This window comes from Streptomyces sp. A18 (assembly GCF_059026065.1).
The window spans coordinates 170572-228242 of the sequence record NZ_JBWLKL010000005.1; the positions used below are offsets into that span (position 1 = coordinate 170572).

General features: G+C 70.1%; 45 protein-coding genes (2 of these 45 only partly in view). 18 read left to right on the plus strand and 27 right to left on the minus strand.

Annotated elements, in window-relative coordinates; all coding sequences use genetic code 11:
* Window positions 1-2256, minus strand: the 5' portion of a protein-coding gene (locus AC5P1C_RS10865) for a collagenase (protein WP_493865524.1). 87 nt of this gene lie to the left of the window's left edge; the window shows 2256 of its 2343 coding nt (coding positions 1-2256); the start codon lies at window positions 2254-2256; its stop codon lies off the left edge, out of view.
* A gap of 393 nt (window positions 2257-2649) precedes the next feature.
* Here AC5P1C_RS10865 and AC5P1C_RS10870 point away from each other — a divergent pair, with 393 nt between their 5' ends.
* A complete protein-coding gene (locus AC5P1C_RS10870) occupies window positions 2650-5349 on the plus strand; it encodes a discoidin domain-containing protein (RefSeq protein WP_493865525.1) in 2700 nt (899 codons plus the stop codon).
* 92 nt (window positions 5350-5441) lie between these two features.
* On the plus strand, window positions 5442-6224 hold the full coding sequence (locus AC5P1C_RS10875) for a class I SAM-dependent methyltransferase (protein ID WP_493865526.1): 783 nt from the start codon (window positions 5442-5444) through the stop codon (window positions 6222-6224).
* On the opposite strand, the gene AC5P1C_RS10880 is transcribed toward AC5P1C_RS10875, so the two are convergent.
* The 8 genes from AC5P1C_RS10880 to AC5P1C_RS10915 are packed head-to-tail and all read right to left on the minus strand — an operon-like array spanning window position 6181 to window position 14531.
* On the minus strand, window positions 6181-8004 hold the full coding sequence (locus tag AC5P1C_RS10880) for a hypothetical protein (RefSeq protein WP_493865527.1): 1824 nt from the start codon (window positions 8002-8004) through the stop codon (window positions 6181-6183). The two genes, AC5P1C_RS10875 and AC5P1C_RS10880, sit on opposite strands and share 44 nt — an antisense overlap.
* The gene (locus AC5P1C_RS10885) at window positions 8001-8597 is read right to left on the minus strand and encodes a hypothetical protein (RefSeq protein ID WP_493865528.1); all 597 of its coding nucleotides are present in this window, start codon (window positions 8595-8597) and stop codon (window positions 8001-8003) included. Before AC5P1C_RS10885 ends, AC5P1C_RS10880 begins: the two co-directional genes overlap by 4 nt.
* Window positions 8594-9460 (minus strand): carbohydrate ABC transporter permease, encoded by an 867-nt coding sequence (locus AC5P1C_RS10890; protein WP_493865529.1) that lies wholly within the window; start codon window positions 9458-9460, stop codon window positions 8594-8596. Before AC5P1C_RS10890 ends, AC5P1C_RS10885 begins: the two co-directional genes overlap by 4 nt.
* Window positions 9457-10416, minus strand: coding sequence for a carbohydrate ABC transporter permease (locus AC5P1C_RS10895; protein WP_493865530.1), 960 nt, complete (start codon window positions 10414-10416; stop codon window positions 9457-9459). The genes AC5P1C_RS10890 and AC5P1C_RS10895 overlap by 4 nt, the downstream gene beginning before the upstream one ends.
* Window positions 10413-11696, minus strand: a complete 1284-nt coding sequence (locus AC5P1C_RS10900) for an ABC transporter substrate-binding protein (RefSeq protein ID WP_493865531.1) — start codon at window positions 11694-11696, stop codon at window positions 10413-10415. The genes AC5P1C_RS10895 and AC5P1C_RS10900 overlap by 4 nt, the downstream gene beginning before the upstream one ends.
* A 56-nt stretch (window positions 11697-11752) precedes the next feature.
* On the minus strand, window positions 11753-12499 hold the full coding sequence (locus AC5P1C_RS10905) for a cupin domain-containing protein (protein ID WP_493865532.1): 747 nt from the start codon (window positions 12497-12499) through the stop codon (window positions 11753-11755).
* Window positions 12493-13416 carry a DUF6807 domain-containing protein gene (locus AC5P1C_RS10910; RefSeq protein ID WP_493865533.1) on the minus strand — a complete coding sequence of 308 codons (924 nt, stop codon included), beginning with the start codon at window positions 13414-13416 and terminating at the stop codon, window positions 12493-12495. Before AC5P1C_RS10910 ends, AC5P1C_RS10905 begins: the two co-directional genes overlap by 7 nt.
* A complete protein-coding gene (locus AC5P1C_RS10915; RefSeq protein ID WP_493865534.1) occupies window positions 13413-14531 on the minus strand; it encodes a Gfo/Idh/MocA family protein in 1119 nt (372 codons plus the stop codon). The genes AC5P1C_RS10910 and AC5P1C_RS10915 overlap by 4 nt, the downstream gene beginning before the upstream one ends.
* Window positions 14532-14733: 202 nt before the next feature.
* Here AC5P1C_RS10915 and AC5P1C_RS10920 point away from each other — a divergent pair, with 202 nt between their 5' ends.
* Window positions 14734-16077: a Gfo/Idh/MocA family protein gene (locus tag AC5P1C_RS10920; RefSeq protein ID WP_493865535.1), complete on the plus strand. Its 1344-nt coding sequence runs from the start codon at window positions 14734-14736 to the stop codon at window positions 16075-16077.
* Between the two features lie 60 nt (window positions 16078-16137).
* On the opposite strand, the gene katG is transcribed toward AC5P1C_RS10920, so the two are convergent.
* On the minus strand, window positions 16138-18351 hold the full coding sequence (katG, locus tag AC5P1C_RS10925) for a catalase/peroxidase HPI (RefSeq protein WP_493865536.1): 2214 nt from the start codon (window positions 18349-18351) through the stop codon (window positions 16138-16140).
* A 343-nt stretch (window positions 18352-18694) separates the two neighbouring features.
* On the opposite strand from katG, the gene AC5P1C_RS10930 reads away from it, so the two are divergent.
* Window positions 18695-19111 (plus strand): Fur family transcriptional regulator, encoded by a 417-nt coding sequence (locus tag AC5P1C_RS10930; protein ID WP_493865537.1) that lies wholly within the window; start codon window positions 18695-18697, stop codon window positions 19109-19111.
* Between the two features lie 43 nt (window positions 19112-19154).
* Here AC5P1C_RS10930 and AC5P1C_RS10935 read toward each other — a convergent pair whose 3' ends face one another.
* The 3 genes from AC5P1C_RS10935 to AC5P1C_RS10945 all read right to left on the minus strand — a co-directional run bounded on the left by AC5P1C_RS10935 (window position 19155) and on the right by AC5P1C_RS10945 (window position 22880).
* Window positions 19155-20879 carry an acyl-CoA dehydrogenase family protein gene (locus tag AC5P1C_RS10935; protein ID WP_493865538.1) on the minus strand — a complete coding sequence of 575 codons (1725 nt, stop codon included), beginning with the start codon at window positions 20877-20879 and terminating at the stop codon, window positions 19155-19157.
* A gap of 64 nt (window positions 20880-20943) precedes the next feature.
* Window positions 20944-21501, minus strand: coding sequence for a PadR family transcriptional regulator (locus AC5P1C_RS10940; RefSeq protein ID WP_493865539.1), 558 nt, complete (start codon window positions 21499-21501; stop codon window positions 20944-20946).
* A gap of 62 nt (window positions 21502-21563) precedes the next feature.
* Complete coding sequence (locus tag AC5P1C_RS10945) at window positions 21564-22880, minus strand: phosphoribosyltransferase family protein (RefSeq protein ID WP_493865540.1); 1317 nt, start codon at window positions 22878-22880, stop codon at window positions 21564-21566.
* A 136-nt stretch (window positions 22881-23016) separates the two neighbouring features.
* On the opposite strand from AC5P1C_RS10945, the gene AC5P1C_RS10950 reads away from it, so the two are divergent.
* Window positions 23017-23835 (plus strand): HAD-IIA family hydrolase, encoded by an 819-nt coding sequence (locus AC5P1C_RS10950; protein ID WP_493865541.1) that lies wholly within the window; start codon window positions 23017-23019, stop codon window positions 23833-23835.
* Window positions 23836-24238: 403 nt separating this feature from the next.
* On the opposite strand, the gene AC5P1C_RS10955 is transcribed toward AC5P1C_RS10950, so the two are convergent.
* The 9 genes from AC5P1C_RS10955 to AC5P1C_RS10995 form a co-directional block, all read right to left on the minus strand.
* Complete coding sequence (locus tag AC5P1C_RS10955; protein ID WP_493865542.1) at window positions 24239-25090, minus strand: ATP/GTP-binding protein; 852 nt, start codon at window positions 25088-25090, stop codon at window positions 24239-24241.
* A gap of 67 nt (window positions 25091-25157) precedes the next feature.
* Entirely contained in the window at window positions 25158-25865 is a 708-nt protein-coding gene (gene fabG, locus AC5P1C_RS10960) for a 3-oxoacyl-ACP reductase FabG (protein ID WP_493865543.1), read from the minus strand.
* Window positions 25865-26128, minus strand: coding sequence for a hypothetical protein (locus AC5P1C_RS10965; protein WP_493865544.1), 264 nt, complete (start codon window positions 26126-26128; stop codon window positions 25865-25867). Before AC5P1C_RS10965 ends, fabG begins: the two co-directional genes overlap by 1 nt.
* A 4-nt stretch (window positions 26129-26132) precedes the next feature.
* Window positions 26133-26645, minus strand: coding sequence for a hypothetical protein (locus AC5P1C_RS10970; RefSeq protein WP_493865545.1), 513 nt, complete (start codon window positions 26643-26645; stop codon window positions 26133-26135).
* 279 nt (window positions 26646-26924) lie between these two features.
* Window positions 26925-27935: an AvrD family protein gene (locus tag AC5P1C_RS10975; RefSeq protein ID WP_493865546.1), complete on the minus strand. Its 1011-nt coding sequence runs from the start codon at window positions 27933-27935 to the stop codon at window positions 26925-26927.
* Between the two features lie 197 nt (window positions 27936-28132).
* On the minus strand, window positions 28133-28618 hold the full coding sequence (locus tag AC5P1C_RS10980; protein WP_493865547.1) for a MarR family winged helix-turn-helix transcriptional regulator: 486 nt from the start codon (window positions 28616-28618) through the stop codon (window positions 28133-28135).
* Between the two features lie 199 nt (window positions 28619-28817).
* Entirely contained in the window at window positions 28818-30476 is a 1659-nt protein-coding gene (locus AC5P1C_RS10985) for an MFS transporter (protein WP_493865548.1), read from the minus strand.
* 150 nt (window positions 30477-30626) lie between these two features.
* Window positions 30627-32861, minus strand: coding sequence for a penicillin acylase family protein (locus tag AC5P1C_RS10990; RefSeq protein WP_493865549.1), 2235 nt, complete (start codon window positions 32859-32861; stop codon window positions 30627-30629).
* Window positions 32862-33018: 157 nt separating this feature from the next.
* Window positions 33019-33447 (minus strand): YjbQ family protein, encoded by a 429-nt coding sequence (locus AC5P1C_RS10995; protein WP_493865550.1) that lies wholly within the window; start codon window positions 33445-33447, stop codon window positions 33019-33021.
* A gap of 101 nt (window positions 33448-33548) precedes the next feature.
* Between AC5P1C_RS10995 and AC5P1C_RS11000 the strand changes: the two genes are divergently transcribed.
* The 6 genes from AC5P1C_RS11000 (at window position 33549) to AC5P1C_RS11025 (ending at window position 38923) form a co-directional block, all read left to right on the plus strand.
* On the plus strand, window positions 33549-33632 hold the full coding sequence (locus AC5P1C_RS11000) for a putative leader peptide (protein WP_349817350.1): 84 nt from the start codon (window positions 33549-33551) through the stop codon (window positions 33630-33632).
* Between the two features lie 126 nt (window positions 33633-33758).
* On the plus strand, window positions 33759-34673 hold the full coding sequence (locus tag AC5P1C_RS11005; protein ID WP_493865551.1) for an ABC transporter permease: 915 nt from the start codon (window positions 33759-33761) through the stop codon (window positions 34671-34673).
* Complete coding sequence (locus tag AC5P1C_RS11010) at window positions 34646-35437, plus strand: ABC transporter ATP-binding protein (RefSeq protein WP_493865552.1); 792 nt, start codon at window positions 34646-34648, stop codon at window positions 35435-35437. The genes AC5P1C_RS11005 and AC5P1C_RS11010 overlap by 28 nt, the downstream gene beginning before the upstream one ends.
* Window positions 35438-35489: 52 nt before the next feature.
* Window positions 35490-36533 carry an ABC transporter substrate-binding protein gene (locus AC5P1C_RS11015; RefSeq protein WP_493865553.1) on the plus strand — a complete coding sequence of 348 codons (1044 nt, stop codon included), beginning with the start codon at window positions 35490-35492 and terminating at the stop codon, window positions 36531-36533.
* 2 nt (window positions 36534-36535) lie between these two features.
* On the plus strand, window positions 36536-37744 hold the full coding sequence (locus AC5P1C_RS11020; protein WP_493865554.1) for an LLM class flavin-dependent oxidoreductase: 1209 nt from the start codon (window positions 36536-36538) through the stop codon (window positions 37742-37744).
* A 60-nt stretch (window positions 37745-37804) separates the two neighbouring features.
* Window positions 37805-38923 carry an NAD(P)-binding domain-containing protein gene (locus AC5P1C_RS11025; RefSeq protein WP_493865555.1) on the plus strand — a complete coding sequence of 373 codons (1119 nt, stop codon included), beginning with the start codon at window positions 37805-37807 and terminating at the stop codon, window positions 38921-38923.
* Between the two features lie 110 nt (window positions 38924-39033).
* Here the strand turns inward: AC5P1C_RS11025 and mltG are convergent, their stop codons facing one another.
* A complete protein-coding gene (mltG, locus tag AC5P1C_RS11030; protein WP_493865707.1) occupies window positions 39034-39897 on the minus strand; it encodes an endolytic transglycosylase MltG in 864 nt (287 codons plus the stop codon).
* A gap of 46 nt (window positions 39898-39943) precedes the next feature.
* Complete coding sequence (locus AC5P1C_RS11035) at window positions 39944-41767, minus strand: ABC transporter ATP-binding protein (RefSeq protein ID WP_493865556.1); 1824 nt, start codon at window positions 41765-41767, stop codon at window positions 39944-39946.
* Between the two features lie 112 nt (window positions 41768-41879).
* On the opposite strand from AC5P1C_RS11035, the gene AC5P1C_RS11040 reads away from it, so the two are divergent.
* The 3 genes from AC5P1C_RS11040 (at window position 41880) to AC5P1C_RS11050 (ending at window position 46902) form a co-directional block, all read left to right on the plus strand.
* Complete coding sequence (locus AC5P1C_RS11040) at window positions 41880-42323, plus strand: MarR family winged helix-turn-helix transcriptional regulator (RefSeq protein ID WP_493865557.1); 444 nt, start codon at window positions 41880-41882, stop codon at window positions 42321-42323.
* A 37-nt stretch (window positions 42324-42360) separates the two neighbouring features.
* The gene (locus tag AC5P1C_RS11045; protein WP_493865558.1) at window positions 42361-45279 is read left to right on the plus strand and encodes an FAD-binding and (Fe-S)-binding domain-containing protein; all 2919 of its coding nucleotides are present in this window, start codon (window positions 42361-42363) and stop codon (window positions 45277-45279) included.
* A gap of 153 nt (window positions 45280-45432) precedes the next feature.
* The gene (locus AC5P1C_RS11050; RefSeq protein ID WP_493865559.1) at window positions 45433-46902 is read left to right on the plus strand and encodes a Gfo/Idh/MocA family protein; all 1470 of its coding nucleotides are present in this window, start codon (window positions 45433-45435) and stop codon (window positions 46900-46902) included.
* On the opposite strand, the gene AC5P1C_RS11055 is transcribed toward AC5P1C_RS11050, so the two are convergent.
* Both AC5P1C_RS11055 and AC5P1C_RS11060 read right to left on the minus strand, forming a co-directional pair.
* Window positions 46841-48268 carry a cation:dicarboxylate symporter family transporter gene (locus AC5P1C_RS11055; RefSeq protein WP_493865560.1) on the minus strand — a complete coding sequence of 476 codons (1428 nt, stop codon included), beginning with the start codon at window positions 48266-48268 and terminating at the stop codon, window positions 46841-46843. The two genes, AC5P1C_RS11050 and AC5P1C_RS11055, sit on opposite strands and share 62 nt — an antisense overlap.
* Before the next feature lie 247 nt (window positions 48269-48515).
* A complete protein-coding gene (locus AC5P1C_RS11060; protein ID WP_493865561.1) occupies window positions 48516-49256 on the minus strand; it encodes a L,D-transpeptidase family protein in 741 nt (246 codons plus the stop codon).
* A gap of 258 nt (window positions 49257-49514) precedes the next feature.
* On the opposite strand from AC5P1C_RS11060, the gene AC5P1C_RS11065 reads away from it, so the two are divergent.
* Window positions 49515-51371: an ABC transporter transmembrane domain-containing protein gene (locus AC5P1C_RS11065; RefSeq protein WP_493865562.1), complete on the plus strand. Its 1857-nt coding sequence runs from the start codon at window positions 49515-49517 to the stop codon at window positions 51369-51371.
* Window positions 51368-53149 carry an ABC transporter ATP-binding protein gene (locus AC5P1C_RS11070; RefSeq protein ID WP_493865563.1) on the plus strand — a complete coding sequence of 594 codons (1782 nt, stop codon included), beginning with the start codon at window positions 51368-51370 and terminating at the stop codon, window positions 53147-53149. Before AC5P1C_RS11065 ends, AC5P1C_RS11070 begins: the two co-directional genes overlap by 4 nt.
* Before the next feature lie 109 nt (window positions 53150-53258).
* Here AC5P1C_RS11070 and AC5P1C_RS11075 read toward each other — a convergent pair whose 3' ends face one another.
* On the minus strand, window positions 53259-54053 hold the full coding sequence (locus tag AC5P1C_RS11075; protein WP_493865564.1) for a metal-dependent hydrolase: 795 nt from the start codon (window positions 54051-54053) through the stop codon (window positions 53259-53261).
* Between AC5P1C_RS11075 and AC5P1C_RS11080 the strand changes: the two genes are divergently transcribed.
* Together AC5P1C_RS11080 and AC5P1C_RS11085 are read left to right on the plus strand one after the other, a co-directional pair.
* Complete coding sequence (locus AC5P1C_RS11080) at window positions 54052-56688, plus strand: DEAD/DEAH box helicase (protein ID WP_493865565.1); 2637 nt, start codon at window positions 54052-54054, stop codon at window positions 56686-56688. The two genes, AC5P1C_RS11075 and AC5P1C_RS11080, sit on opposite strands and share 2 nt — an antisense overlap.
* Window positions 56689-56779: 91 nt before the next feature.
* Window positions 56780-57671, plus strand: the 5' portion of a protein-coding gene (locus AC5P1C_RS11085; protein ID WP_493865566.1) for an acyl-CoA thioesterase. It continues 14 nt past the right edge of the window; the window shows 892 of its 906 coding nt (coding positions 1-892); the start codon lies at window positions 56780-56782; the stop codon falls past the right edge of the window.

Here is a 57671-nt window from a genome sequence, read left to right on the forward strand (position 1 = left end):
CATGTCGGTGAGGTTGTTGTCGCCGCCCGATGCGCGATCGAGGATGAAGGTGTCGACGGTCTCGGACATGTCCTTGAAGACGAGGTCGGGGCTGGCCGCGTCGCTGAGGTTCGCGGTGATCCGGCCGGTGCACACGAACCGCGGGCGCGCGGGGGCGTCGACGGAGCGGCAGTCGGGGCTGATGCCGGTCGTCGCGGCGAACGAGGAGCGCACCTGGTCGGCGGTGCTTGCGCGCAGCTGGTCGACGGGGACGTACTCGGTGTCGGGCACGAAGAGGTCGTCGACGTGCGCGATCTGCTTGTCGAGGAAGGAGTCGAAGGCGCTCTGCAGGCCCGCGTCGCGGCCGAGGCGATCGCGCCAGGCGTCGAAGCTGGCCGGATCGTCGGAGCGCAGGTAGCGGTACATCTCCTTGATCAGCGCGGGGCGTTCGGTCCACAGGAACTCGAAGAACGCGCCCGCGTAGTCGTAGAAGCGGAAGCCGTCCCCGTCGTACGTGGCGTGCAGCAGCTGGTCGACGGTCATGCGCGGGCCGCCGCTCGCGGTGTCGTCGATGATGCCCTGGATCAGGGACTTGCGGACCTTGATGCCGTCGTCGCGCGTGGCACCGTCGAGGAACTCCGCGGTGCCCTCGTCCATCGCCGTCGTCCGGTCGCCTTCGTACCACGGCCCCTCACCGAAGAAGCCGGGCACCGCCCAGCGGCCGTTGAGGTAGTGCGTGTACTCGTGGCGGAAGAGCTCTTCGAGGGTGAGCGAGGAGTCCTGGGGGACACGCCGCTGGTAGGTGTAGAAGGTCGCGCCGCGCTCGATGTAGACGCCGCCGTTGTCGGTGCCCATGCCGGTCAGCAGCGGGTGGAAGTTCTCGTAGTCGGCGCGCGAGGCGTACAGGACCGTGTTCAGGGTGGTGTTGGGGTCGCCGCCGAGCGGCTGCTGGGTGCCGACGACGCGGTGGAACTGGGCCTTGACCTGCTTGCTCGCGTAGTAGAGCTGATCGACCGTGTCGCGGTCGAGCGCGGTGCGGACCAGCATGTCGCCGGCGTCGTACGCATAGGTCTGCGGGAAGAGGCGGCGCTCGATGTCCTGCCTGCACACCTGGTACGGCTTGCAGGCGTCGAACTCGATCAGCCAGGTGACGACCTTCGCCCAAGGAGCGCTGCCGTCACCGAAGTTGCGGGCGGTGCGGTCCAGGAGCGGACCGAGCCCGGCGACGATCTCGGTGCGCAGGGCGTCGATCTGGCCCATGCGGCCGTACTCGCTCAGCGCGTCGCGCACCACCCAGGCGTTGGGCTTGCCCTTGAGGTGGGTGTGCCCGGCGAACGCCTCGAAGGCGGCGCGGTAGGAGGGGTCGGCGGCCACCGCGGCGCGGAAGGCGGTGTCGCGGTTGCCGGGATGGACGCCGAGGTAGTTCAGGGTGAGCGCGGCGAGGGCGGCACCTGCCCAACTGGGGTCCTGGGCGGTGTCGGGGTGGGCGGCGTCCATGGTCGCCAGGACCCGTTTGACGAGCGGCAGTTGATGCTGGCGAAGCCCCGTCGCGCCGGCCGCGGTCAGCGCCTCGCGCAGCGTCTCGGCGTTGGACCGGGTGGCGTCGAAGGCGCGGGCAGCCGTGCCGAAGGCATCCACGGCCCGGCGCATGGCGGCCAGCGTGGACGGGTCGGCGATGTCGACCTCGTCGTGCGAGAAGGCCTGGTAGGAGACGGCGTGCAAGTACGTGAACATCTCGAGGAGGTGGCCGCGGTTGGTGCCGTCGTGGGACGCGGCGAGGCGGGTGATGCGCTGGGAGACGGCCTGGATGTGCGCGCCGGACATGACCGGGGCGAGGCGCGCGTCCCAGGTCCAGATGAGCCCGCGCAGACAGCCGTCGGCGGTGACGGCCGGATCGGCGAGGAACGCGGTGAACTCCGCGGGCGACAGCCTGGTGACCCCGTCGAGAGTGCACGGCACCGCCGCCTTGCCGACGGTGGCGCGGGGCGCCTCGCCCGCGGCCTTTGCCTTCTTCGTACGGGGGCCGGGCACGCGGCCGTCGGCGAGCCCGCCGGGGGCGGGGAGCTTCCAGGTGGCGGACTTCGGAGCGTGGGCGCGGCGGTCGACCCGGTCGAACGGGCTCGGCGCCTCAGGTCCCGGTGCGGCGGGTGAGGCGGTGACCGGACGCCGGTCGGGAGCGGGGTCGTCCGCGTGGCCGATCGGCGCGGCGGTGGCGCACAGCGTCACGGATATCGCCGCGGCGACCACGGATCTGCGCAGAGTACGGGGCTGGTGCACGACAGGCTCCTGGTGTGTGGGAGGTGGGCCGAACAGGGCGGTGCGTGCGCATGGTGCGGTGGACGTACGGGCGCCAACTTCCAAGCCGCCAGCGGCACTTGAGGAGCCTGGGTCACGCCATGTGATGCGTAACGTAGTAATGTGAAATGGTACTGACAACCCCTCAGGTGAATGCGCCCCGCGGGCCCCGCAGGAATCAGCCAGCGCCATGGGCCGCCTCGCACGGCGTACCCCGGCCCCACAGGGCCACCGGTCCCAGACCTCGATGCCTACTGCTCGATGCCTACTGATGAGTTCGTTTGATTCTTCAACGCACCGTGCGATTCATTGACGCGGACCGTTCACATCTTTATGGTCGCCTGACCTTCCCCGGCGACCCCGCAACGGAGCACAATGAGGTCCCTCCCCCGCACGGCCCGGTTCATCGCACCCTTCCTCGTGGGTGTCCTGGCGGCGGCCGTTCCCCCCACCGCGGCGGCCGACAACGCGACGCCGAGAACCGACGGGCCTGCGACGCCCGCGTCCCCCCATGACGACTGGACGCTGACGTCGACCCGCATCGACGCGAAGGACACCTACCACGCCTTCGTCGGCAACGGATATCTCGGCCAGCGCGTCGCGCCCAACGGAGCCGGCTATGCCGACTCCAAGGACAAGACCGGATGGCCGCTGTTCACCCCCCGCTACGACGGTTCCTTCGTCTCCGGGCTCTACGCGCACCACAAGGACACCACCGAGAACCGCCAGGTCGCCGCGGCGATCCCCACCTGGACCCCGCTCACGGTGTCCACCGGCGGGCCGGCGTCCGAGACGTTCACCTCCGAGACGCCGGCCGCCCGCATCTCGCACTACCGGCAGAGCCTCGACCGGCGTCGTGGCCTGGTGCGGACCGAGCTCACCTGGACGGCGGCCGACGGGCGGGCCACCGACCTCAGCTACGAGGTCCTCGCGGACCGCACGAACCCCCATGTCGGAGCCGTACGCCTGCGCATGACCCCGCACTGGGACGGCCACGCGAAGGTCACCGACCGCATCGACGGCCGCGGCGCCCGGCGCATCACGCCCACCGGCGGCGGCGCACGCTCCGGCGGTCAGACGATGGCCGTGGGGTTCCGCACGGAGGGCACGAAGACCGAAGGGGCTGTCGCGTCGACGCTCCGCGCGGGGCACGGAGCGCGTACAGGAAATGAACAAACCTCAGCTACCGCCCGCAAGTTGAGCGCACACCAGTCCGTCGGCGTCCCGGTCCGCTCCGGGCAGACCTACGAACTCACCAAGTACGTGGGCGTCGACACCGCGCTGACCTCCCGCACCCCGGAGCGCGCCGCCGTCGCGGCCTCGCAGCGCGCGGCGGGGCGCGGCTGGGACGCCCTGTTCGCCGGCCACACCGCCGCCTGGCGCAAGCTCTGGCGCAGCGACATCGAGGTGCCCGGACAGGGCGAACTCCAGTCGTGGGTGCGGTCGGCCCAGTACGGGCTGCTCTCCAGCACCCGCACCGGCTCGGCCGACAGCATCTCCCCCACCGGCCTGAGCAGCGACAACTACGCGGGGCTCATCTTCTGGGACGCGGAGACCTGGATGTACCCGGCGCTGCTCGCCGCCCACCCCGACCTCGCCAAGTCCGTGGTGGACTACCGCTACCGCACCCGGGACGGCGCCCGCGCCAACGCCGAGAAGCTCGGCCACAGCGGCCTGTTCTACCCCTGGACCAGCGCGAGCAAGGGCGATCTCAAGGCCGAGTGCCACAGCGTCGACCCGCCCCACTGCCGCACCCAGAACCACCTGCAGAGCGACATCGCCCTGGCCGCCTGGCAGTACTACCTCGCCACCAAGGACGACCAGTGGCTGCGCACCCGTGGCTGGCCGGTGATCAAGGGGATCGCCGAGTTCTGGGCCGACCGCGCCACGCGCAACGCCGACGGCAGCTACTCCATCAAGGACGTCGCAGGTCCCGACGAGTACAGCAACGGCGTCGACGACGGCGTCTTCACCAACGCGGGCGCCGCCACCACCCTGCGCACCGCGGCCCGCGCCGCGAAGCTCCTCGGCAAGGACGCACCCGCGAACTGGAACACGGTCGCCGACAAGCTGCGCATCCCCTACGACAAGGAGAAGCAGGTCTTCCAGCAGTACGACGGCTACAAGGGCTCGGTGATCAAGCAGGCGGACACCGTGCTCCTGATGTACCCGCTGGAGTGGCCGATGTCGAAGCAGGCCGCCACGAACACCCTCGACTACTACGCGGCCCGCACCGACCCGGACGGCCCCGCCATGACCGACTCGGTGCACGCCATCGACGCCGCCGCCATCGGTGAGCCCGGCTGCTCCGCGTACACCTACCTGACGCGCTCCATCCGGCCCTTCTCACGCGGCCCGTTCAACGTGTTCTCCGAGGCCCGCGGCGACAAGGCCGGAGCCTCCGACCCGCTGTCGGGCTCCCCCGCGCAGAACTTCACGACCGGCCAGGGCGGCTTCCTCCAGGTCTTCACCAACGGCCTGACCGGGATGCGGATGCGCGAGAACGGCGTGCACCTCGACCCGATGCTGCCGCCGCAGCTCTCCCAGGGCGTCAAGCTCAACGGGCAGCGCTGGCAGGGCCGTACGTACGACATCGCCATCGGCGCCCACGAGACGACGGTGCGCCTCACGCACGGCGAGCCCTTCGAGATCGAGACCCCGCAGGGCAAGCAGGTCGTGAGCCAGGACGCGCCCGCGCACATCAAGACCCGCCGCCCGGACCTGGAGCCCACCGACAACCTCGCCAGGTGCCGGTCGGCGAAGGCCAGTTCGGAGCAGCCCGGCCAGTACGCGGACGCGGCCCTCGACGGCAGCACCGCCACCGCCTGGGTGCCCGACGCCGCCCGCGCCACCCTCACCGCGGACCTCGGCAAGGTCTCCCGGATCGCCGAGATCACGCCGCACTGGACGGACGTGAAGCCGACGAAGCACACGGTGCAGACCTCGCTCGACGGACAGCACTGGAAGACCGCCGAGCCGGACGGTGACACCACCGCCCGCTACGTCCGGGTGACGTTCACCTCCGAGGACGCGAAGAAGCCCGCGGGAATCCAGGAGTTGACCGTCGGCCGCTAGGTCACGGCAGGAACGGCGGGGCAGCGGGGGCGGCGGGGGCGGCACGAAAACCAGTGCCGCCCCCGCCGCCCCCCGTTGATAGCGTGCCGCGCGTGGCAGACGAATTGTTCGAGAACCCAAGGCTGGCGGCGCTCTACGATCCACTGGAAGTGGACCGGGCCGACCTGGACGTGTACGCCGACGTCGCAGAGGAGTTGAAGGCACGTCAGGTGCTCGACGTGGGCTGCGGCACGGGTACGTTCGCGCTGCTGCTCGCCGGCCGAGGCCTGCGGGTGACCGGCGTCGACCCTGCCGCGGCCTCCCTCGACGTCGCGCGGTCCAAGCCCGGCGGCGAACGGGTGCGGTGGATCCACGGCGACGCGACGGCGCTCCCGGAGCTGCGGGTCGACCTGGCCACCATGACCGGCAACGTCGCCCAGGCGATCGCTGAACCGGAGGCCTGGGACGGCACGCTGCGCGCCATCCGTGCCGCGCTGCGGCCCGGCGGGCACCTCGTCTTCGAGACCCGCGACCCGGCCCGCCGGGCGTGGGAGGAGTGGAACGCCGCCGCGACCCGCCGCACGGTCACCGTCGAGGGCGTCGGGGACGTCGAGACCTGGGTGGACGTCACCGACGTGAGCCTGCCGCTGGTGTCCTTCCGCCACACCTACCTCCTCACCGGGACCGGCGAGACCCTCACTTCCGACTCGACCCTGCGTTTCCGCGAGCGCGACGAAGTGACCGCCTCGCTCACCGCGCACGGATACGTCGTGGAGCAGATCCGCGAGGCCCCGGACCGTCCGGGCAGGGAGTTCGTCTTCTTCGCCCGCCGCCCGAAGTTCGACGAGCACGTCAGCGCAGGGTCATCCGATACGTCAGCGGCGAACGCCCGGTGATCAGGACCCGGATGCCGTCCGGGGCAAGCGAGCCGTTCATCCAGGTGTAGCGCTCCCCCGGCTCGACCACGGGAGGCTGCTTGCCGCCCTTCCCGTTGCCGGGGCCGAAGGTGATCCGGTCGTCGCCGACCGTGTAGGCCGCCTCGCCGCTGACGAGCTGGTACGTGTCGTCGGCTCCGGCGACCGGCTCCAGGCCCCTGCCCGACAGCTCCCCGCCCCGCCGGAAGCACAGTTCGACGGCCAGCGGCACCGCGGACTCCGACACGTCGAAGGACAACTCCCAGCCGCCGTCGTCCGTCTCGCGCACCAGGATCTCCGTACGCAGCGCCCGGTACTCCTTGGGCCGGTGCGGGAAGTCCATCGCCGACCAGAAGCGCCCGTCGTCAGTGAGCGGGTAGAGCCCGTCCTTTCGGCGGTGGCGCCGGGGCAGCGGCTGGTGGAACGCCGCGCGGGTCTCCGCGTGCAGCCGCCACGCGTCGCCCTTCCGCTCAAGGCCCTCGGAACGGAAGGGACCGAGCGAGAAGAACTGCGGGGCGATCCGCAGCGAGTCGAGGATCGCGGCGCCCTTGCGCATCTTGAAGAACGTGGGGTTTGTGGAGAGCCCCGACGAGATGGCGTGCACCTCGGGCAGGTCCGTGCCACCGAAGATGCTCGCCGTCCGCTCGCCGCGACGCACGCGCACCAGGCGGCAGCTGTCGTCGTGGTGCTCGAAGTCGGTCGGCAGCGCCTTCACCGCCGGCAGTTCACGGGCGAGCTCGGTGCGGTCGAGGACTTCGGCGAGCCGGTCGCCCAGCGGGGTCTCGCCGAAGGTCTGCCCGGCGCCGCGCTCCCGCAGCAGCGCGGCGACCGCCGCGAACGTCCCGTTGCCGTCGCGGATCGCCAACTCCCGGTACTGCAGCCAGAACTCGGGCAGGTGGCGCAGCGCGGCCTGGTCCTGGCGGCGCGAATGGACCGATTCCACCTCGCCGTTGGGCTCGGTGACGTACAGCGAGGCGGTGAGGTTGTCCCGTACGTGTGCGTACAGGTCGGGTCGGTCGTGGAAGCGGGCGATGGTCAGCAGGGCCGGGTTGGTGACGACCGCCGAGTACGTGGGACTGCGCTCGCTGTACTCGCCGCCCGCCAGTTGGTCGATGCCCTCCGCGAGCCAGGCGTCGATGCGCCTGGGATACGAGGGGTCGGGCCAGCGCCGGTGGATGCGGGAGAGCGCGGAGCACACCAGCCAGCGGTGGTTGGCGGTGTGCACACCTCCGTCGGCGAGTCCGGGGCCCGCCTTGCGCAGGATCCGCTCGACCGTCGCGCGCAGCTCAACGGTGGACCGTTCGCCGTCCTTGTCGAGCAGGGCGTACGCGATGTTGAGGTCGACGACGGAGAAGGCGGTGTCGGGCGGTGAGTGGACGGCGCCCTGGTCCCACAGCCCGTCGTCGAACTGTTCCTCGGCGAGGGTGTCCGCGAGTTCTCGCAGTGGGCGCAGGAGCGCCGCGTCATGGTGGTACGCCGACGCGGCGTGCCCGTGGACGGAGGCGAGCGTGCGCAGGCTGCGGGCTGCGGCGCGGGCCTTGCCCTGATCGCGCAGCTCGGTGATGTGGTCGCCGTACCCGTCGAGGACGGCGTCGGAGCGGGCGTCGGCCGCCGTGGTGAGGAAGGCGACGAAGTCGGCGTCCTGCCGGGGCCGTTCGGGTGCCGGCCCGTCCGCCGCTGTCGCCGACGGGCCGGAGATGCCCCCGATGCCCGTGGCGGTGGCCGTGGCGGAGGTGGCGAGGAAGGTTCTGCGGGCGATCACGCTGTCTCCCCATGGTGCGTGCGTACGTCGATGGCGGTGAGCGCGAGGGCCAGCGGCCCCGGCGCGAGGAACGCGAGCGGCAGCATCATCCAGGCGCACAGCCCGGCTGCCGCGAGGGCGAGCAGCACCAGGGCGCTGCCGCCCAGGTCCGAGGCCGCATCGCCCGCGGCGCCGCGCACCGCGGCGCGCCAGTCGGTGAGCGATTCGGGGCAGGCACAGGCGCGCAGCCCCACCACCACGGCGCACGCTCCGATCGCCGCGGCCGTCACGGCGAAGACGCGGGCACCCGGAAGCCCCGCCCCGGCGAGCGCCAGGTCGGCCGCGAGCAGCAGCACCCCGGCGAGCGCGACCGCGCCCGCGGCGAGGTCACCGGGACGCAGCCGTTCACGCAGCAGCGCCGCGTATCGCCCCGCTGTGGCGGGCCGGGCGTCCCTGGTGCCGCGCACGATGGCACACGCGGTGGAGATCGCCGCCGGAGCGGTGATCAGCGGCAGGCAGGCGAGCGCCGTGATCACGCCGATGACCAGCACATCCGCGAACAAGGTCATCCGGGGCCCGAAGATCTCGCCCGGCTCGCGGGTCCGCACGCTCATCCCTTGACCCCGGAGTTGGCCATGCCCTCGACCAGGAAGCGCTGGAAGGCGAGGAAGAACAGCACGATCGGAAGCAGCGCGATGACCGACATGGCGAACATCGGGCCGAACGCCGACTGGCTGGAAGCGTCCACGAAGGACCGCAGCGCCAGCGTGAGCGTGAACTTCTCCGGCGAGAAGAGATAGATCAGCTGCGTGAAGAAGTCGTTCCAGGTCCAGATGAAGGTGAAGATCGCGGTGGTGATCAGCGCGGGCCTGGTGAGCGGCAGGACGACCAGGAAGAAGCTCCGGAACGGACCGCACCCGTCGATCCTGGCGGCTTCCTCCAGCTCGCGCGGCAGGCCGCGCATGAACTGCACGATGAGGAAGACGAAGAACGCCTCGGTGGCGAGGAACTTCGGCAGGATCAGCGGCCAGTAGGTGTTCACCATGCCGAGCTGGTTGAAGATGATGTACTGCGGGATCAGGACCGCGTGGTGCGGCAGCATGATCGTCGCGATCATGAAGGCGAAGAGCGGCCCGCGGAAGCGGAACCGCAACCGCGCGAAGGCGTAGGCCGCGAGCGAGCAGCTCAGTACGTTGCCCAGGACCGCGCCGCCCGCGATCAGCAGGGAGTTGGAGAGCAGCCGTACGACGGACACGTCGTCCACGCCGTCGAGCGCGGTGGAGTAGTTCGACCACTCCAGCTTGCTGGGCAGCAGGTTCAGGCTCGCGATCACCTCGTCGGCGGGCTTGAGCGACGTGGCGACGAGCCAGGCCAGCGGATAGAGCATCACCAGGAGCGCGGCCAGGCACCCTGCGTGCAGCGCCACGCGGCGCCAGGGAAAGGACCGACGGCCCACAGTGGTGGCGGTGGTGGTCATCGCTCCCCCTCGTGCGCGTAGAAGACCCAGGAGCGCGAGGTGCGGAAGAGCACCGCGGTGACGGCTCCGATGGCGATCAGCAGGACCCAGGCCATGGCGGACGCGTAGCCCATGTGGGAGGCGACGAAGCCGCGGTCGTAGAGGTAGAGCGTGTAGAAGAGGGTGGAGTCGGCGGGGCCGCCCTTGCCTCCGCTGACCGCGAAGGCGGGGGTGAACACCTGGAAGGCCTGGATGGTCTGGAGCACCAGGTTGAAGAAGAGCACCGGCGACAGCATCGGCAGCGTGATGGAGATGAACTGCCGTTTGCGGCTGGCCCCGTCCACCGATGCGGCTTCGTAGAGCTCGACGGGGATCTGCTGCAGCCCCGCAAGGAAGATCACCATGGGGGCGCCGAACTGCCAGACGGTCAGGAGCGCCACGGCGAGCAGTGCCCAGCCGGGTTTGTTGACCCAGCCGCCGGTGTGGATGCCGATGTCCGCGAGGAGGTTGTCGACGGTGCCGCCGTCGTTGAAGACCGCCCGCCACACCAACGCGATCGACATGGAGGCGCCGAGCAGCGAGGGGGCGTAGAAAGCGGACCGGTAGAAGGACTTGCCGCGCCTCATGGACTTCAGGGCGAGCGCGACGGCAAGGGCGAGCGCCAGTTGCAGCGGTACGGCGATGACGACGTACGTCAATGTCGCGCCGACGGAGCGCCAGTAGCGCGGGTCCTCGGTGAACATCTGGACGTAATTGCGCAAGCCCACCCAGCGCGGGGCGTTGAACAAGTCGTAGTCCGTGAAGGACAGATACAGCGAGACGGCCATCGGGAGCAGCGTCAGGACGACGGCGCCGAGGACCCAGGGCGAGAGGAACACCCATGCGGCGCCTTCACGTTGACGCCGTCGGCGCTGCTGCCGCGGTGGTGCGGGGCTCTTCGCCCGCGCGGCCTTCGCGGGTACGTCGGTGGTGGTCATGACCTCAGCTCCGCCTCCGCCTCGGTGATGAAGTCCTCCGCTGCCTCGCGCGGTGTCATCTGCTCGAACGACACCTGGTCGTAGTCGCGCTGGAAGGTGGTCTGCAGGGAGGTGTCGCCGCTGGGCGGGGCCTGTGGCGGTGTCTTGAGGCTGCCGTCGACGGAGTCCTGGTAGTCGGCGACGGTCTTGTCGAAATCCTTCAGCTCGGGGCCGAGGTCGTCGCGGATGGGCTCGTTGACGGGGATGCCGCGCGAGGCGCCGAGGATCGCCGCCGCCTTCTCGTCATTGATCATGAAGTCGATGAACTCGGCGGATTCCTCCGGGTGTTCGGTGCTCGCCGCCGCGCCCATGAACATCGAGGGCTTGAAGTACTGGCCGGGGGTCCCGTCCGAACCCGAAGGCATCGGGGCGAGGGTGAGGCCTTCGCCCAGGATCGGCATGTACCCGCTGGCGGGCGCGTCCCAGTTGAAGTCGGCGACCGCCGTGCCGCGCGCCAGCGGCTGGTTCTCCACCGACCCGTCGAGCTGCGTGGTCTGCTCGGCGGACGACACCGCGCCCTCGCGCCGCAGCTTGTCGGTGAAGGTCCACCAGCGGGTCAGGTCATCGGCGGTGAAGCCGAGGCCGCGGTCCTTGGTGTAGAGGTCCTTGCCCTGGCCGCGCAGCCACACCTCGAAGCAGTCCTCGCTCTGTCCGGGGTCGATGGATCCCGGCTTCCCCGCCTTCTTCGCCAACTCCCGCATGGCGGCGGCCCATTCGTCCCAGGTCCAGCCCTTGCGCGGGAGCTCCACCCCGGCTGCCTTCCACTGCTTGGCGTCGTACACGAGGGTCTCGGTGCCGCGGCCCTGCGGGATCGCGTACTGGGTGTCGTCCACGGCGCCGGTGGCGAGGAGGCCGGGGTCGACCTCATCCGTGCGCAGGGCCTTCTTCTGCTTCCCGAGGTCGAGGAGGATGCCGCCGGACGCGTACTGGTCGATCTGCCGGTAGTCGAGCTGCATCACGTCCGGGGCGTCGCCGCCCGCCGCCTGGGTGGCGAGCTTCTGCTTGTACGCCTCGTAGCCGGCGAACGAGGTCTGCACCTCGACCCCGGGGTGCTCCTTCTCGAACAGCGCGACAGCTTCCTGGGTTCGGGCGGCCCGGTCCGGGTTTCCCCACCAGGTGTAGCGCAGCACGGTCTTGCCGCCGCCGCTCGAATCGTCCGAGCCGCCGCAGCCGGTGAGCAGCACGCTGAGCGTGAGCACCGCGGCCGTCGCGCAGGACCTCGTCGTCCTGTTTCCGGGCATGCCGATGCACCTCTCCTCTCTGGTTTCTTGACGGGTTCTTCTTGTGGAGGGCGCGGCTACTCGCCGTGGTACGGGAGGGTGGTGCCCGGCAGTTCGTACTCGTCGCGGCGCCCGCACATGCCGTAGCCCCCGGTGCGCGAAGGGCGGCTGTCGTACGAGCCCGAGCCGGCCAGGTACTCAGGGCTGCCGGACTCGAGTGCGTCGAGCTGTGCGCCGGTGCGCTCGGCGGTGGCAAGGGCTCCGGCCCGCCACAGCTCGCGCCAGGTGGGGACCTTGTCCCGCACGAGCCGGGCCGCTGTCTGCTGGAACTCCAGGTAGGGGCCGTTGTCCCCGGCCCTGAGCGCCTCGCGCAGCGGCAGGTACCCCTCGACGGCCAGGTCACGGCGTTTGCGTGCGGCGGCTTCCGCCTCCGGTCCTTCCTTCGCGGGGAGCTTCGCCGCGGCGGCGTATCGCTCAGGGTCGGCGAGCACGTCGGGCGGGAAGGTGAAGACGGCGTCCCCGGCCTCGGGCAGGCCGCTGTTCTGCATCAGGACCGTGATCCGCAGGTCGCCGCCCTGCACCATGCGGTGCACGGTGCCGGGCGTGAACCACGCGACGGAGCCTGCTTCCAGGGGGACCTCGCGGTAGCCGTCGGGGCTGAGCGTCTGGACGGCGCCGCGGCCACCGGTGACGACGTACGCCTCGGTGCACACCAGGTGCAGGTGCGGGCTGCCGCCGCAGACTCCGTCGGCGGCCTCCCATGCGTAGGCGCTCAGGTGCGAGAGACCGACGGCTCCGGGCAGCGGGTGCGGGAGGCTCACCATGTCAGTCCCTTCAGGTGGGTGGCGACGCGGTCGCGGTCCCAGGCGCCGTCGGCGACCAGGACGCGGTAGCGGTAGGTGAAGGACGCGCCGGGTGCCAGCGTGAACTCGTCGAAGAACGCCCAGGAGAAGGCGACGGTCGGGATGGGTTCGGAGCGTACGAACCAGTGCGACGCGTGGATCGCGCTCGCCTCGTCCAGGTTCTCGGGGGCGTGCGCGAAGACCAGCGTGGAGTGCGCGTCCACGTCGTCGTGTTCGGCGGTGAAGGCGAGCCAGGGGCCCTGGGTTCCCATGAGGCCTGCCGCGTCCTTCTCGTCGTCGGGGCCGAAGGCGTCGCCGCCGGTGAAGTCGCGCGGCCCGCGCCACTGCAGGCCCGTGTATCCGGCCATGTCGCGTCCGGCGGTGGTCGGCGAGCCGAATCGCAGGGGTTCGTCGCGGATGTTGGTCAGGCGGATCGACCAGTCCAGGGCCCAGGATCCGGCTTCCTCGTCGACCGAGTGGACGGTGATGCCGCGCTCTTCCCTGGCCCATTCCTGGCCGCCGTTGGCGATCCAGGTGAGCTCTTCGGCGAGGTGGAAGCGGTCCTCCTCGACGTCGAGGGCGGGGAAGCCGTCGTGGCGCATCGATCCGACCCGCTCCGGCAGACGCAGATATCCCTCGCCGTGGACGTAGCAGTTGCCGCCCCAGAAGTTCTGCCCCGACAGATGACTCGCGGTCATCTGGAGGCCCTTGTGCCAGCGGTGGTCGTTCGGGCGGTACCCCGAGACCTGGTTCCCTGCGAGGGTGCGCAGGGGGTGGATGTAGGGCTTGCGGGCCTCGAAGGCATCCGGGTCGGGCGCGTAGACGTAGCTGAGCAGCTCGACGCCGGCGGCCCGGACCGTGATGCGCTCGCCGTGGGTGTGGGTGACCTGAATCGTCATCGCTGGGGGCTCCAGTCGGGGTGGCTGCCATGCATGGCCGGGTAGTAGGGGTCACCGGCGGCGATCTCGCCCGCGAGCACCGGCCGTCCGGTGAACGCCGACTTGTAGAGCGCGGCGGCGAATTCGAGGGTGCGCCGGGCGTCGGCACCGCTGCCCGGCGGCCGTACGCCCTGCTCGTACGCGTCGAGGAGGGCGCCCAGCTGGGCGGCGTGCGAGCTGGGTACGTCGGCGGCGGGCGTCCGCCAGGCGTCCGCGCGCCCGGCGTCGACGTGCGGGGCCGGGGTGTAGACCCAGTCCTCGTTGGAGTGGCCGTAGAGGTGCGTGAGTTCGACCGTCGCGTCGGCGCAGTCGACGCGGATGCGGCTGACCTCGTCCGGGGACAGGACGCTGTTGACGACGGTGGCGAGCGCGCCGTTCGCGAAGCGCACCAGGGCGGTCGAGACGTCCTCGCTCTCGGTGTCGTGGACGAGGCGGGCCGCCATCGCGCGCACCTCGGTCCAGTCGCCGAGCAGATGCAGGAGCAGGTCGAACTGGTGGATGCCGTGCCCCATGGTGGGGCCGCCGCCCTCGCTCTCCCACCGGCCGCGCCACGGCACCGCGTAGTAGGCGCTGTCCCGGTGCCAGGTGGTCTGGCAGTGCGCGACCCGGGGTGCGCCGAGCTCGCCGCCCGCGATCAGCTCACGGGCGTGGACGGCGCCCGAGCCGTACCGGTGCTGGAAGACCACCGATGCGTACGTTCCCGAGGCCTCCTCGGCGGCGGCGATCTCGTCGTACTCGGCGAGCGCCAGGCACAGCGGCTTCTCGCACAGCACCCATGCGCCGGCCTTCAGCGCGGCCACGGTCTGCGTCCGGTGCAGCGACGGCGGGGTGCCGATCAACACCAGGTCGGGGCGGACCGCGTCGAGCATCGAGTCGAAGTCGGCATAGCCCTCGACCTCCCTGCCCGTCGCCCCTGCCTCCGCGCGGAAGGCAGCGAGCCTGGCCGGGTCGACATCGACGGCGGCTCTCAGCTCGATCCGGTCGGAATGGGTCCGCAGGGCAGGCAGATGACTGCCGGTCACGATGCCGCCCGTGCCGACGACGGCGGCCCGTAGACGCGTGGGGGTGGAGGACATACGGTCTCCTCGAACGAGCTTAGAAAGCGCTTGCACTGGGGCCGACCCTAGGCACCGGGGGAATGTCAGGACAAGACCTCGGAGCCGAAAAGTGAATCGACTCAATATGTGGACGGCGGACGTTGCCGCACGCTCACCACCTCCCCCCCGCGACACCCACACCCGGACACCGCACGCACCAACTCCCCGAAGGGAATCCCGCATGCCCCTCGACGCCGCGCGCCGTCGCCGCTGTGCCGTGGTGGGACTCGGCGCCCGTGCCCAGCTCTTCACCGAGGCGCTCGCCGGTCCCTACGCGGACCGCATCGAACTGGCCGGCTTCTGCGACACCAACGCGCACCGCATGGCCGTCCACAACGGCTGGATCTCGACCGCCCGCCCCGGCCGCCCGCCCGTACCCGCCTACGCCGCGGACGACTTCGAGGAGATGCTGCGCCGTGAGCGCGTCGACCTCGTCGTGGTGTGCACCGTCGACCACCTGCACGACCACTACATCGTGCGGGCACTCGAAGCGGGCTGCGACGTGGTCACCGAGAAGCCGATGACCACGACGGCCGAGCGCGCCCGGCGCATCCTCGACACCCAGCGCCGCACCGGCCGTCAGGTCGGAGTCGCCTTCAACTACCGCTACAACCCGGTGCACTCGGCGGTGCGCGAGCTCATCGCGGACGGCGAGATCGGGGAGGTCGGCTCGGTGCACTTCGAGTGGCTGCTCGATCTGCGGCACGGCGCGGACTACTTCCGCCGCTGGCACCGCGACAAGGCGAACTCCGGCGGCCTGATGGTGCACAAGGCCACCCACCACTTCGACCTGGTCAACTGGTGGCTCGGCGCGCGGCCCGAAACCGTCTACGCCCAGGGCGGGCTCTTCTTCTACGGCGACACGGCGGGCAACCGGCGCGGCCTGGCCCACGACTACACCCGCGCCCACGGATCCTCCGCCGCCGATGGCGACCCCTTCGCCATCCGCCTGGCCGACTCGTCCGTACTCAGCGCCCTGTACCTGGAGGCGGAGGCCGAGGACGGCTACCACCGCGACCAGAACGTGTTCGGGCCCGGGGTGAGCATCGAGGACGACATGGCGGTCCTCGTGCGCTACTCGTCCGGCGCGACCCTCACGTACCACCTCACCGCGTACGCGCCCTGGGAGGGCTACCGCATCGCCTTCAACGGCAGCGAGGGACGCATCGAACTCCTCGTGGAGGAATCCACCTGGACGCGCCCCGCCGCGCGGACCGAGGGCGCGAGCGCGGTCATGCACGGCGCGGTGGTCGGGGACGAGGCGGGCCGTACGCAGTTGTTGCTGCGCCGCTTCTGGGAGGAGCCGCGGGAAGTGAAGGTGCCCTCAGGCGTGGGCGGGCACGGCGGCGGGGACGTGCGGATGCTCGCCGACCTCTTCGGCGGGCGGACGCCCGGCGAGGGGGACTCGCTCGGCCGCGCGGCGGACGCAGGCGACGGAGCACTCTCCCTGGCCACGGGCCTGGCCGCGAACCAGTCCTTCGTGACGGGGCTTCCGGTCGACGCCCGGACGCTCATGGACGGCTGATACGACGTCCGGGCCGGCCCGCGTGGGCCGGCCCGGACGTGTTGTGCAAGGGTGCCGGACTCAGACGAGGTCGAACCGGTCGAGCTTCATGACCTTGTCCCAGGCCGCGACGAAGTCCTTCACGAACTTCTCCTTCGCGTCGTCGCTCGCGTAGACCTCGGCGAGCGCGCGCAGCTCGGAGTTCGAGCCGAAGACCAGGTCGGCGCGGGTGCCGGTCCACTTGACCGCGCCGCTCGCGTCACGGCCCTCGAACTCGTCCTGCGCCTCGGACGTCGACTTCCAGGTCGTGCCCATGTCGAGCAGGTTGACGAAGAAGTCGTTCGACAGGGTGCCCGGCTTGTCCGTGAACACGCCGTGCTTCGACCCGGCGTGGTTGGCGCCGAGGACACGCAGTCCGCCGACGAGGACCGTCAGCTCGGGCGCGCTCAGGGTCAGCAGGTTCGCCTTGTCGATCAGCAGGAACTCGGCCGGCAGGCGGTTGCCCTTGCCGACGAAGTTGCGGAAGCCGTCGTTGGTCGGCTCCAGCGCGGCGAACGACTCGACGTCCGTCTGCTCCTGCGCGGCGTCGACACGGCCCGGCGTGAACGGCACCTCGACCTGGACACCCGCGTCCTTGGCCGCCTTCTCGACCGCCGCCGAGCCGCCGAGGACGACCAGGTCGGCCAGCGAGACCTTCTTGGCACCGGAGTTGAAGGACGACTGGATGCCCTCGAGCGTACGCAGCACCTGCGCGAGGTCGTCCGGGTTGTTCACCTCCCAGCTGCGCTGCGGCTCCAGACGGATACGGCCGCCGTTGGCGCCACCGCGCTTGTCGCTGCCACGGAAGGAGGACGCCGCGGCCCAGGCCGCGGAGACCAGCTGCGCGGTGGTGAGGTCCGAGGCGAGGATCTTCTCCTTGAGCGATGCGACGTCCGACGCGTCGACCGGCTCGCCCTCGGCCGCCGGCAGCGGGTCCTGCCACAGCAGCACCTCGTCGGGCACCTCCGGGCCGAGGTAGCGCACGATCGGGCCCATGTCACGGTGCGTCAGCTTGTACCAGGCGCGGGCGAACGCGTCCGCGAACTGGTCCGGGTTCTCGTAGAAACGCCGCGAGATCTGCTCGTAGACCGGGTCGAAGCGCAGCGACAGGTCGGTGGTGAGCATCATCGGGGGGCGCTTCTTCGACGTGTCGAAGGCGTCGGGGATGACCGCCTCGGCGTTCGTCGCCACCCACTGGTTTGCACCCGCCGGGCTCTGGGTGAGCTCGTAGTCGTACTCGAAGAGGTGCTTGAAGAAGTCGTGGCCCCACTTCGTGGGCGTGGTGGTCCAGATGACCTCGAGACCGCTGGTGATCGCGTCCTTGCCCACGCCGGTGCCGTGGGTGTTCTTCCAGCCGAGGCCCTGCTGCTCCATGAGCGCGGCCTCGGGGTCGTCGCCGACGGCCTCGCTCGGTCCCGCGCCGTGGGTCTTGCCGAAGGTGTGGCCGCCGGCGATGAGCGCGACGGTCTCCTCGTCGTTCATCGCCATGCGGCGGAACGTCTCACGGATGTCGCGGGCCGCGGCAACCGGGTCCGGGTTGCCGTTGGGGCCCTCGGGGTTGACGTAGATGAGACCCATCTGGACCGCGCCGAGCGGGTTCTCCAGCTCACGGTCGCCGGTGTAGCGCTCGTCCTCGAGCCAGGTGGTCTCCGGGCCCCAGTACACGTCCTCGTCGGGCTCCCAGACATCGGCGCGGCCGCCGGCGAAGCCGAAGGTCTCGAAGCCCATCGTCTCCAGGGCGACGTTGCCGGTGAGGACCATGAGGTCGGCCCAGGAGAGGTTCTGGCCGTACTTCTTCTTCACCGGCCACAGCAGACGGCGGGCCTTGTCCAGGCTGGCGTTGTCCGGCCAGCTGTTGAGCGGTGCGAAGCGCTGCTGCCCGGCTCCGGCGCCGCCGCGGCCGTCGCTGATGCGGTACGTGCCCGCGCTGTGCCACGCCATGCGGATCATGAGCGGGCCGTAGTTGCCGAAGTCGGCGGGCCACCAGTCCTGCGAGGTCGTGAGGACCTCGGCGATGTCCCGTTTCACGGCCGGCAGGTCGAGGCTCTTGAACGCCTCGGCGTAGTCGAACTCCTCACCGAGGGGGTTGGCCACGGCGGGGTTCTTGGCGAGGATCTTCAGGTTGAGCCGCTCCGGCCACCACTGGCGGTTTCCGCCGCCCTGGGTCGGGTGCGGCGCGCGACCGTGCGCGACCGGGCAACCGCCGGTCCCTTCCGGCTCGGGGTCGGTGACGATCGCGTCATGGTTCTCAGTCATGGGAATCCTTCCGGACGGGGCGGATCACGGTGCTCAGGAACTGCGAACGACGGAACGGTCTGGGGCGCCGAGGGACGGCTGGGGCATCAGTTCCAGGCCGAGGTCGCCCGCCTGCTCGCGGGATTGTTTCTCCGCGAGCGGGGCATTGGATGTCGGGGCGAACGCACCGGATGCCGGGGCGAGCGGACCCGTCTCCTGAAGTCACGTGCTGTTCCCTGCTGTTGCCCTGTCCCTTGGCCGTCGGCCGGAACTGATCCTACGATGGACCAAGTCCAAGTCAATACGACAGACGGGTCCGTACGCATTCGGTTGTCAGACGCTGCACACAGTTAGGCTGGTAGACATGAGCGATCTCCTGGAACGGCTCCGCGGACGTGGCTGGAGGATGACCGCTCAGCGCCGGGTGGTCGCCGAAGTGCTCGACGGTGAACACGTCCACCTGACCGCGGACGAAGTGCTCGCGCGCGCCACGGCCCGGCTGCCGGAGATTTCCCGCGCCACTGTCTACAACACGCTCGGCGAGCTGGTCTCGCTCGGCGAGGTGATCGAGGTGGCCACCGGCCGCGCGAAGCGGTACGACCCGAACGCCCACCACCCCCACCAGCACCTGGTGTGTTCGGGCTGCGGCGCCATCCGCGACGTACACCCCGGCGGCGACCCCCTGGCCGCCCTTCCGGCCTCCGAGCGCTTCGGCTTCACGGTCTCCGAGGCCGAGGTGACCTATCGGGGGCTGTGCCCGGAGTGCGTCGCCCAGGCGTAGGGGCCCACGCCGTCGCCGGACATGGGCCCCTTCTTGTCGCGTGCTACGGCGCCATCTCGTACGCACCGGCCAGTGCCTCGACGCGCTCCCACACCCGTGCCGAGCGCTCCTCGTCGACGACCGGTCGGCGCACCGCGCCCAGCGCCCAGCTCTGCTGGTCCGCGGTGGCGGAGTCCTTGCCGTGCAGTTCGACGGCGTGCGCGGAGAAGTCGCGTACGAGAACCGCGAACAGCTCGTCGAGCACGTCCTGGTCCAGACCCGTCAGGCGCGCCTGCTCCAGGATCAGCTGGCCGTGCACGACGAGGGCGAAGAGCTGGCCGACGGCGAGCAGGAGGTCGAGGTCGCGGCTCTGCTCCTCGCCGGGGGCTGCCGTCCTGACGAACTCGCAGAGGGCGTCGGCCTGTTCGCGCAAGCGGGCGACGTTGGGCACCTCCGCGTACGCGTCATAGGCGGTGCGCCAGTCGTGGAAGCGGATCGCGCCCAGGCCGCGGGCGGGTCCCTGCCGGAAGAGGAAGTCGTCGTCGGCCGCGTCCAGGCGCGTCGGCACCGGCTCGTAATCGGCCGGATCCAGGAGGTGGTTGCCCATGAACTTGAGGATCAGGGCGAGGTTCACGTGGACCGTGCCCTCCAGCTTCGGCAGGCCCCGGATCTCGACGGCGGCCTGGGCGAAGTAGGTGTCCTTCTCGAAGCCCTTGGCGGCGATGACGTCCCACATCAGGTCGATGACCTTCTCGCCCTCCGTGGTCACCTTCATCTTCGTCATGGGGTTGAAGAGGAGGTAGCGGCGGTCGTCGGGGCCCGCCGAGCGGAAGTAGTCGACGGCGCGGTCACTGAACAGCTTCATCCCGACGAGGCGGACGTACGCGTCGGCCAGCTCGCGGCGCACGTGCGGGAAGGCGGTGACGGGGCGCCCGTACAGGATGCGGTTGTTGGCGTGGGTGACGGCCTCGTACATCGCGTGCTCGCAGATGCCGATCGAGGCGGTGCAGAGGTTGAACTTGCCGACGTTGACGGTGTTGAGGGCGGCGTCGAAGGCGGCACGGCCGGTGTGCAGGACGTCGTCGGGACCGACCGGATAGTTCTCCAGGCGGAACTCGCTGACGTACTTGGAGGAGTCGACGACGTTCTTGACCAGGTGGTAGGCGTCGTGGCGGCTGTCGGCGGCGAAGAAGACATAGCCGTCGGGGCCTTCGACGTCGGTGCGGCGGCCGAAGACGGAGACGAGGCCGGCCGCGTTGCCGTTGCCGATGTAGTACTTGGAGCCGCTGGCGCGGAAGCCGCCCTCACCGTCCGGCTCCAGGAGCATGTCGGTGGAGTAGATGTCGGCGCCGTGGGTCTTCTCTGACAGGCCGAAGGCGAACACCTCACCCTGGGACAGGAGTTCCGCAGCGCGCGCACGGGCGGCCGGGTTCTCGCTCTGCCAGACAGGACCCAGGCCGAGGATGGTGACCTGCCACGCGTACCAGTAGTCGAGCCCGTAGAAGCCGAAGATCTCGTTGAGGGCGGCGATGCGGGCGGTGTCCCAGCGTGCGTCCTCGTTGCCCTCGGCAGCGGCGGATTCCGGGGTGAGGAAGGTGGCGAACAGCCCCTCCTTGGCGGAGAACTCCAGGAAGTCGGCCAGCCAGGCCCGCGTGCGGTAGTCCTCGATCAGCTGCCGCTTGCCACGGGCCTCGAACCAGTCGACGGTCGCGCGCAGCAGCCTGCGGGTCTCGGGGTCGAACTGCTTCGGGTCGTAGGTGCGCGGGTTGAACAGCAGCGGGTCGGCCATGGTTGTTCGCCTTTCCGGCTCGGGAGGTTCGGTGAGGGGTGGTGGCGTGGAGCGTCCGGCCGTCTCAGCCCTGGGGGCCGAGCCGGTGGAGGGTGGCGAGCACGTCGTCGAGCCAGGCGAGCGTCATCCGTTCGTACGCGATGCCGCCGCGCAGCACGACATGCTGGAGTTCCTGCCCGGCATCGGGCGTGGCGGGCGCGTCGGGCCCGGTGAAGTCGCGCAGCTCCCCCGCGAGGTAGCGCGCGAGCCGCTCGGTGTGCGCCTGGCGGTGCCTCTCGACCTCGCGGATCAGCGCGATCGGGTCGTCGAAAGCCGCGCCGCGGATCTTCACGGCGAGCTCGTGTCGCACGCTCTCGGGCTCGATGGGCTCGTGCAGCCACTGGGAGAGCACGGACCGCCCGAGGGCGGTGACGGAGTACTCCTTCTTGTCCGGCCGCGCCTGCTGCGGAACCTCGCGGACGTCGATCCACCCGTCGCTCTCCATACGCTTGAGGACGCGGTAGATCTGCTGGTGGGTGGCGGTCCAGAAGTAGCCGATGGACCGCTCGAACCGCCGGGCCAGCTCATAGCCGGAGCCCGGCTTCTCCAGCAGCGAGACGAGAATCGCGTGCTCCAGTGCCATGCCCCGATCCTGCTATGCAACTCGTTGCATAAACAAGGGGCGCCGCCCTGGTGAGACACGGCTCACCCGGGCCGATCGGCGTCCGCCGCCAAGTGCCCGATGAACCATTCCCGGGCGGACTCGGCGACCTCGTCGAGGGCTCCGGGTTCCTCGAAGAGATGGGTGGCCCCCGGGACGATCTCGAGCCGGTGATCGCAGCGCAGTTCGGCCTGCGCCGCGCGGTTGAGGTCGAGCACCCTCGTGTCGTACCCGCCGACGATCAGCAGGGTCGGTGCGCGTACGTCGCCGAGGCGGGGCGCGGCGAGATCGGGCCGACCGCCCCGGGACACGATCGCGCCCACGTCCGCGTCGTCCGCGGCCGCCCGCAGCGCCGCCGCGGCCCCGGTGCTCGCCCCGAAGTAGCCGATGGGCAGGGCCTCGCGCTCCCGCAGCCAGCGGGTGGCCCCCGACAGCCTCGTGGCCAGGGTGTCGATGTCGAAGACGTTCGCCCGGTCGGCCTCCTCGGCCTGCGTGAGCAGGTCGAAGAGAAGCGTGCCGAGGCCCGCTTCGCGCAGGGCCGAAGCCACCGACCGGTTGCGCGGGCTGTGCCGGCTGCTGCCGGAGCCGTGGGCGAACATCACCACCGCCGGGGCCCCCTTGGGCAGCGCGAGGTCTCCGGTGAGGCGGACCCCGCCCGCATCCACGTCGACCTCGACCTCGGACTCGACCTCGACGGGGCCGGGCGCGCACCGGCCGTGCGGCCGGGCGGCCGCGGCCCGTGCCAGGCACGCGATCACTTCCTCGTCGGTGGTCTGCGAGAAGTCTCGGTACCACTGGCCCACGGAGCCGAACTGGTCCGGCGTGGACAAGCACACCACCTCGGCCGCCACCCGGCGCAACCGGTCCACGGTGTCCGCCGGAGCCGTCGGCGCGGCGAACACCACGCGGTCCGCGCCCGCCGCCCGTGCGATCCGGCACGCGGCGGTGGCCGTGGCACCGGTCGCGACCCCGTCGTCCACCACGACCACCGTGCGGCCCTCGATCACCTCACGGGGCCTCCCTGCCCGATACCGTCGCGCCCTCCGCCGCAGCTCCTGTTCCTCCTGGCGCTCGACCGCCGCGAGCTCGTCGGGCCGTATGCCGCAATGGCGCACGATCTCGTCGCTGATGACCCGCACATCGCCCTCGCCGATCGCGCCGAACCCCAGTTCCGGCCTGGTGGGGACGCCCAACTTGCGGACGACGATCACATCGAGCGGGGCGTGGAGCGCCCGCGCCACCTCGAAGGCCACCGGTACGCCACCTCGGGGCAGGCCCAGGACGACCGGGCTCTCCTCCCGCAGGTGCCGCACAGCTGCGGCGAGGCGGCGTCCCGCATCCACACGGTCGGTGAACAGCACAAGGCTCGCCCCATCTCAGGGAACGGAAAGAACCTCCCTGTCTTCGGAGTAACCCCGTTCACCGCATTTCGCAACCGGGGGCGGGTGCGCCGCGGACTCTCTGCGCGGCCGTGCGAGGGTGGCTAGCGTCGGTCGTATGGAACAAGTCGACGCGGTCCTGATCGACATCGACGGTGTGCTCACGGTCTCCTGGGAGCCGTTGCCCGGCGCAGTCGCGGCCATGGAGCGGCTGCGGGCCACGGGACCGCCTTTCGCGCTGGTCACCAACACGACCTCGCGGACCCGGGCCTCGATCTCCGCACGCCTCGCGGGAGCGGGGTTCCCCGTCACTGCCGACGACATCCTCACGGCTCCCACCGTCACCGCCGCATATCTGCGCGAGCGGCACCCGCGCGCCCGTTGTCTGCTGCTCAATGCCGGTGACATCTGGGATGACCTGAGGGGCGTTACGCTCGTCGACGAGTCCGACGCCGACGCGGATCCCCACCTGGACGTGGACGTGGTGGTCATCGGCGGCGCCGGAGACGCGTTCGGCTACGCGGCGCTCAACCGCGCCTTCCGGCACCTGCAGCGCGGGGCCGGCCTCGTGGCCATGCACCGCAACCTCTACTGGCGTACCGCCGACGGCCTCGACCTGGACACGGGCGCCTTCCTCCCCGGCCTCGAGCAGGCCGCGCGGGTCGAGGCAGAGGTCACCGGTAAACCCGCGGAGGCGTTCTTCGCCACCGCGCTCGCCCACCTCGGCGCCGACCGGTCCGCGACGCTCATGGTCGGCGACGACATCGAGTCCGACGTGCTCGCCGCCCAGCGCTGCGGGATCACCGGCGTCCTCGTCAAGACCGGCAAATACCTTCCCGAGACCCATCGGGCAGCCACCGGCACGCCGGACCACGTCCTCGACTCCTTCGCCGCCCTGCCCGACTTCCTGGAACGCCTGGCCACGAACTCCGATTGAGGCCGCTGCGACGCCGTCACGCTCCTGGCGGTCGATGCGCTCCAGCTCGCGTGGCCGGTCGGGGCGCCGAGCGTGAGGGCCAACGCGACGGCCGCGCAGGTGATCACGGTGCGCTTCAGTCGTGGCGTGGAGGGACGTGAGAGAGAACGAGAGGTTTCGGTCACGCAGCGACGCTACGAATCCACAGGTCAGGACGGCGCCGGAGACCCCCGTCACCGTCCATGATCACCCAAGGGGCCCCACAGGCCGCACCCTCACCCGGGGGCCCACGAGGGAATCGCGACCCTGCTCCATGCGACGGACCCATCTGCGCCGGCCGAACACCGCGCGGCCGGCCGGGCCCTCCTTCAGGACCTCGCCCCTGGGCTCGGTCCGCCTGACCCGGCCGTCCGCACAGCCACGGTCAGAAGCGCACCGCGTGTGAGATGCGCCGCCGCAGGGACTTGGCGCGCTGGGCCTCGTGGAAGCGGGAGTCCTGTTCCAGGACCTCCGTGGCCTGGCGCACCTTCGCTCCTGCCCGTTCGATCGCTTCGTCGAGCGGCATGACCAGCGGCAGGCCGAAGATCTCGACGATCCGCTCCACGCGTTCGCGGACGCTGCCGCCCACCACGTGGTAGGGGATCTGCAGCTCCTCAAGGGTCTCGATCAGCAGGTCGTCGGACATCTTCCGGAACTTCTCCGAGACCGGCCGGTGCCCGTCGGCCTTCATCTCGAACTCGACCGGCAGGTGCACGTAGGCGTCGTAGATCCGTTTGGCGCGGCCCTTGGCGACCGCGCCGTAGGCGTCCATGTACTGGCGGTAGAACCGCTTCACCGGGAGCCCGGCGACGTTCTTCACCGTACGCAGCAGCAAGTTCGCGCCGGGGTTGATGCCGACCCGCATGCGTGCCTCGCCGTAGATCCACTCGTGGATCACGGAGCCGTCCGAGATGAACGGCCCCTCCCCCGCCTCGTTGTGGATCCGCTCCTCGAGCCGACGCAACCCGAGCATCGTCAGTTCCATCGCGCTGAGTTCCTGGACCTGCTTGCCCGGAACCAGGTCCAGGAGGATCTCCCGGGACGTCATCGCGTGCGTGCGGGGAATGCCCGTCGCCATCGACAGCGTCTCGGTCGTGGTGCTCTTCCCGCTGGAGTACGTCCCGGAGATCGCCAGGTGCACACCGCGCTGCGGGGCTGTCCCGGTGTGGGTGTCGGTGTCGGTGTGCAGTGTCGGCGAGGGGCCGATGTCAGGTGTGGGGGTGCTCGTGTTCCCCATGGTGTGCTCTCTTCCCGTCGTGGGTGGGTGACCCCGGCCGGAGCCGGGGGTGTGGTCGTTGATGTGGTCAGGCGCCCAGACCCAGGCCGCCGCTGACCGGCAGGACCGCTCCGGTGACGTAGCGGCCCGATTCACCGGCGAGGTAGCGCACGGCGGCAGCCACGTCGGCCGCTTCTCCCACGCGGCCGAGCGGTGTGATGGCCAGCAGGTGGTCGCGTCGGCGATCGGTGATCTCCCGGCTCATGGCCGTGTCGATCAGGCCTGGCGCGACGATGTTGACCGTGATGTTCCGCGGGCCCAGTTCCCAGGCGAGGGAGCGGGCGATGCCGAGCATCCCGGCTTTGGCGGCGGCGTAGTTGACCTGGCCCGGCGCCCCGTACGCGTAGGTCATGGAGGAGATCAGCACGATCCGCCCCCAGCGCGCCCGCACCATGCCGCGCACGGCCCGTCGCACGGTGCGGAAGGCGCCGTGCAGATTGACGTCGACGACGTCCGTGAAGTCCTGCTCGTCCATGCGCAGGAACGGTCTGTCCCGGGTGATGCCCGCGTTGACGACGAGTACTTCGACCGGTCCGTGCGCGGCCTCTGCCTTCTCGAAGGCGGTGTCGATGCTCCGGGTGTCCGTCATCTCGGCGCGTACGGCGAGCAGTTCGCCGTCGGGCGGTGCGGTGTCCCTGTGCGTGACGGCGACGTGGTCGCCGTCTGCCGCCAGGGCGGTCGCCACGGCGAGTCCGATGCCGCGGTTGCCGCCGGTGACCATGACCGAACGTCCCATCAGTGACTCCCGGGGGCGGTGGCGGCTGCCGCGTACCGACCGCGGCGTTCTGCCGTCCGTCGGCCGGTGAGGGCCAGATTCTGCACGGCTGTCGCGACGATGAGGAGGCCGATCTCCCCCAGGCTGGGGAAGGGGAGGCTGGGGAAGGGGCCGCAGCCGGCCGCGGTGTCGGCGCGCCAGCCTGGGTTCACCGACTCCGCCGAGTCCGTAGGGTCCGCCGAGTCGGTAGGGTCCGTCGGGTTCTTCGGGTTCTTCGGGTTCATCGGGTCACCTCGCCGATCCGGTCGCCGCCGCGCAGGGGCGCGGCGCGTCGGCGAACAGGTGCTCCACGGCAGCCGCGAGGCGGTCCGCCGTCAGTGCGTTCGGCAGCAGCCGCCGGGCGAAGCGCGGGTTCAGCGGCGCTCCGTCGTGCCGTTCATCGATCAACAGCGGCGGCAGGAACGCCACCGGCGTACGGGACAGTGCCGCGTCGCTCTCCGCGAGGAAGCGCGCGGCGCGCTCCCTGTGTTCCTCGGGCAGCCAGTCGAGAAACGGCAGACGGACCTCCACGACCTCCTCGTCCGCGAGGTCTTCCGGGCTGTCTTCAGGGCCGTCTTCAGGGCCGTCTTCGTGGCCGTCTTCCGCCTTGTCGAGCAGTAGCAGACGGGGCGCCGCCTGCCATTCCTCGCGCAGCACGGGGACGCGGCATCGTGCCTCGTCGAGGAGGACCAGCAGCGGCCGTTCACCGTCCAGGTGCTCGCGCACCTCGGCACGCTGCTCCGCGTCCGGCCAAAGTCCCATCGGTGTCCACTGCCTCATTTTCGTCCCGGCAGCATCCTGTTCCCAGAGCATGCGAGCGGGTCCTTCGAGTACGACGAGCACGTCCCCTAATCGGAGCGTGGGCGTAAAGCGCATGATCTATTTCCCCCGTTGCGTTTCTTGCGTGTAACTCTGGTGCCAATTGAGCGTGAAGGTGTTGCTCAGGGCGCACGGGACCGTAATTCACCTGCTCATGTATTCCGGCGCGCCGGAATACATGCAAGGAGCGGACAAATTCGGCCCGGTTGCTCGGTCACGCGGTCACGCGACGGCAGGCAGACGGTGTGCGAGCCAGCAACGGCCGTCGATCCCCGCGAAGTCGTCGACCGCCAGTTCCGCGGTGCGCCAGCGGGCATCGCCCATGGACAGGAGCCGGGAGTTCGCGGTGCTCACGGTCGGCGTGAAGCTGTGCCCCAGGGGGCGCACCGGTGTTGCCGCGCCGATGACGAAGCGCCTCATCCAGAGCGTGTCGCTGTTGCCGCGGGACAGACCGTCCTGTGCATAGAGCAGGACCTGGGCCAGCTGGGCCACGCCCACGAGGGCGTCGACCATGGAGACCGAGGGCCCGTACGCCGCTTCCGCTCCGCATGCGGGCGCGTCCTGCTCCGTGGCGACGACGCGCTGCAGCCCTCGGACCTCCTGCCGGTCGAGGTCGACGCGGACCTGCTCCGCGTACTGTTCGCGCTGCTTGTAGCCCACGCCGTAGTGGCGGGCTCGTGCTGGTCCGAGCGCCTGCTTCTCATCGGCGTACATGGCCGGTGCCCCCGCACCGCCCCCCTGTTCGTGCACGAGTGTGCAGCGCACTTTCAGGCGCCCGACCCGGCAGTCGAACGTACTGGCCAGCGTGGAGCGTTCCCCGGTCGGACCGTCGACGGCGATCAGCCTGCCGTGCACGGGGAAGTCCGCGAGGTCCTCATGGGGTGTGCTGCCGGCGCGTACGTCGGCGTGGCGCAGCCAGATCCTGCGCCGCTCGGCGGCGCCGAGCCCGAAGGCCCGGCGGATGTGCGTCTCCGCCAGGTTCGCGGCGAGCACCAGTGCGTCGATGCTGCTCAGGTGCGGCCGCAGCTCGCCGGCGCCGGTCTTGCGGGACCAGTCGCGCGGATAGGTGAGTGTGCCGCGCGCGGTGACGAACGCTCCCGGCTCGGCGGAGCCGTCGGTGGTGATGTTCTTGAGGCTTTGCGTGACGCGTTTGTATCCGCTTCCGAAAAAGCGTGAGCTGCCGGGTCCGAGGCAGCTGTCCAGAGATCCGTACAGTAATTCCTTGTTGCTCATTCCCCGTTTACCTTCCCCCGTGTCGCGAGCCACGCGGCCCGGACAGAAAAAGACTATCCAGCAGGGAAAGAGAAAAGCAATTAGTCAAGGGATTCTGTGACGGCCTCCACAGATCCACATAAAGAGAACCTCAAAAAGGGATCCATCAATTCCGATTGCGCCGGTCGTGCCGGATCAATTCCCGAATACGCAGGACATCACTCGCAGGCGATCACGCGCGGCCAGCGGTCGGCGAGCAGATCGCCGAGCAGTGCGCGCAGCCGCTCACGCTCCCGCTCGGGCACGGCGGACAGGAAGTCCCGCTCCACGGCGTCGACGGCTTGCCCGGCGCGCTCGAGTGCCTCGCGGCCGTCGTCGGTGAGGCTCAGGATGTAGCGCCTGCGGTCCGACGGGTTGCGCCGCCGCTCCACATGGCCGGCCTGCTCCATCTCGTCGATCAGGGCCACCATGGTCGTCGGGTCGAGATGGAGCAGTCTGCTCAGGTCCTGCTGCGACAGGCTCAGATCGCTCTCCAGCGCCGCGAGTACGTAGAAGTAGCGCAGGCGCATGCCCTGCGCCATGAGTACCCGCTCCGCGTCCTCCATCAGGATCGATCCGGCCTTGTTCAGCAGATAGCCGGTCCTGCGGACGAGGGGGAAGTCGAGCCCGGCGGGTTGCGCCGGGGTGGGCGTCGCCTGTGTCATCCGGGCCGTTCCCCTCTACTGCCGAATCTCGGTGAGGCGACCGGATCTGGGGATGCCTTTTTCGGTGATTCCGAACATCCCCGGCGCCGATCGTCGATCACGTCAAGGGTACTGGCGGTGACACCGGCCTCCAAGGCCGGTGTCACGCCAGGTGCTTGCGACCGATCGGGGCGGGTAGCCCGGCCCGTCTCCGACCGGGCTACCCATCTCCCCCGGCACGAACGGACTGGGCCACGACCGGCAGTCGGGCGCCATCGTCCGCCAAGTCCCCTTGCACGTCGGTCGCGTTCACCGCAGCCCGGCCCTCGCCGTCCACGCTCTCGCCCCGGGCGCTCTCGTGCAGGTCGCGTGTGCGAATGAAGACGAATCCCACGATCGCGCCGACGGCCGCTATGGCCGCGCACACGAACATCACGTCGGTGAGGCCGTCCACGAAGGCTGTGCGGGCCGCCACTTCGAGGGCGGGCGCCAGCTCCGCGGGCGCCCGGCTCGCGGCTTCCGCGCCGCCGCCCGCCGCCACGGCCTCACCGAACTCATGCACATCAGGGCCCAGTTGGCTCCCGGCCCCGGACTGCGCGAAAAGGTCGGTCACCCTGCCCTGGAACGCGGCGCCGAACCCCGCGATACCGATGGCGACGCCCACCTGCTGGAACGTCTCGTTGATCCCCGAGGCCATGCCCGCCTTGGACGGTTCCACGACGGCGATGGACAACGACGCGCGCGGCGGGTTGAAGAGCCCCATGCCCAGGCCGATCCCGAACATGCTCGGCAGCAGCGCGGTCCAGGAAGTGTCCGGGCCGGTGAGCGCGACCAAGGAGAGGCCGAGCGCGATGAGCGCGAGAGAAGCTCCCATCAGCAGCCGCTGCGGCACCCTGGTGGTGAGCGATCCCGAGACCGCGGCGGCGACGAAGAGCGTCGCGGTCAGCGGAAGGAACCGCAGGCCGGTCTCCCACGGCGAGTACGCGAGCACGTTCTGCACGTACGACACCAGGAGGAAGATCGCGGACATGGTCGCGGCGGCGCACAGCAACGTCACGACCGACACCCCGTTGAACGTCCTGTTCCTGAACAACGACAGCTGGAACATGGCCCGTTCGCCCCGGCGCTTCTCGACGAAGCCGAACGCAGCGAGGAGCGCCACGGAGGCCACGAACATGCCGACGATGGGGGCACTGCCCCAGCCCTCGGCCTCTCCTCGCAGCAGTCCGAGGACGAGCAGAGTGAGTGCGCCGGTGAAGAGCACCAGGCCCCACCAGTCGACGGCGGGGGCCGACTCCACGCGGGACTCGCGCATCCGCAGCGCACTCACCACCATGGCGAGCAGGCCGACCGGAACGTTCACCAGGAAGATCCAGCGCCAGCTCAGTCCATCGGTGAGCGCGCCCCCGATGAGCGGTCCGAAGGCGATGGACAGGCCGACCACTCCACCGAAGACACCGAACGCCTTGCCTCGGTCCTTGCCCTGGTACTCCTGTCCGATCAGGGCGGGCCCGACGGCGAACAGGACTGCTCCTCCCAGCCCTTGGACCCCGCGGGCCACGGAGAGAACGGCGGCATCGTCCGCGAGGCCGCAGGCGAGCGAAGCCGCAAGGAACACGACGAAGCCGATGTTGAAGACGCGCTTGCGCCCCAGCCGGTCCGCCAACGATCCGGCCGTCAGCAGGACGGCGGCGAGGCCGAGGGCGTACGCGTCGAGTACCCACTGCAGCGAGGTGAAACTCGCGTCGAACGCGTCCCTGATGTCGGGCAGCGCCACATTCACCACGGTCAGGTCGAGCAGAAGCATGAACGTGGCCACGCACACCACGGCCAGGGTCCACCCCCGCCCGCCCGCCGACGTCGTTCGTCCAGACATCATTCCCCCGAATCCAGAATGATCTGATACTCAAATCATCGATGTTTCCAATGATTTGAGAAGCTACGAACGCACCCGGCGCCTGTCAACGGACCGCGCGCGTCTCGGCCATGATCCGACCGGATCCCGCCGCACCACGCCGCCGGAGGCCGGTCACTTGCCCGGCCGGTACCTCCGCTCGACATGCCCCTCGAGGTCGTCGCGGTAGAAGTAGACGGGCCGCAGCTTGCCCTGCGCGTAGCGTTCGGCCTGGTCGTCGAAGTGCGGCGAGTCGGGATGCCCGCTGCCGCCTCCCACCTTCACCGCCCAGGCGCGCAGCCGCGGTCCGAACTCCACCACCGCCACGAAGCTGTTGCCGCTGGTGCCGTAGTAGCGCTTCGTTCCCTGGTAGCGCATCGCACCGAACGACGCGAGTGAGCCCCATCGCGCCGAGGTGAACGGCACGGAAATACTGGGCTTGTCGTCGCTGAACTCCTGGACGACCGAACCGTCGTTGCGCTGATAGCGGTTGATGTGGCCCCACGGCACCTTCCAGCCGCCGAAGTCCTGTGTCAGCCGCTCCACCGCCGTCTGGAGCGCCCCGAGCCGCTGCTCGTCGGAAGCGCGCTCGGCCATGTAGTCCCACACCGACATACCGGCGTCCACGGCCGACTTGGACGTGAGCGCCCACAGCGCATCACCCCAGAACACGGCCAGCGACGTCGCGGTCGACCGCTCGGCCCAGCGGTGGTCCCAGCCGCGCAGCAGGGCGACCGGCCCGGCCAGCTCCGCCTTCTGCCCGTTCCCTGCGGGCAGTTGACCCCATGCGGCGACGAGTCCCGGCAGCAAGCGGGCGAAGGCGGTGAGGTACGGGTCGAAGGCGGCCGCCATCAGTCTCTGCGGCGTGAAGTCGTCGCGCGCGGACAGCACCCGGATCGCCTGCGGGCCGCGGGGGTTCTCTCCGGCCCGGTCGAAGTAGCGCGGGTAGTCGTCCGCGTCGGGGCTGTCCGCGCCGGCGGCGGTCCAGGGCCAGTTGTTCGTGTTGAAGGCCCAGCCGTTCCTCGGGGTCACGGCCTGCGGCATGCTCGCGAGGCTGTGCAGGCCGCGCCAGTCGGTCGCCGGATCGCTGCCGTCGACGGGTTCGGAGAAGTCGAAGCGGTCATCGCGCACCGGCATGAACTGCGGCATCAGGAAGGCGATGTCGCCCTTCGAGTCCGCGAAGAGTGTGTTGTTCGAGCTGTTCGCCCTGAGGCCCGCGACCCGGAGATAGCCCTCGTAATCCCGCGTCTTGGTGCGCAGGAAGCTCTGCTTGAGCGCTTCCAGGGGCTTGTTCATCAACGCGCACGTGATCCACCTGCCGTCCGCCTCGCGAACGACCGGGCCGTGGTGGGTGGCGAAGGTGGTGAAGCTGCGCTCGTCCTGCCCGCCGTCCGCGGTACGACAGGACAACGTGATCTTCTTTGTCGTCACCGGGCGCAGCTCATCGCCGTAACGGTAGGAACGGCTGCCGTCCGCCCCGGTCACGATCCGCTCGGCGAACTCGTCGACGTTGTCGACGCCACTCGTCGTGTGCATCCACCCCGTGTGCGCGTTGAAGCCCTGGTAGACGAAGAACTGCCCCCAGGTCGCGGCGCCGTAGACGTCCAGTCCGTCACCGCTGGTCACATGCTGCTCGGAACGGAAGAAGAAGCTGGTGTGGGGGTTGATGAGGAGCAGCGCACGGCCGTCCCGCGTACGATGCGGCGCGATCGCCATGCCGTTCGATCCCGTGGGTTCCCGGAGCAGCAACCCGCGTTCCTCGTCGGTCATCGGCACCGCCCGCTTGCCGTAGAAGGCCTCGAGCTGGCTGAGCGGAACCGATTCGATGTTGCCGCCGATGCTGCCTTCCGAGAAGCTCAACGGCATCCACGGCTCGAACCGCTCGAGCACGCGCGGACGTACCTCGGGGTGCGTCGCCAGGTAGTAGTTCAGCCCGTCCGCCCAGGCCCGCATCAACGCGCGCAGCCAGACCGGTGTCTTCGCGTACTCCTTCTTGAGGGCTGCGGGGTCGAGGAACAGCCGCTGGCGCAGGTCCTGCCAGATCGCGCTCTCACCCTCCGCCTCGGCAAGACGGCCGAGGGCGACCAGATAGTTGCGTTCGATCCGGTTGAAGTCGTCCTCGGCCTGGGCGTACATCATCCCGAACACGGCATCGGCGTCACTCTCGCCCACCACGTGCGGAACGCCCCAGTCGTCGCGGGTGATCGTCACGCGTGCCGCGTGTCCGCGCCAGCGGGCCGCATCGGGCAGCGACCGCTCCGGTGCCGCGGACGCGGCACCGGACGGAACACCTGCCGCCACAACGGCAAGCCCGGCCGCACCACCCAGGACGCGACGTCGGCTCACCTCGGTGTTCTGCGCGTGGCTCATGAGTTGCTCCACCTTCCGTCAGGAAAAGAAGTCATCGCGAGGCCGGCCCGCGTGCGCAGTCCTATCCATGGGGCGACGGACTGACAAGACCGCGAACCCCGTCAAGTGGAAGATGCTCATCCGTCCCGCGCCGGGACGGAAGGGCCTCAGGCCGACCTCAAGAGCTCGCGAGGAAAGTGAGACGAACCTTGCGCTGTGGGTTGTCCCTGTTCGTGTCCACCAGGCACACCGACTGCCACGTGCCCAGCTCCAGTTGCCCGCCCACCACCGGCAACGTCGCGTGCGGCGGCACCAGTGCGGGCAGGACGTGGTCGCGGCCGTGGCCGGGGCTGCCGTGGCGGTGCTGCCAGCGGTCGTCGGCCGGGAGCAGGGTGTGCAGGGCGGCCAGCAGGTCGTTGTCGCTGCCCGCGCCCGTCTCCAGGATCGCGACACCCGCGGTCGCGTGCGGGACGAAGAGGTTGAGCAGGCCGTCACGGCCGGCCGCCGCCTCGCGCAGGAAGCTCCGGCAGTCGCCGGTGAGGTCGAAGACCGTCTCCGCCGAGCCGGTGGTGATGTTCAGAACATGTGTGGTGAAAGCGTCAGACATGGGCCCATCCTCTCTCGCGCCACTCCCATTCGCTGATATTCGGCGTCCGCCTTTCGAGACGCCATTGACCGTACGCGGACGATCTCGCTACGTTCTGCGGCATGTTGCGTTCAGCCCTGCTCACCACGCGCGGTCACATCGACCTGCTGCGGGTGGCCTCTGCTGCGTGTCGCCGCGGCTGCTGACCTCGCCTCAGCCCGCTTCCACTTCTCACCCTTCGCCCTTCTGGGCCCTGCTGCCCGCGCACGGTTGATTGCGCCGTCCCGCGCGTAGGCCTTTCGGGCATCCCTCCCTCCTGCCGTGGAGCACCCTTGAGCATCAGCCATGCCCCGCCGGATTCCGCGTCCGACATTTCGGGTATATCCAAGTCCGACGGTCCCGCCTCGGGCGTCCGAGACGCCGAAGACGCCCGATCGGCCAAGACCGATCTCGTTCCCATCGTCCCCTCCTCCACCCGTCTCACCCGCGTCCCCCGCTGGCTGCGCCGCACCTCCGGCCCTCTCGCACTCCTCGCCCTGTGGCAACTCCTCAGCTCCACGGGGGTGTTGACCGACGACATCCTCGCCTCGCCGGGCACCATCGCCTCAGTCGCCCGCGATCTCCTCGGCGACGGTTCGCTGACCTCGGCCATGGGGGTGTCCCTGCAGCGGGTCGCGGTGGGGTTGCTGCTCGGCACCGTCGTCGGGACCTCGCTCGCGCTCGTCTCGGGGCTCTTCCGCGTCGGCGAGGACCTCGTCGACGCCAGCGTGCAGATGCTGCGCACCGTGCCGTTCGTCGGACTCATCCCGCTGTTCATCATCTGGTTCGGCATCGGCGAGGCGCCCAAGGTCGCCATCATCACGCTGGGTGTCTCGTTCCCGCTCTATCTGAACGTGTACGCGGGAATCCGCGGGGTCGACTCACAACTCATCGAGGCCGGGGAGTCCCTGGGCCTCTCCCGGTGGGGGCTCGTGCGCCACGTCATCCTCCCGGGCGCCCTGCCGGGGGCGATGACCGGGCTGCGGTACTCCCTGGGCATCGCCTGGCTCGCCCTCGTCTTCGCCGAGCAGATCAACGCGGACTCCGGGATCGGCTTCCTGATGGTCCAGGCGCGTGACTTCCTGCGGACCGACGTGATCGTCGTCTGCCTGATCGTCTACGCCTTCCTCGGCCTCATCGCCGACTTCATCGTCCGCACCCTCGAAAGGCTGCTGCTGCAATGGCGACCGACGTTCACCGGCCGGTGACCCCCACCGAAACCTCGCCCGACTCACCCACCGAACACACCACTTCGGCCGTACGTGTCGAAGGGCTTACCCGCTCCTTCGACGGGCGCGCCGTCATCGACCAGCTCGATCTCGACGTGCGGCCGGGTGAGTTCGTGGCGCTGCTCGGGCGCAGCGGCTGCGGCAAGTCGACCCTGCTGCGCATCCTCGCCGGGCTCGACCGGGACATCGAGGGGACCGTCCTCGTGCCGCGCCGCAAGGCCGTCGCGTTCCAGGCACCCCGGCTCATGCCCTGGAAGCGCGTGTGGCGCAACGTCCTGCTCGGCCTGAAGGGAAAGCCCGAACGCGTTGTCGCCGAGCGGGCGTTGGAGGAGGTCGGTCTCAGGCACCGCACGAACGCCTGGCCCAAGACTCTCTCCGGCGGAGAGGCCCAGCGTGCCTCGCTGGCCCGCGCCCTGGTGCGTGAGCCGGATCTGCTGCTGCTCGACGAGCCGTTCGGCGCGCTCGACGCGCTCACCCGCATCAAGGCCCAGCGTCTCGTCGACGAACTGTGGCAGCGCCGCGGCTGCGCCGTCCTGCTCGTCACGCACGACGTCGAGGAAGCCGTGCTCCTGGCCGACCGGGTGCTCGTCATGGACGAGGGGGTCATCGCGTACGAGACCGAGGTCGATCTGGACCGGCCGCGCGGCATCTCCGATCCGCGCTTCGCCGAGCTGCGTGCCGAACTCCTGCAGCGCCTGGGCGTCGACGCCCCCGCCGCCTCGGAAGCGGGCGCCGCTGCCTGACCGGCCCGCACACCTCCCCGTGAACAGCACGAACACACTGAACGGACTCACCATGCGACGACACATCGCCGCCCCAGCCCTGCTCCTCCCTCTGGCCCTGCTGCTCGCCGCCTGCTCCGGCTCCTCGTCCGCGAGCACCTCGTCCGCCGGCGCCGGCGGCGGGGCCGACGGCAAGGGCTCGCTCACCCTCAACGTCGGGGACCAGAAGGGCGGTTCGGAGGCCGTACTGCGCGCGGCGGGGGAGCTCGACGACCTGAAGTACAAGATCCGCTGGTCCACCTTCACCTCCGGGCCGCCCCTCCTGGAGGCCGTCAACGCCGAGGCCGTGGACATCGGTGCCGTCGGCAACACGCCGCCCGTCTTCGCCGCCGGAGCGAACTCGAAGATCTCCGTGGTGGCCGCGACCCACGGCACCGCGGCGGGCGAGGCGATCCTCGTCCCGAACGACTCGCCGCTGAAGAAGCCTTCGGACCTCAAGGGCAAGTCCGTCGCCGTGGCCCAGGGTTCGTCGGCGCACTACCAGCTGATCGCCTCCCTGAAGAAGGCCGGGCTCGGCTTCAAGGACGTCGACGTCAAGTATCTGCAGCCGGCCGACGCGCTGGCCGCGTTCACCAGCGGCAAGGTGGACGCCTGGTCCGTCTGGGATCCGTACACCTCGCAGGTCCTGGAGAGCAAGAAGGGCCACGTCCTGACCGACGGCGACGGCCTGGTGAACGGCCTCAACTTCCAGGTGGCGGCGCCGGGCGCGCTCAGGGACAAGAAGAAGTCCGCGGCGATCGACGACTACCTCAAACGGCTGCAGAGGGCCCAGGCCTGGGTCTACGAGCACCCGGAGGCCTGGGCGAAAGTCTGGGCGAAGGACACCGGCCTGCCCTACGAGGTCGCGCTCGCGGCCGTCAAGCGCAGCAACGGCACGCGGGTGCCGGTGGCCGTGGACAAGAACGTGATCACCTCCGAGCAGGAGATCGCGGACACCTTCACCGACCAGAAGCTCATCCCGCGCCGCATCGACTTCGGTGACTTCGTCGACACCCGCTTCAACGGCGATCTGCCGCCCTCGACCAGCACGCCGCGCACGTACGACAAGGAGTCCTGACGATGACCGTCCACCTCAACTGGTTCCTGCCGACCGGCGGCGACGGCCGCACCCTGGTCGACCGGCACGCCTACACCGACGGCGGCGTCAAGCGCTCCCGTGTCACCCCGGTCAGCGGGGTGCGGGCGCCCGACATCGACTATCTGATCCAGATCGCCAAGGCGGCCGAGCAGTTGGGCTTCGAGGCGGTGCTCACGCCGACCGGCACCTGGTGCGAGGACGCCTGGCTGACGACGGTCGCGCTGGCCCAGCACACGGAGCGGCTCAAGTTCCTGGTGGCGTTCCGGCCCGGCGTCATCTCCCCCGTGCTCGCCGCGCAGATGGCGGCCACGTATCAGCGCATCACGCGCGGCAGGCTGCTCCTGAACGTCGTCACGGGCGGCGACTCGACCGAGCAGCGGCGCTTCGGCGACCATCTCGACCACGATCGCCGCTATGCCCGTACGGACGAGTTCCTGTCGGTCGTCCGCGGCGTGTGGGGCGGGAAGCCCTTCGACTTCCACGGCGAGCACTATGCCGTGGAGGGCGGTCTGACCGCGCTGCCGCCGGACCCGCTGCCGGAGATCTTCTTCGGGGGGTCGTCGGCGGCGGCCGGTCCGGTAGCGGCGCGGCACACGGATGTGTATCTGACGTGGGGTGAGCCGCCGGAGCAGGTCGAGCAGAAGATCGACTGGATTCGCGGGCTCGCCGAGGAACAGGGCCGCACGGTGCGGTTCGGGATCCGGCTTCACACCATCTCGCGTGATTCCGCCGCCGAGGCCTGGGCCACCGCGAACCGGCTGCTCGACGATCTCGACCCGGACACCGTCGCCGCCGCGCAGCAGGCACTCGGCCGCAGCGAGTCCGTCGGTCAGCGGCGGATGCTGGCGCTGCACGGCGGTACCCGTGACGACCTGGAGATCTCGCCGAACCTGTGGGCGGGCGTCGGTCTCGTGCGGGGCGGCGCGGGCACCGCGCTCGTCGGCAGCCACGCGGACGTCGCCGACCGGATCGAGGAGTACCACGCGCTCGGCGTCGAGCACTTCGTCCTTTCGGGCTACCCGCATCTGGAGGAGGCGTACTGGTTCGGCGAGGGCGTGATCCCCGATCTGGCGGCGCGCGGGCTGCTGGCCCGGATCCCGGCGTCGCAGCTGTCCGGGGTGCCCGCGGCGAACGGGCGCCCGGCCTCCGCTCCGGGCGGCGCCCCGCTCCTGGTGGCGGGCGGGCGCTGACACGGCAGGCACGGACGCCGGTGCGGGAAGATCCCGGGCCCCGATGGAGTTAGTAGAAGCGTGAACGACATTGGGGCACGGGACGCGGCCGCACACGAGGCGGCTCAAGCGGCACAAGAGGTGGACGCGGTCGTCATCGGCGCCGGGCAGGCGGGCCTGTCCAGCGCCCATCACCTGCGCAGGGTCGGCTTCGAGCCGGACCGGGACTTCGTCGTCCTGGACCACTCGCCCCGGCCCGGCGGCGCCTGGCAGTTCCGCTGGCCCTCGCTCACCTACGGGAAAGTGCACGGCATGCACTCACTCCCCGGCATGGAGCTGACGGACGCCGACCCCGCGCGGCCCTCGTCGGAGGTCATCCGGGAGTACTTCGAGGAGTACGAGCAGCGCTTCGACCTGCGGGTGCACCGGCCCGTCGACGTACGGCGCGTGCGCGGGGGCGACAGCGGGCGGCTGCTCGTCGAGACCTCGGCCGGCATCTGGGCGACCCGCACTCTGATCAACGCCACGGGTACGTGGGACCGGCCGTTCTGGCCGCGCTATCCGGGGCAGGACACCTTCCGCGGGCGGCAGTTGCACACGGCCGTCTATCCGGGGCCCGAGGCCTTCAAGGGGCAGCGGGTGATCGTCGTGGGCGGCGGGGCGTCCGGCACACAGCATCTGATGGAGATCGCTCCGTACGCCGCCGAGACCACCTGGGTGACCCGGCGGGAGCCGGTCTTCCGCGAGGGGCCGTTCGACGAGAACTGGGGCCGCTCGGCCGTCGCGATGGTCGAGGAGCGGGTGCGCCAGGGGCTGGCGCCGCGGAGCGTGGTGTCCGTGACCGGGCTGCCGGTCAACGACGCCATCCGGCAGGCACGAGCCGACGGAGTGCTCGACCGGCTGCCGATGTTCGACCGCATCACGCCCAGCGGTGTGGAGTGGAACGACGGGCGGCGGGTCGATGCCGACATCATTCTCTGGGCCACCGGATTCCGGGCGGCGATCGAGCACTTGGCGCCGCTGCGGCTGCGCGAGGCGGGCGGCGGCATCCGGATCGAGGGCACCCGCGCCGTCGCCGACCCCCGCGTTCACCTGGTGGGCTACGGGCCGTCGGCCAGCACCATCGGCGCCAACCGCGCGGGGCGGGCGGCCGTGCGGGACATCCAGCGGCTGCTGGCGCAAACACCGGTCACGGTGTGATGCGAGGCCGTCGTTGACGGCAGGCGCCGGACGCCAGGGGCCGGCACGATCCGGGCGTTGACGAGGATCGTGCCGGCGTGCGTTCCGGGTGCGCGTGTGCCTGACGCCTGCTAGCTGTCCTGCTTCTTCTCGCCCTCGCCCTTGCCCTTCTCCGTGTCCTTGCTCTTGTTCTGGTTGAACTCCGCCACGTTCTTCTGCTGCTCCTCGAAGTTCGACGTGAAGCGGGTGTCCCCCGGCTTCACCGTCACGAAGTACAGCCAGTCGCCCTGCGTCGGGCTGATCGCCGCGCGCATCGCCTCGTCGCCGGGGTTGCCGATCGGGGTGGGAGGTAGACCCATGCGCGTGTAGGTGTTGTACGGGCTGTTGATCTTTGTGTCGCGGTCGCGGGTGTTCAGCGTCGAGCGGTTCAGGGCGTAGTTGATCGTCGAGTCCATCTGCAGCGGCATGCCCTGCTCGAGGCGGTTGTGGATGACCCTGGCCACCTTCCCCATGTCCGCCTTGGAGCCTGCCTCGGCCTCGACCATGCTGGCGATGATGACGGTCTGGTAGACGTTCAAGGCGTTGCGGTCGGCACCCGCCGTGACCTGGCCGCCGTTGAACTTCTTGGTGGCCGTGTTCACCATGTACGAGAGCATGGACGTGGGAGTCGCCTGGTCGCTGATGGGATAGGTCGCCGGGAAAAGATAACCCTCTGGGTTTCCGCCCGCGTCGTTGGGGAGTTTGAGGCCGGCCTTGGGAATGGCCTTCTTCGTGGTGCCGTCCGGCACACCGAGGGCCTTGTCGACAGCCCCGTATACCTGGCCCGAGCGCCAGCCCTCCGGGATGGTCAGCGACTCGGGGCGTGCGCTGTCGTCCGGGAGCAGCAGCGGCACCGTAACGGCGGTGACCGCCGCGACGGCTCCGGTCGCGATCAGGGCGATCCGCCCCCGACGCGTCAGTCGAATCCTGCCCCGGCGCGGAGTCTTGGTCTGCAGCATGCGGGCACGGTATCCCGCGAAAGCGGACAAACCGTGCATATCTTCATTTTGCTGGCTCCAGTTGGGCGTCTCTTCGGACCAGGGCGGCGTAACGGCCGTCCCTCTCCAGGAGCTCCTCGTGCGTGCCTCGCTCGGCGGTGCGGCCCGCGTCCAGGACCACGATCTGGTCGGCGCCGCGGACCGTCGAGAGCCGGTGGGCGATCGTGAGCGTCGTCCGGTCGGCGGACAGGGCGTCGATGGCGTCCTGCACCGCGTGTTCGGTGTGCGTGTCCAGGGCGCTGGTCGCCTCGTCCAGGATGAGCACGGGCGGATCGCGCAGGATCGTGCGGGCGATGGCCAGGCGCTGCTTCTCGCCGCCGGAGAAGCGGTGGCCGCGCTCGCCGACCACGGTGTCGTACCCGTCCGGCAGGGACGCGATGTGGTCGTGGATCTGTGCCGCGGTCGCGGCCGCGACCAGTTCCTCGTGCGTGGCGTCGGGCTTGGCGAAGCGCAGGTTCTCGGCGACCGAGGCATGGAAGAGATACGTCTCCTGGGAGACGACGCCGACGGCGCGGGCCAGCGTGTCGAAGTCCAGGTCACGCACGTCCACCCCGTCGATCGTGACGCGGCCGCCCGTCACGTCGTACAGCCGCGGCACCAGGTAGCTGAGGGTCGACTTGCCCGAGCCGGTGGGGCCGACCACGGCCAGACTGCCGCCCGCGGGGACGGCGATGTCGATGCCGTCGAGGATCGGGCGGCTCTGACCGCCGTCGCCCTCCCCGTCGTAGCGGAACTCGACGTCCTCGAAGCGGACTTCGCCCTTGATCTTGTCCAGGCGCACCGGGCGCTCGGGCTCGGTGATGTCGATGGGCAGGTCCAGATACTCGAAGATGCGCTGGAAGAGCGCGAGCGAGGTCTGGATCTGCACGCCGGTGGTGAGCAGGCTCACGGTCGGCCGGAACAGGCCCTGCTGGAGCGAGACGAAGGCGACGAGCGTGCCGATCGAGACCGTCGGGCCGCCCATCTGGAAAGCGAGGCCCGCGGTCCAGTAGATGACGGCGGGCATGGCGGCCATGACGATCGAGATGACGGCCATGCGCCAGCGACCCGCCATGTTCGACCGGACCTCGAGGTCGACGAGACGCTCGGACTCGTCGGAGAAGGACTTGGTCAGGGAGTCGGCGCGACCCATCGTGCGGCCGAGCAGGATGCCGCTGACAGAGAGTGATTCGGTGACCGTCGCGGCCATCGCGGCCATCTGCTTCTGGCGCTGCGTGGCTATCTTCTTGCGCTCACGGCCGACCCGGCGGCTGATCCACACGAAGACGGGCAGCAGGAGAAGCGAGACGACCGTCAGGCGCCAGTCGAGGGCGAGCATCGCGACGATGGTGGCGATCACGCTCGTGAGGTTCGAGACCAGGGAGGTGGCGGTGGAGGTGACCGTCGCCTGCATGCCGCCGATGTCGCTGGCGATGCGGGACTGGACCTCACCGGTGCGGGTCCTGGTGAAGAAGGCGAGCGACATGCTCTGCAGGCGGCCGTAGACCGCGGTGCGCAGGTCGTGCATGACGCGCTGGCCGACCGTCGTACTGATCAGGGTCTGCAGGACGCCGAAGATGCTGGTGACGACCGCGCTGAGGATCATTCCGAGGGCGAGCAGGCTCAGCAGGCCCGTCCGTCCCTGCGGGATCGCGGTGTCGAGGATCTCCTTCAGCAGGAAGGGGGTGGCGACCGAGACCAGGGAGGCGGCGCCGACCAGCAGGCCGACGATCGCGAGGCGGGCGCGGTAGGGGCGGAAGAGGCGCAGGATGCGGCGGATCTGCCGCGGCTGTTCCTCTTGGCCGGGGGCCAGGGGCTGCGGTGTCCACTTGGGTTCGTCGGGACGCAATGGGCTCCTACGGGAGGTGAGAGGAGAGTCGGCGGACAGCCGACAATGATTGGGGGAGCATAGCTCACTGTTACCTATACTCACAATGCAAAGGTCCTGATAATGTTCCCGCATGAACACCCCGGACGCCGACGGACTGCTCGCAGAACAGCTGCTGCGGCTGACCCGCAGGCTGCACCGCATCCAGAAGCGCTATCTGGTGCCGATCGGCATCACCCCGGCCCAGTCCCGCCTGCTGCGCACCCTCGTGCACTACGAAGAACCGCCGCGCATGGCCGACCTCGCCCAGCGCCTCGAAGTGGTCCCGCGCGCCGTGACGAGTCTGGTGGACGGCCTGGAGGCCGGTGATCTCGTGCGCCGGGTCCCCGATCCCACCAACCGCCGGGTGATCCGCATCGAGCTCACGGACGCGGGACGCACGGCGCTGCGGGAGCTGCGCAGCGCGCGCCGGGCCGCCGCAGAGGACATCCTGGCTCCACTGGACGCCGAGCAGCGCGAGCAGCTGGGCGGCCTCCTGAACGCACTGTTCGATGTGCCGGACACCCGCCGCTGCTGACACCGCCCCACCCGTCCGACCCCGCCGAGGAGAGCTCATGCCGTTCCTGGAGCCGAAGCCGGAAGCTCTGCGCCCCGCCTCCCGCGCGGAAGGACCGGCCCATGACCGGGTGCCGGACCGGCAGGCCACCGGCACTCCCGAGCCGCTGCGCTCGGAGCTGTCCGCGCTGCTCGGCGCCGACAAGGTCCTGACGAAGATCTCCGACCTCGTGCGGTACGCCTCGGACGCGAGCCCCTACCGCTTCGTGCCGCAGGTCGTGGTCGTCGCCGAGGACATCGACGACATCTCCGCGGTCCTGTCGTACGCGCACGGCAGGATGCGTGAGGTCGTCTTCCGCGCGGCGGGCACCTCCCTCAACGGCCAGGCGCAGGGCGAGGACATCCTGGTCGACGTGCGCAAGCACTGGGCCGGCGTCGAGGTCATCGGCGCCGGCGAGCAGGCGCGCGTCGGCCCCGGCACGACGGTCCTGCGGGCCAACGCCACGCTCGCGCGGCACGGGCGCGTGCTCGGACCCGACCCGGCGAGCGCCATCGCCTGCACCATCGGCGGGGTCGTCGCGAACAACGCGTCGGGGATGACGGCGGGTACCACGCGCAACTCGTATCGGACGGTGGCCTCGCTCACCTTCGTCCTGCCGACGGGCACGGTCGTCGACACGGCTGACCCGGACGCCGACGAGCAGCTGGCCCATGCCGAACCAGCTCTCTGCGAGGGCCTGTTGGCGATCAAGCGGGAGATCGAGGCGGACCAGGAGCTCACGGCCCGCATCCGCGCCAAGTACGAGATCAAGAACACGAACGGCTATCGCCTTGACGCGTTCCTCGACGGTGCGACGCCCGTCGAGATCCTGCGCGGCCTGATGGTCGGCTCCGAGGGCACCTTCGGGTTCATCTCGGAAGTCGTCTTCGACACGCTTCCCCTGGACCGCAAGGTGACCACGGCCCTGCTGTTCTTCCCGTCCCTGCCGGCCGCCGCGGCAGCCGTCCCGCTGTTCAACGAAGCGGGCGCACTGGCCGTCGAGCTGATGGACGGCAACACGCTGCGCGCGTCGACCAGCGTCGCGGGCGTGCCCGCCGACTGGGCGCAGCTCCCGAAGTCGACGGCCGCGCTCCTGGTGGAGTTCCGCGCGCCGGACGAGGCGCGCCAGGAGGCGTACGAAGCGGCGGCGGCCAAGGTCGTCGAAGGGCTCGAACTCGTCGCGCCGGTCGCCTCGGTGACCAATGCCTTCACGCGGGACGCGAAGACCATCGGGGGTTACTGGAAGGCCCGTAAGGCGTTCGTGACCGCGGTCGGCGGCTCGCGGCCCTCAGGGACGACGTTGATCACCGAGGACTTCGCGGTACCGCCCTCCCGGCTCGCCGACGCCTGCGAGGCCCTCCTCGAACTCCAGACGCTGCACGGCTTCGACGCGGCCGTCGCGGGGCACGCCGCCCACGGCAATCTGCACTTCCTGCTCGCCTTCGACGCCGCCCTGCCGGCGGACGTGGAGCGCTATGCCGCGTTCATGGACGCCTTCTGCAAGCTCACCGTCGAGCGCTTCGACGGCTCGCTCAAGGCCGAGCACGCGACGGGACGCAACATCGCCCCGTTCCTGGAGCTCGAATGGGGCCCGAAGGCCACGGAGTTGATGTGGCGCACCAAGCAGGTCATCGACCCTGACGGCGTGCTCGCGCCGCGCATCGTCCTCGACCGCGACCCGAAGGCCCACCTCCGGGGCCTGAAGACGATCCCCAAGGTCGAGCTGATCGCGGACCCCTGCATCGAGTGCGGCTTCTGCGAACCGACCTGCCCCAGCGAGGACTTGACGACGACTCCGCGCCAGCGGATCGTGCTGCGCCGCGAGATGATGCGCCAGGCGCCCGGTTCCCCGGTCGAGGACGGCCTGGTGGAGGCGTACGGATACGACGCCGTGGACACCTGCGCCGGTGACTCCACCTGCAAGCTGGCCTGCCCGGTGGGCATCGACACGGGCGCCCTGATGAAGGACTTCCGGCACGCACGCCACTCGCGGCGCGAGGAGAAGGCGGCCGCCGTCGCCGCCAGGAACTTCAAGGCGGTCGAGGCCGCCGCGCGAGTGGCCGTGGCCGCCTCGAGCCGGATCAGCGACCGGCTCCTGACCACGGTGACACGCGCCGCGCGCAAGGCCGTCCGCCCCGATCTGGTCCCCGAGTGGCTGCCGGACATCCCGGGAGCCGCCGCCCGCGGACTGCCGCGCACCTCGCGCGTGGGCGCGAGCGCCGTCTACTACCCGGCGTGCGTCAACCGCATCTTCGGCAGCCCCGGTGACCGCTCCCTGCCACAAGCCGTGGTCGCCGTCTCCGCGCGCGCGGGAAGGCCCGTCTGGATTCCGGACGACGTCGCGGGGACGTGCTGCGCGACGATCTGGCACTCCAAGGGGTACGACGAAGGCAACGCGGTGATGGCCAATCGCATCGTCGAGGCGGCCTGGGGCTGGACGGCGGGCGGCAGGCTCCCCTTGGTGGTGGACGCCTCGTCCTGCACGCTCGGCATCGCGCACGAGGTCGTTCCCTACCTCACCGCCGACAACCGGCAGTTGCACGGCGAGCTGACCGTGGTCGACTCGCTCGTCTGGGCCGCGGACGAACTGCTCCCCCACCTGACCGTGCACCGCACGGTCGGCTCCGCCGTCGTGCACCCCACCTGCTCCATGAGCCACCTCGGCGACGAGGCACAACTGCGCACCCTCGCCGAGGCCTGCGCGGACGAGGTACTGGTCCCGGACGACGCGGGCTGCTGCGCCTTCGCCGGTGACCGCGGCATGCTGCACAAGGAGCTGACGGAGTCGGCCACCCGCAAGGAGGCGGCGGAGGTCACCGCCCGCGCCTTCGACGCGCACCTCTCGGCGAACCGCATGTGCGAGGTCGGCATGGACCACGCCACGGGCCGCGCCTACTACTCCGTACTCCTGGAGCTGGAGCGCGCGACGCGTCCTTGAGCACGCCCCGGCAAGCACCCCCGGCAAGACGCCCCGCTGACGTGGGCGCGACATAAGTCCAACTCCCTGGCCACTTCGGTCCCTTGCGCCACGCCCCTCCCCCCATCAGGGTGGCATCCGTTCCAGCGCAGGCATCCAAGCCACGGAGGTCCGATGCACGACGAGCACGCGATACCGAACCCCGACGAGTCCGCGACCCCTGACGAGTCCGCCGACGGCACTTCCCGCCGTGCCGTGCTCCGCACCGCCGGCCTGGCGGGGGCCGGTCTCGGCCTCGGCGCCCTGGCCGGCGGCACGGCCCACGCCGACGCCCCGCAGGGTGCGCCCGCGGCGACCGGAGCCGCGGCCACGGCCGCCGAGGCACCGCCCCGCAAGGGCAAGACCATGATCGGCGTACCGTTCGAGCGGCGTTCCACGGTGCGCGTCGGCATCGTCGGGCTCGGCAATCGCGGCGGCAGCATGATCGACCTGTTCCTGGCGGTTCCGGGGGTGAAGGTCGTCGCGCTCTGCGACCCGGTCAAGGACAAGACGGCGGCCGCCGCGAAGAAGGTCACCGACGCGGGCCAGCCCGCCCCGGCGACGTACACCAAGGGCGATCACGACTTCGAGAACCTGTGCAAGCGCGGGGACATCGACTTCGTGTACGTGGCGACGCCCTGGGACTGGCACTTCGACATGGCCAAGTCGGCCATGCTGAACGGCAAGCACGTCGGCGTGGAGTGTCCCGTGTCCCTCCAGCTCGACCAGCTCTGGGAACTGGTCGACCTCTCCGAGCGGACCCGCAGACACTGCATGCAGTTGGAGAACTGCTGTTACGGCAAGAACGAGATGCGCGTCCTGCGCATGGCCCACGCGGGCAAGTTCGGCGATCTGCTGCACGGGGCGGGCGCGTACAACCACGATCTGCGCGGCCTGATGTTCGACCCGGACTACTACGAGGGACCGTGGCGGCGCCTGTGGCACACGCGGCTGCGCGGTGACCTCTACCCCAACCACGGCTTCGGCCCGGTCTCCAACTACATGGACATCAACCGCGGCGACCGCGTCACGCACATCTCCAGCTTCGGCACGCCCGCCCTCGGTCTCGCCGAGTACCGCAAGGCGCACATGCCCGCGGGCGACCCGAGCTGGAAGGAGACGTACATCGAGAGCGACCGCACGATCAGCCTCGTCCAGACGGCGAAGGGGCGGGTGATCCGCCTGGAGCACGACGTCTCGACCCCCCACCCCTACAGCCGCATCAACAGCCTCGGCGGCACCAAGGGCGTCTTCGAGGACTACCCCGAGCGCATCTACCTCGAGCCGGACCACACGAACGACGAGTGGGGCGACTTCGGCAAGTACGCCGCGGACTTCGACCACTGGCTGTGGAAGGAGCACTCCAACCCGCCGGGCGGGCACGGCGGCATGGACTACATCATGATCTTCCGTCTGATGCAGACCATGCAGCTCGGCCTCGTGCCCGACTTCGACGTCTACGACGCCGCGATCTGGACGTCGCCCGTCCCCCTGAGCCATCTGTCGATCAAGGCGAAGGGCGCGCCGCAGGCGATCCCCGACTTCACTCGCGGGCTGTGGAAGAAGGAGCGTCCGGGAGTGGACTCTCAGAAGCCGCAGGCGTAAGGGACTTGGGCTCCTTCGGCCCGGCGGCGCTCACGTCAGCGCTGCCGGGCTCCTCCGCCGGCTCGGGGACGAACGCGATCTCGCCGCCGAGGACCTTCTTGGCGCGCGCCGTGTCCAACGCGCCCTCCCAGCGTGAGACCACGAAGACGGCGACGCAGTTGCCCAGCAGGTTCGTGGCGACGCGCATGGCGTCCATGATGCGGTCCACGCCGAGCAGCAGGGCGACCGCGCCTGCCGGGATGACCCCGAGCGCGGATGCGGTCGCGGAGAGCGCGAGGAACGCCGAACCGGGCACACCCGCCATGCCCTTGCTGGTCAGCATCAGGACGAGCACGACCGTGATCTGCTGGCCCAGGCTCAGGTCCACACCCACGGCCTGCGCGATGAACAACGTACCGACGGAGAGATAGATGGAAGCACCGTCGAGGTTGAAGGAGTATCCCGTCGGCAGGACCAGGCCCACCGCGTCGTCGCGGCAGCCCGCCTGCCGCAGCTTCTGCATCATGCGCGGCATGACGGCCTCACTGGATGCGGTGCCGAGCGCGAGCAGCATCTCCTCGCGCGTGTAGCGGACGAACTTCCACAGGCTCAGGCCGGTCAGGGCCTTGAGGGCGACGGCCAGCAGGACGAGGAAGATCAGGGCCACCGCGTAACAGACGCCGATGAGCTTGCCGTACGTCGACAGGGCGCCGAGCCCGTACTCCCCCACCAGGTGCGCGGTCGCGCCGAACACGGCGAGCGGTGCCAGCTTCATGATGAATCCGACGATCGCGAAGACGATCTCCTGGCCCTGCTCGATGGCGGGCAGGATCGCGGGGACCTTCGTGCTGCCCAGATGCAGCAGCGCCGCGCCCACCAGGCAGGACAGGACGAGGACTTGGAGCAGGGAGTTCTCGGCGAAGGCGCCGATCGCGCTGTCGGGCAGCGAGTGCAGGATGAACTCGCTGGTCGAGGGCAGTTCGCCGCCGCCGGTCTTCTCGTCGACGGCTGACGCGTCGAGAGTGGAGGGGTCGACGTTCATTCCGCTGCCGGGGCTGACGATGTTTCCGGCGAGCAGGCCGACGACGAGGGCGATCGTGGTGGCGACCTCGAACCAGATGAGGGCCTTGACGCCGATGCGCCCGAAGGCCTTGAGGTCTCCGGCCTTGGTGATTCCGGCGACGACCACGCAGAAGACGAGCGGGGCGATCATCGCCTTGATGAGACGTACGAAGCCGTCGCCGAGCGGTTGGACGGCTGTGCCCGCTTGGGGCCACAGCCGTCCGACGAGGACTCCGATCACCAACGCGCAGGCGACCTGCGCGAACAGTGAGGTTCGCCATGTGCGTGCTACGCGTCGCGGTATGGACGGTACGGACTGCGGCACGGGCACTCCTGTAGTGAGGCTTCAACTTACTTCTGCCATGCGGAACTTTGTTTCCGCGCGGCGCCACTATGGCGGAGTGCCTACTTCCGCAAAAGACCTCCAGATCACATCGGCGTAAATCTTGGATCTTGCTCCAAAGGGCATGGGTGCAGCACGCTCCGGAGAACCGGGCGTGCGCGTCGTCTTGTTGGTACGGCTGGTTCTTCAATGTGCCGGTACCGGCTGGTTCTTGGATGTGCCGGTACGGCTAGTTCTTCAGGTTCGCCCTGTCGCCCATCACCACGACCGGGTGATCCTTCGGGTCAAGGGTCTTGAGCAGGTACGCCATGCCCGACTTCGACAGGCTCACGCAGCCGGACGTGCCGCTGCCGTGGTCCATGTGCAGCCAGATGCTGCCGCCCTTGGACTGGCCCTGGGGGCGGTTCGGGTCGTTGGGCGGGGTGCCCTTGGCGCGGTTGTAGTCGATGGCGATGACGTAGTCGAAATCGTGCCAGTGCGTCTTGGGCCAGTAGTGCGGGGCCTGCATCGACTCGCTCCGGGTGTACGGCAGTTCGGCGCCGGGGTCGGCGAGGACACCGCCCGCGTCGGTGAGCGTGTAGACGCCGACCGGGCTGCGCTTGTCGTTCTCGCGGTGGTCGGTGGTCCAGCCCTTCTTGCCGTTGTGCGCGGCCCAGCTACGGGTCTTGTCCCACGTGGCGCCGGACTTCTCGTACAGGACGACGGTCGACTTCGCCGAGTCCTCGCTCTCCCCGTAGACGGCGACGACCTGCCGGGAGTCCTTGGGGATCTTGTTCTGGAGGGCGTCGCCCACGTCGGGGATGCGCTTGAGGTCGGTCGTCGCCGGCGCCCCGGCTCTCTTCTCCCGTCCCCCGCCCGCGTCGTTCTTCGCTCCGGTCTTCGCCCCGCCGTCCGTGCTTCCACAGGACGTCAGGAGAACACCGCAGGCCGCGACGGCGGCCGCCGCTCGCACCGCACCGGCTATACGCATCCGTCCATGGTCGCACCCGGTTCACACGAGCCGCGTCGACGCCCGGTCCCGGGCGGAGAAGGGGCCGAATCTTTACTCCCCGACGGAAAACCGTTTGCTTCGCGCCACCGTCCGAGGCGAACCTTTCACGGCCTGTTACGGCTGTTCGTCGCCCTAGCTCGCTGTCCATGGCTTGTTGCCACCGCTCGCTCACCACCGTCCGTTCACGCCGGCACGCTCCGCCGAACCGATGGTCTGCCTCTCCGACCCTGGGACGTCATGCAGATTCGCGATCTTCCGTTCACCGACCCGGGCATGCCGGATGCCCGCTCGGGCCCTCACTTCCTACGCTGGCTCGGGCGGAACCAACTCGACGGCCAGCTGAAGTCGCTCGCCTGGGGTCTGCTGCACTTCGGCTCCATCGCGGTGCTCCCCTACCTCGTCGGCTATGCCGTGCAGGCCGTGGTCGACCGCTCCGGGGGACGGCTCGCCGTGGCGGGCGCGGTGATGGCGCTGTGCGGTGTCGCCATCGCCCTGGGCGACACCATGCTGCACCGTACGGCGGTCACCAACTGGATCACCGCGGCCGCCCGTGTCCAGCAGCTCCTGGCCCGCAGGACCGCGCAGCTCGGCTCCGCGCTCACCCGGCGCGTCGCCGCCGGTGAGGTGGTCGCCGTCTCCACCGGCGACGTCGAGAAGATCGGCTGGTTCGTGGAGGCGGTCTCGCGGTTCGCGGCGGCAGCGCTCACGGTCGTCCTCGTCTGCGTAGGCCTCGTGGTGTACCAACCCGCGCTCGGCGTCGTCGTCGCGGTGGGCGTCCCGGTGCTCGCGCTCGCCGTGCTGCCGCTGCTGCCGCGCGCCACCCGGCGCGCCGACCATCAGCGCGAGAAGGCCGGGCGCGCGACCGAGCTGGCCTCGGACACCGTGGCGGGTCTGCGGGTGCTGCGGGGCATCGGCGGAGAGGAACTCTTCCTCGACCGCTACCGCAGTGCCTCGCAGGAGGTGCGTACGGCCGCCGTGCGCAGCGCCCGGATGTGGGCGGCGATCTCGGCGGTCCAGGTGCTGCTGCCGGGGCTGCTCCTTGTCGTGGTCGTCTGGCACGGAGTGAACCTGGCCCGCGAGGGCCGGATCACCATCGGCGAGCTGGTCACCGTCTACAGCGCGGTCACGATGCTCACCTACCCCTTGCGGCACTTCGAGGAGATCGCGATGGCCTACAGCTTCTCGCGCCCCTCGGCCCAGCGCGCCGCCCGGGTGCTCTCGCTCCAGCGCACGCCACACGCCGGTGACGGGCAGCCCGTGGGCACGGCCGCCCCGGCCGCAGACGGGCGGCGTGCCGACACCGAGCCGCCCGCTGGTGATCTCTACGACCCGGCGACCGGGCTCGTCGCCCCTTCGGGCCGTCTCACCGCCGTCGTGTGCGGCGACCCGGACGAAGCGGGACGGCTCGCCGAACGTCTTGGCGGGCACGCGGCGTTCGACGACGCGGAGGAATTTCCCTCCGTGCTGCTCGGCGGGGTACCGCTCGACGAGGTGCCGCTGAACACCGCCCGTACCGCCGTCCTCGTACAGGACAAGGACCCGGTCCTGCTCTCCGGCACGCTCCGCGGACTCCTCGACGTACCGGCGTCGGGAGCCGTGAGCGCCGACGACGCCCTGCGGGCCGCGCAGTGCGCGGACGTCCTGGACGCCCTGGCGCAGGCCTCGGTGGACGAGGACCCGCTGGACGCCCATGTCACGGAGCGCGGACGCTCCCTGTCGGGCGGGCAGCGCCAACGGCTCGCGCTGGCCCGCTCGTTGGTCACCGACGCCGACGTCCTCGTGCTCGACGAGCCGACGTCCGCCGTCGACTCGCACACCGAGGCGCGGGTCGCCGAGGGCATCAAGGGGCTGCGCAAGGGGCGTACGACGGTGGTCCTCACGTCGTCGCCGCTGCTGCTCGACCGGGCCGAGCGCGTGGTCTTCCTCCACGAGGGCGAGGTCGCGGCCGTGGGCGAACACCGCGAACTGCTGCACAGCGAACCGCGCTACCGGGCGGTCGTGACGCGTGAGACGGACGAGGAACGGGCGCCGGTGGCGCTGCCCCGTACCGACGCCGAGATCGGCATCCGCATCAACATCGAGGAGACGGCATGATCGGCCTGGCGCCACCGGAGTACGACCCGGCGGCCCCGACCACCGCGGACACCCTGCCCGTCGGCGCGCCCGCGACGGTAGGTGCCTACGTACGCGAGCTGGTCAAGCGGCACCGCCGGGCCTTCGCCCTGCTCATCACGGTCAACACCTGTGCCGTGGTGGCCTCGATGGCCGGTCCCTACTTGCTGGGCGATCTCGTCGAGAACGTCTCGGCCGGCGCCCGCGACCTCCATCTGGGGCGCACCATCGGGCTGTTCATCATCGCCCTGCTCGTGCAGGCCTGCTTCGTCCATCAGGTACGGCTGCGCGGCGCGATGCTCGGTGAGCGGATGCTGGCCGATCTGCGCGAGGACTTCCTCGTGCGTTCGGTCGGGCTGCCGCCGGGCGTCCTCGAGCGGGCGGGGACCGGGGACCTGCTGTCGCGGATCACCACGGACGTCGACCGGCTCGCGAACGCCATGCGGGAGGCGGTGCCGCAGCTCGCGATCGGCGTGGTGTGGGCAGCGCTCCTGATCGGCGGTCTCGCCGTGACCGCGCCGCCGCTGGCGCCCGCCATCCTGGTCGCGGTGCCGCTCCTTGTCGTCGGCTGCCGCTGGTACTTCAAGCGGGCGCCCTCCGCCTACCGTTCGGAGGCAGCGGGATACGCCGCTGTCGCCGCGGCCCTCGCCGAGACGATCGACGCGGGGCGCACGGTGGAGGCGCACCGGCTCGGGGAGCGCCGCGTCGAGCTGTCGGAGCGCCGTATTCGAGAATGGACGGCGTGGGAACGGCACACCCTCTACCTGCGCTCCGTGCTCTTCCCGGTGATCACCTTCACCCACACCATCGTGCTCTGCTCCGTCCTGATGATCGGCGGAGTGTTCGTCCTGCAGGGGTGGATCGGCATCGGCCAGCTGGCCACGGGTGCGCTCATCGCGCAGATGCTCGTGGACCCGCTGGGGATCATCCTGCGCTGGTACGACGAGCTGCAGGTCGCCCAGGTGTCACTGGCCCGCCTCGTGGGCGTACGGGACATCGAACCGGACGCGGGCGACGGCTCCGTCACGCCCGACGGGCGTGCTGTCCTCGCGGACGACGTGCACTTCGGCTACCGCGCGGGCGTCGACGTCCTGCGGGAAGTGTCACTGGCCGTCGAGCCGGGTTCGCGCGTCGCCCTGGTCGGACCGTCCGGGGCGGGCAAGTCCACGCTCGGCAGGCTCCTCGCCGGGATCTACGCACCGCGCGACGGTCATGTGACGCTGGGCGGAGCCGAGCTGTCGGCGATGCCCGCGGAGGAGGTCCGCGCCCATGTGGCGCTGGTCAACCAGGAGCACCACGTCTTCGTGGGCTCGCTGCGCGACAACCTCCTCCTCGCCAGGACCGGGGCGCGCGACGCAGAACTGTGGGCGGCGCTCGGCGCGGTCGACGCGGACGGCTGGGCACGCGCCCTGGACGAGGACCTGGACACCGAGGTGGGCTCGGGCGGCTTCGCCCTCACCCCGGCACAGGCCCAGCAGATCGCCCTTGCCCGCCTGGTCCTCGCCGACCCGCACACGCTGGTCCTCGACGAGGCGACCTCTCTCCTCGACCCGCGCGCGGCACGCCACTTGGAGCGCTCCCTCGCACGCGTCCTGGACGGCCGCACGGTCGTGGCCATCGCCCACCGCCTGCACACCGCGCACGACGCGGATGTCATCGCGGTGGTCGAGAACGGCCGGATCAGCGAGCTCGGCAGCCATGACGAGCTGGTGGGTGCGGGGGGTGCCTACGCGGCGCTCTGGCGTTCCTGGCACGGATGACGCGCCCAGATGACGCGCCAGGCACGCAGCGGGCCGGAGTCCGGCCCGCTGCGTGCCTGGGATGCGCGTCCGGCTCGGCTCAGTCGCCTGCTGCCGGGTGTCATCGCCGTCAGATGTAGTTGAGCGCCGCCGCGCCGCCCACTCCCCCGAGCAGCATGAAGGCCGGCATCAGCACCTTCAGCTCGATCCAGCTGCCCGCCCGGAACCGCATCAGCTTCGGCGGTCCGATGGGGTACCAGCGCTTGCGGCCGATGGGGATGGGCCACAGGATCGGGCAGCCGGAGACCGTGAGCGCGTCCCCGATGTCGTGCACCAGGGCACCGAGCACGATCGGAAGCCCCAGCCACACGTACTCCTGGCCCGGCGCGGTGAACAGCCAGTCCGCGCCGTTCCCTGGCTTGTCCAGGACTCCGGCGAGGATCCAGGCGCTCGTCGCGGCGAGCAGCCACACCAGAACATCGCTGCTCGACCCTCGCGAGGCCCGCCACAGCAGCCCTTCGATGGCGAGCACCATGTGGACGAAGAGCAGCGCGAGGACCGCCCAGCGGCCGCCGAAGACGGCGAGGGCGGAGGCGCCCGCCCCGATGAGGACCGCCCACAGCCAGGTGTGCGTGAGGGTGCGGTGTCCGCCGGCCCGGCGCGGGTCGCCCTGCTTGCGGGTCGCCTTGTAGACGGCGGCGGAGAGCTTGTCGACGATCTCGCACAGGCCTCGGGATACGGGTCCGAAGGCCCGCGAGATGGTCGCCGACTTGTGGTCGAGATCGGGTGCGAGTGCCGCCCCGGCGCAGATCAAGGCTCCGACGAGAAGGACCGGCCAGGGCATCGTGTGCCCCGCGGCCGCCGCGGCCGCTCCGACGCCGAGCCAGGCCGCCGCCCCCGACAGTGAGTGTGCCGGACCCATCATGGCTGTTCCCCGCCCCATTTCCGTTGTGCTGACGCCCCGTTGGCGACACAGCGTAGCGTTCGTGATCTTCGTGCGAACCGCCGGTTCCCTCATCGGGTCGGAAGGAAGGCAAGATGGGGGTGTGACACTCATTGATCAGCTGCCGCCGGATGCCGACCCCGATGCCCTCTTCGAAGCCTTCTCCTCGTGGGCCGAGGAGACGGGGATCACCCTCTATCCGGCTCAGGAGGAGGCGCTGATCGAGGTGGTGTCCGGAGCCAACGTGATCTTGTCCACTCCGACCGGCTCCGGAAAGAGCCTGGTCGCGGCGGGCGCGCACTTCACGGCGCTGGCCCAGGACAAGGTCACCTTCTACACGGCTCCGATCAAGGCGCTGGTGTCGGAGAAGTTCTTCGACCTGTGCAAGCTCTTCGGCACCGAGAACGTCGGCATGCTGACCGGCGACGCGTCCGTGAACTCGGACGCCCCCGTCATCTGCTGCACGGCCGAGGTCCTCGCGTCCATCGCGCTGCGGGACGGCAAGCACGCGGACATCGGCCAGGTCGTGATGGACGAGTTCCATTTCTACGCGGAGGGCGACCGCGGCTGGGCCTGGCAGATCCCGATCCTCGAGCTGCCGCAGGCACAGTTCATCCTCATGTCCGCGACGCTCGGCGACGTCTCGATGTTCGAGAAGGACCTGACGCGCCGTACCGGCCGCCCCACCTCGGTGGTCCGCTCCGCGACCCGCCCGGTCCCCCTCTCGTACGAGTACCGCCTGACGCCCATCACGGAGACGCTCACCGAGCTCCTGGAGACCAAGCAGGCGCCCGTCTACATCGTGCACTTCACACAGGCACAGGCCGTCGAGCGCGCGCAGTCGCTGATGAGCATCAACATGTGCACCCGTGAGGAGAAGGACAAGATCGCCGAGCTGATCGGCAACTTCCGCTTCACCACCAAGTTCGGCCGCAACCTCTCGCGGTACGTGCGCCACGGGATCGGCGTGCACCACGCGGGCATGCTGCCCAAGTACCGCCGGCTCGTCGAGAAGCTGGCGCAGGCCGGCCTCCTGAAGGTCATCTGCGGCACGGACACCCTCGGCGTCGGCGTCAACGTCCCGATCCGTACGGTGCTGTTCACCGCCCTCACCAAGTACGACGGCACGCGCGTACGCACCCTGCGCGCCCGGGAGTTCCACCAGATCGCGGGGCGCGCGGGACGGGCGGGCTTCGACACGGCGGGCCTGGTCGTGGCGCAGGCCCCCGAGCACGTCATCGAGAACGAGAAGGCGCTCAACAAGGCAGGCGACGACCCGAAGAAGCGCCGCAAGGTCGTGCGCAAGAAGGCCCCCGAGGGATTCATCGGGTGGACCGAGTCCGGGTTCGAGAAGCTCATCTCCTCCGAGCCCGAGCCGCTGACCTCACGCTTCCGCGTCACGCACACCATGCTCCTCTCGGTGATCGCCCGTCCGGGCAACGCCTTCGAGGCGATGCGTCACCTGCTCGAGGACAACCACGAGCCGCGCAAGCAGCAGCTGCGGCACATCCGCCGCGCCATCGCCATCTACCGTTCGCTGCTCGACGGCGGAGTGGTGGAGAAGCTCGACGAGCCGGACGCCTCGGGCCGCATCGTGCGTCTGACGGTCGACCTCCAGCAGAATTTCGCGCTCAACCAGCCGCTGTCGACCTTCGCGCTCGCCGCCTTCGATCTGCTCGACCAGGAATCGCCTTCGTACGCCCTCGACATGGTGTCCGTCGTCGAGTCCACTCTGGACGACCCGCGCCAGATCCTCGCCGCCCAGCAGAACAAGGCGCGCGGCGAGGCCGTCGCCCTGATGAAGGCGGACGGCGTCGAGTACGAGGACCGCATGGAGCGGCTCCAGGACATCACGTACCCCAAGCCTCTGGAGGAGCTCCTCTTCCACGCCTACAACACCTACAGGACGAGCCATCCGTGGGTCGGCGACCACCCGCTCTCCCCCAAGTCCGTGATCCGCGACATGTACGAACGGGCGCTGACCTTCACGGAGTTCACCTCCTTCTACGAGCTCGCCCGGACCGAGGGCATCGTCCTTCGCTACCTCGCGAGCGCGTACAAGGCCTTTGAGCACACCATCCCGGACGACCTGAAGTCCGAGGACCTGGAGGACCTCATCGCCTGGCTCGGCGAGATGGTGCGCCAGGTCGACTCCAGCCTCCTGGACGAGTGGGAGCAGCTCGCCAACCCCGAGGTCATGACCGCCGAGGAGGCCCAGGAGCGCGCCGACCAGGTCAAGCCGGTCACTGCCAACGCCCGCGCCTTCCGCGTCCTGGTCCGCAACGCGCTCTTCCGCCGGGTCGAGCTCGCCGCCCTCGACCACGTCGAGGAGCTGGGCGAACTGGACGCCGATTCCGGCTGGGACGCGGATGCCTGGGGCGCGGCCATGGACAAGTACTGGGACGAGTACGACGATCTCGGCACCGGTCCCGACGCACGCGGGCCCAAGCTGTTGCTCATCGAGGAGGACCCGGAGCACGGCCTGTGGCGCGTCCGGCAGACGTTCGCCGACCCGAACGGCGACCATGACTGGGGTATCGGCGCGGAGGTCGATCTCGCGGCCTCGGACGAGGAAGGTCGCGCCGTCGTCCGGGTCACCGACGTCGGCCAGCTCTGAGCTGACCGCTGCCGCTGATCTGACCGCTGACCGCTGACCGCTGACCGCTGACCGCGCCGAGCTTGCCCCGGACAGGAGTCGAGGAACCGTCATGAACAATCCCGCCGACCGGCTTGTCGACCTGCTGGACCTGGAGCAGATTGAACTCAACATCTTCCGTGGCCGCAGCCCGCAGGAGTCCCTGCAGCGGGTGTTCGGCGGGCAGGTCGCCGGGCAGGCTCTGGTGGCCGCGGGGCGCACGACCGAGGGCGAGCGTCCGGTGCATTCGCTGCACGCGTACTTCCTGCGACCCGGCCGTCCGGGCGTGCCGATCGTGTACCAGGTGGAGCGGGTGCGGGACGGGCGCTCCTTCACCACGCGCCGGGTGACGGCGGTCCAGCAGGGGCGCACCATCTTCAACCTCACCGCTTCCTTCCATCAGCCCGAGGAGGGCGCGTTCGAGCACCAGTTGCCCCCACGCATCACGGCTCCGGACCCGGAGTCGCTGCCGACGGTCGCCGAGGAGATCACCGAGCATCTGGGTGCGCTCCCCGAGCAACTGGAGCGCATGGCCAGGCGCCAGCCCTTCGACATCCGCTACGTGGACCGGCTGCGCTGGACCTCCGAGGAGATCAAGGACGCCGAGCCGCGCAGCGCGGTCTGGATGCGCGCGGTCGGCCCGCTGGGCGACGATCCTCTCGTCCACACCTGCGCCCTGACGTACGCGAGCGACATGACGCTCCTGGACGCCGTCCGCATCCCGGTGGAACCGCTGTGGGGCCCGCGAGGCTTCGACATGGCGTCGCTGGACCACGCCATGTGGTTCCACCGCCCGTTCCGCGCGGACGAGTGGTTCCTGTACGACCAGGAGTCCCCCATCGCGACAGGCGGCCGCGGCCTGGCGCGCGGCCGTATCTACGACATCGAGGGCCGGCTGCTGGTCTCGGTCGTACAGGAAGGGCTCTTCCGACCCTACGGCGAACGGCACATGGACGGACGCCCGA

Coding starts and splice junctions, on each gene's coding strand:
- AC5P1C_RS10975 (WP_493865546.1), bottom strand. CDS start 27,935: ATGAGCAACAAGGAATTACTGTACGGATCTCTGGACAGCTGCCTCGGA.
- AC5P1C_RS10910 (WP_493865533.1), bottom strand. CDS start 13,416: ATGACGATTCAGGTCACCCACACCCACGGCGAGCGCATCACGGTCCGG.
- AC5P1C_RS10950 (WP_493865541.1), top strand. CDS start 23,017: ATGGAACAAGTCGACGCGGTCCTGATCGACATCGACGGTGTGCTCACG.
- fabG (WP_493865543.1), bottom strand. CDS start 25,865: ATGGGACGTTCGGTCATGGTCACCGGCGGCAACCGCGGCATCGGACTC.
- AC5P1C_RS10935 (WP_493865538.1), bottom strand. CDS start 20,879: ATGGCCGACCCGCTGCTGTTCAACCCGCGCACCTACGACCCGAAGCAG.
- AC5P1C_RS11060 (WP_493865561.1), bottom strand. CDS start 49,256: ATGCGTATAGCCGGTGCGGTGCGAGCGGCGGCCGCCGTCGCGGCCTGC.
- AC5P1C_RS10980 (WP_493865547.1), bottom strand. CDS start 28,618: ATGACACAGGCGACGCCCACCCCGGCGCAACCCGCCGGGCTCGACTTC.
- AC5P1C_RS11075 (WP_493865564.1), bottom strand. CDS start 54,053: ATGATGGGTCCGGCACACTCACTGTCGGGGGCGGCGGCCTGGCTCGGC.
- AC5P1C_RS11000 (WP_349817350.1), top strand. CDS start 33,549: ATGTTGCGTTCAGCCCTGCTCACCACGCGCGGTCACATCGACCTGCTG.
- katG (WP_493865536.1), bottom strand. CDS start 18,351: ATGACTGAGAACCATGACGCGATCGTCACCGACCCCGAGCCGGAAGGG.
- AC5P1C_RS10915 (WP_493865534.1), bottom strand. CDS start 14,531: ATGTCCTCCACCCCCACGCGTCTACGGGCCGCCGTCGTCGGCACGGGC.
- AC5P1C_RS11040 (WP_493865557.1), top strand. CDS start 41,880: ATGAACACCCCGGACGCCGACGGACTGCTCGCAGAACAGCTGCTGCGG.
- AC5P1C_RS11080 (WP_493865565.1), top strand. CDS start 54,052: ATGGCTGTTCCCCGCCCCATTTCCGTTGTGCTGACGCCCCGTTGGCGA.
- AC5P1C_RS11045 (WP_493865558.1), top strand. CDS start 42,361: ATGCCGTTCCTGGAGCCGAAGCCGGAAGCTCTGCGCCCCGCCTCCCGC.
- AC5P1C_RS11065 (WP_493865562.1), top strand. CDS start 49,515: ATGCAGATTCGCGATCTTCCGTTCACCGACCCGGGCATGCCGGATGCC.
- AC5P1C_RS10895 (WP_493865530.1), bottom strand. CDS start 10,416: ATGACCACCACCGACGTACCCGCGAAGGCCGCGCGGGCGAAGAGCCCC.
- AC5P1C_RS10900 (WP_493865531.1), bottom strand. CDS start 11,696: ATGCCCGGAAACAGGACGACGAGGTCCTGCGCGACGGCCGCGGTGCTC.
- AC5P1C_RS10930 (WP_493865537.1), top strand. CDS start 18,695: ATGAGCGATCTCCTGGAACGGCTCCGCGGACGTGGCTGGAGGATGACC.
- AC5P1C_RS10985 (WP_493865548.1), bottom strand. CDS start 30,476: ATGATGTCTGGACGAACGACGTCGGCGGGCGGGCGGGGGTGGACCCTG.
- AC5P1C_RS10990 (WP_493865549.1), bottom strand. CDS start 32,861: ATGAGCCACGCGCAGAACACCGAGGTGAGCCGACGTCGCGTCCTGGGT.
- AC5P1C_RS10940 (WP_493865539.1), bottom strand. CDS start 21,501: ATGGCACTGGAGCACGCGATTCTCGTCTCGCTGCTGGAGAAGCCGGGC.
- AC5P1C_RS11010 (WP_493865552.1), top strand. CDS start 34,646: ATGGCGACCGACGTTCACCGGCCGGTGACCCCCACCGAAACCTCGCCC.
- AC5P1C_RS11020 (WP_493865554.1), top strand. CDS start 36,536: ATGACCGTCCACCTCAACTGGTTCCTGCCGACCGGCGGCGACGGCCGC.
- AC5P1C_RS11050 (WP_493865559.1), top strand. CDS start 45,433: ATGCACGACGAGCACGCGATACCGAACCCCGACGAGTCCGCGACCCCT.
- AC5P1C_RS10965 (WP_493865544.1), bottom strand. CDS start 26,128: ATGAACCCGAAGAACCCGAAGAACCCGACGGACCCTACCGACTCGGCG.
- AC5P1C_RS10885 (WP_493865528.1), bottom strand. CDS start 8,597: ATGAGCGTGCGGACCCGCGAGCCGGGCGAGATCTTCGGGCCCCGGATG.
- AC5P1C_RS11015 (WP_493865553.1), top strand. CDS start 35,490: ATGCGACGACACATCGCCGCCCCAGCCCTGCTCCTCCCTCTGGCCCTG.
- AC5P1C_RS10870 (WP_493865525.1), top strand. CDS start 2,650: ATGAGGTCCCTCCCCCGCACGGCCCGGTTCATCGCACCCTTCCTCGTG.
- AC5P1C_RS10920 (WP_493865535.1), top strand. CDS start 14,734: ATGCCCCTCGACGCCGCGCGCCGTCGCCGCTGTGCCGTGGTGGGACTC.
- AC5P1C_RS10905 (WP_493865532.1), bottom strand. CDS start 12,499: ATGGTGAGCCTCCCGCACCCGCTGCCCGGAGCCGTCGGTCTCTCGCAC.
- AC5P1C_RS10955 (WP_493865542.1), bottom strand. CDS start 25,090: ATGGGGAACACGAGCACCCCCACACCTGACATCGGCCCCTCGCCGACA.
- AC5P1C_RS10890 (WP_493865529.1), bottom strand. CDS start 9,460: ATGACCACCACCGCCACCACTGTGGGCCGTCGGTCCTTTCCCTGGCGC.
- AC5P1C_RS10995 (WP_493865550.1), bottom strand. CDS start 33,447: ATGTCTGACGCTTTCACCACACATGTTCTGAACATCACCACCGGCTCG.
- AC5P1C_RS10970 (WP_493865545.1), bottom strand. CDS start 26,645: ATGGGACTTTGGCCGGACGCGGAGCAGCGTGCCGAGGTGCGCGAGCAC.
- AC5P1C_RS11070 (WP_493865563.1), top strand. CDS start 51,368: ATGATCGGCCTGGCGCCACCGGAGTACGACCCGGCGGCCCCGACCACC.